The sequence below is a fragment of the Streptomyces sp. NPDC041814 genome, from assembly GCF_055590565.1.
This window is the reverse complement of record NZ_JBVJAM010000004.1, coordinates 347850-404892: the sequence shown is the minus strand read 5'-3', so window position 1 is coordinate 404892 and position 57043 is coordinate 347850. Positions and strand designations below refer to the sequence as shown.

50 protein-coding genes and 1 tRNA gene (2 of these 51 only partly in view) are annotated in these 57043 nt (G+C 72.5%); 29 read left to right on the top strand and 22 right to left on the bottom strand.

What is annotated here, in order from left to right; genetic code table 11:
• On the bottom strand, positions 1–455 hold the 5' portion of the coding sequence (locus ACZ6C6_RS14295) for a TerD family protein (RefSeq protein WP_161210401.1). The gene continues 121 nt to the left of window position 1, outside the view; only the first 455 of its 576 coding nucleotides appear in the window; the start codon lies at positions 453–455; the stop codon falls past the left edge of the window.
• Between the two features lie 380 nt (positions 456–835).
• On the opposite strand from ACZ6C6_RS14295, the gene ACZ6C6_RS14290 reads away from it, so the two are divergent.
• The 5 genes from ACZ6C6_RS14290 (at position 836) to ACZ6C6_RS14270 (ending at position 5522) form a co-directional block, all read left to right on the top strand.
• Positions 836–2299, top strand: coding sequence for an LCP family protein (locus tag ACZ6C6_RS14290; protein WP_469202504.1), 1464 nt, complete (start codon positions 836–838; stop codon positions 2297–2299).
• Between the two features lie 118 nt (positions 2300–2417).
• Positions 2418–2831, top strand: coding sequence for a roadblock/LC7 domain-containing protein (locus ACZ6C6_RS14285; RefSeq protein ID WP_469202502.1), 414 nt, complete (start codon positions 2418–2420; stop codon positions 2829–2831).
• 121 nt (positions 2832–2952) lie between these two features.
• Positions 2953–4185 carry a DUF6397 family protein gene (locus ACZ6C6_RS14280; protein WP_469202500.1) on the top strand — a complete coding sequence of 411 codons (1233 nt, stop codon included), beginning with the start codon at positions 2953–2955 and terminating at the stop codon, positions 4183–4185.
• A 30-nt stretch (positions 4186–4215) separates the two neighbouring features.
• The gene (locus ACZ6C6_RS14275) at positions 4216–4704 is read left to right on the top strand and encodes a GNAT family N-acetyltransferase (protein ID WP_469202498.1); all 489 of its coding nucleotides are present in this window, start codon (positions 4216–4218) and stop codon (positions 4702–4704) included.
• A gap of 188 nt (positions 4705–4892) precedes the next feature.
• The gene (locus ACZ6C6_RS14270) at positions 4893–5522 is read left to right on the top strand and encodes an LAETG motif-containing sortase-dependent surface protein (protein WP_469202496.1); all 630 of its coding nucleotides are present in this window, start codon (positions 4893–4895) and stop codon (positions 5520–5522) included.
• Between the two features lie 86 nt (positions 5523–5608).
• On the opposite strand, the gene ACZ6C6_RS14265 is transcribed toward ACZ6C6_RS14270, so the two are convergent.
• Positions 5609–7780 carry a SpoIIE family protein phosphatase gene (locus tag ACZ6C6_RS14265; RefSeq protein ID WP_469202494.1) on the bottom strand — a complete coding sequence of 724 codons (2172 nt, stop codon included), beginning with the start codon at positions 7778–7780 and terminating at the stop codon, positions 5609–5611.
• Between the two features lie 188 nt (positions 7781–7968).
• Between ACZ6C6_RS14265 and ACZ6C6_RS14260 the strand changes: the two genes are divergently transcribed.
• Positions 7969–9039, top strand: a complete 1071-nt coding sequence (locus ACZ6C6_RS14260) for an enoyl-CoA hydratase/isomerase family protein (protein ID WP_469202492.1) — start codon at positions 7969–7971, stop codon at positions 9037–9039.
• A gap of 33 nt (positions 9040–9072) precedes the next feature.
• Here the strand turns inward: ACZ6C6_RS14260 and ACZ6C6_RS14255 are convergent, their stop codons facing one another.
• The gene (locus ACZ6C6_RS14255) at positions 9073–9300 is read right to left on the bottom strand and encodes a hypothetical protein (RefSeq protein WP_469202490.1); all 228 of its coding nucleotides are present in this window, start codon (positions 9298–9300) and stop codon (positions 9073–9075) included.
• Positions 9301–9389: 89 nt separating this feature from the next.
• On the bottom strand, positions 9390–9875 hold the full coding sequence (locus ACZ6C6_RS14250; protein ID WP_469202488.1) for a hypothetical protein: 486 nt from the start codon (positions 9873–9875) through the stop codon (positions 9390–9392).
• 135 nt (positions 9876–10010) lie between these two features.
• Here ACZ6C6_RS14250 and ACZ6C6_RS14245 point away from each other — a divergent pair, with 135 nt between their 5' ends.
• Positions 10011–10865: a pentapeptide repeat-containing protein gene (locus ACZ6C6_RS14245; RefSeq protein WP_469202486.1), complete on the top strand. Its 855-nt coding sequence runs from the start codon at positions 10011–10013 to the stop codon at positions 10863–10865.
• Between the two features lie 2 nt (positions 10866–10867).
• Here ACZ6C6_RS14245 and ACZ6C6_RS14240 read toward each other — a convergent pair whose 3' ends face one another.
• Complete coding sequence (locus ACZ6C6_RS14240; protein WP_469202484.1) at positions 10868–11374, bottom strand: SRPBCC family protein; 507 nt, start codon at positions 11372–11374, stop codon at positions 10868–10870.
• Positions 11375–11594: 220 nt separating this feature from the next.
• On the opposite strand from ACZ6C6_RS14240, the gene ACZ6C6_RS14235 reads away from it, so the two are divergent.
• Complete coding sequence (locus ACZ6C6_RS14235) at positions 11595–12950, top strand: radical SAM protein (protein WP_469202482.1); 1356 nt, start codon at positions 11595–11597, stop codon at positions 12948–12950.
• A 4-nt stretch (positions 12951–12954) separates the two neighbouring features.
• Here the strand turns inward: ACZ6C6_RS14235 and ACZ6C6_RS14230 are convergent, their stop codons facing one another.
• Positions 12955–13839, bottom strand: coding sequence for a LysR family transcriptional regulator (locus tag ACZ6C6_RS14230; RefSeq protein WP_469202480.1), 885 nt, complete (start codon positions 13837–13839; stop codon positions 12955–12957).
• 115 nt (positions 13840–13954) lie between these two features.
• On the opposite strand from ACZ6C6_RS14230, the gene ACZ6C6_RS14225 reads away from it, so the two are divergent.
• Together ACZ6C6_RS14225 and ACZ6C6_RS14220 are read left to right on the top strand one after the other, a co-directional pair.
• Positions 13955–14827, top strand: a complete 873-nt coding sequence (locus tag ACZ6C6_RS14225) for an oxidoreductase (RefSeq protein WP_469202478.1) — start codon at positions 13955–13957, stop codon at positions 14825–14827.
• A gap of 147 nt (positions 14828–14974) precedes the next feature.
• Entirely contained in the window at positions 14975–15526 is a 552-nt protein-coding gene (locus tag ACZ6C6_RS14220) for a glycoside hydrolase family 25 protein (RefSeq protein WP_469202476.1), read from the top strand.
• 16 nt (positions 15527–15542) lie between these two features.
• On the opposite strand, the gene ACZ6C6_RS14215 is transcribed toward ACZ6C6_RS14220, so the two are convergent.
• The gene (locus ACZ6C6_RS14215) at positions 15543–15950 is read right to left on the bottom strand and encodes a VOC family protein (RefSeq protein WP_469202474.1); all 408 of its coding nucleotides are present in this window, start codon (positions 15948–15950) and stop codon (positions 15543–15545) included.
• 56 nt (positions 15951–16006) lie between these two features.
• Between ACZ6C6_RS14215 and ACZ6C6_RS14210 the strand changes: the two genes are divergently transcribed.
• From ACZ6C6_RS14210 to ACZ6C6_RS14200, 3 genes are all read left to right on the top strand, one after another.
• The gene (locus ACZ6C6_RS14210; RefSeq protein ID WP_469202472.1) at positions 16007–16468 is read left to right on the top strand and encodes a MarR family winged helix-turn-helix transcriptional regulator; all 462 of its coding nucleotides are present in this window, start codon (positions 16007–16009) and stop codon (positions 16466–16468) included.
• Between the two features lie 35 nt (positions 16469–16503).
• Positions 16504–16773, top strand: a complete 270-nt coding sequence (locus tag ACZ6C6_RS14205) for a hypothetical protein (protein WP_469202470.1) — start codon at positions 16504–16506, stop codon at positions 16771–16773.
• 126 nt (positions 16774–16899) lie between these two features.
• A complete protein-coding gene (locus ACZ6C6_RS14200; RefSeq protein ID WP_469202468.1) occupies positions 16900–18366 on the top strand; it encodes a carboxylesterase/lipase family protein in 1467 nt (488 codons plus the stop codon).
• Positions 18367–18375: 9 nt separating this feature from the next.
• On the opposite strand, the gene ACZ6C6_RS14195 is transcribed toward ACZ6C6_RS14200, so the two are convergent.
• Positions 18376–19353, bottom strand: coding sequence for an SCO7460 family lipoprotein (locus ACZ6C6_RS14195; protein ID WP_469202466.1), 978 nt, complete (start codon positions 19351–19353; stop codon positions 18376–18378).
• 310 nt (positions 19354–19663) lie between these two features.
• Between ACZ6C6_RS14195 and ACZ6C6_RS14190 the strand changes: the two genes are divergently transcribed.
• On the top strand, positions 19664–20812 hold the full coding sequence (locus ACZ6C6_RS14190; protein ID WP_469202464.1) for a S1 family peptidase: 1149 nt from the start codon (positions 19664–19666) through the stop codon (positions 20810–20812).
• 66 nt (positions 20813–20878) lie between these two features.
• On the opposite strand, the gene ACZ6C6_RS14185 is transcribed toward ACZ6C6_RS14190, so the two are convergent.
• Both ACZ6C6_RS14185 and ACZ6C6_RS14180 read right to left on the bottom strand, forming a co-directional pair.
• Entirely contained in the window at positions 20879–21319 is a 441-nt protein-coding gene (locus tag ACZ6C6_RS14185; protein ID WP_469202462.1) for a GNAT family N-acetyltransferase, read from the bottom strand.
• Positions 21320–21386: 67 nt separating this feature from the next.
• Positions 21387–21459, bottom strand: a tRNA-Asp gene (locus tag ACZ6C6_RS14180).
• 107 nt (positions 21460–21566) lie between these two features.
• On the opposite strand from ACZ6C6_RS14180, the gene ACZ6C6_RS14175 reads away from it, so the two are divergent.
• Positions 21567–22184, top strand: a complete 618-nt coding sequence (locus ACZ6C6_RS14175; protein ID WP_469202460.1) for an NUDIX domain-containing protein — start codon at positions 21567–21569, stop codon at positions 22182–22184.
• Positions 22185–22193: 9 nt separating this feature from the next.
• Here the strand turns inward: ACZ6C6_RS14175 and ACZ6C6_RS14170 are convergent, their stop codons facing one another.
• Together ACZ6C6_RS14170 and ACZ6C6_RS14165 are read right to left on the bottom strand one after the other, a co-directional pair.
• Complete coding sequence (locus ACZ6C6_RS14170) at positions 22194–23243, bottom strand: PhlD (RefSeq protein ID WP_469202458.1); 1050 nt, start codon at positions 23241–23243, stop codon at positions 22194–22196.
• Between the two features lie 111 nt (positions 23244–23354).
• A complete protein-coding gene (locus ACZ6C6_RS14165) occupies positions 23355–24185 on the bottom strand; it encodes a helix-turn-helix transcriptional regulator (RefSeq protein WP_469202456.1) in 831 nt (276 codons plus the stop codon).
• A gap of 725 nt (positions 24186–24910) precedes the next feature.
• On the opposite strand from ACZ6C6_RS14165, the gene ACZ6C6_RS14160 reads away from it, so the two are divergent.
• A complete protein-coding gene (locus ACZ6C6_RS14160) occupies positions 24911–25114 on the top strand; it encodes a cold-shock protein (RefSeq protein WP_018104984.1) in 204 nt (67 codons plus the stop codon).
• A 76-nt stretch (positions 25115–25190) separates the two neighbouring features.
• Here the strand turns inward: ACZ6C6_RS14160 and ACZ6C6_RS14155 are convergent, their stop codons facing one another.
• Positions 25191–25793 (bottom strand): hypothetical protein, encoded by a 603-nt coding sequence (locus ACZ6C6_RS14155; RefSeq protein WP_469202454.1) that lies wholly within the window; start codon positions 25791–25793, stop codon positions 25191–25193.
• A 400-nt stretch (positions 25794–26193) separates the two neighbouring features.
• Here ACZ6C6_RS14155 and ACZ6C6_RS14150 point away from each other — a divergent pair, with 400 nt between their 5' ends.
• From ACZ6C6_RS14150 to ACZ6C6_RS14120, 7 genes are read left to right on the top strand one after another with little or no spacing between them, the layout of a single operon-like run.
• On the top strand, positions 26194–29376 hold the full coding sequence (locus tag ACZ6C6_RS14150; RefSeq protein WP_469202452.1) for an amino acid adenylation domain-containing protein: 3183 nt from the start codon (positions 26194–26196) through the stop codon (positions 29374–29376).
• On the top strand, positions 29373–34922 hold the full coding sequence (locus ACZ6C6_RS14145; protein ID WP_469202450.1) for an amino acid adenylation domain-containing protein: 5550 nt from the start codon (positions 29373–29375) through the stop codon (positions 34920–34922). Before ACZ6C6_RS14150 ends, ACZ6C6_RS14145 begins: the two co-directional genes overlap by 4 nt.
• Positions 34919–36409: a class I adenylate-forming enzyme family protein gene (locus ACZ6C6_RS14140; protein WP_469202448.1), complete on the top strand. Its 1491-nt coding sequence runs from the start codon at positions 34919–34921 to the stop codon at positions 36407–36409. Before ACZ6C6_RS14145 ends, ACZ6C6_RS14140 begins: the two co-directional genes overlap by 4 nt.
• Entirely contained in the window at positions 36406–39438 is a 3033-nt protein-coding gene (locus ACZ6C6_RS14135; protein ID WP_469202446.1) for a non-ribosomal peptide synthetase, read from the top strand. Before ACZ6C6_RS14140 ends, ACZ6C6_RS14135 begins: the two co-directional genes overlap by 4 nt.
• Positions 39435–39644: an MbtH family protein gene (locus tag ACZ6C6_RS14130; RefSeq protein WP_469202444.1), complete on the top strand. Its 210-nt coding sequence runs from the start codon at positions 39435–39437 to the stop codon at positions 39642–39644. The genes ACZ6C6_RS14135 and ACZ6C6_RS14130 overlap by 4 nt, the downstream gene beginning before the upstream one ends.
• The gene (locus ACZ6C6_RS14125) at positions 39641–39901 is read left to right on the top strand and encodes an acyl carrier protein (RefSeq protein ID WP_469202442.1); all 261 of its coding nucleotides are present in this window, start codon (positions 39641–39643) and stop codon (positions 39899–39901) included. Before ACZ6C6_RS14130 ends, ACZ6C6_RS14125 begins: the two co-directional genes overlap by 4 nt.
• The gene (locus tag ACZ6C6_RS14120; protein WP_469202440.1) at positions 39898–41316 is read left to right on the top strand and encodes a condensation domain-containing protein; all 1419 of its coding nucleotides are present in this window, start codon (positions 39898–39900) and stop codon (positions 41314–41316) included. Before ACZ6C6_RS14125 ends, ACZ6C6_RS14120 begins: the two co-directional genes overlap by 4 nt.
• 7 nt (positions 41317–41323) lie before the next feature.
• Here the strand turns inward: ACZ6C6_RS14120 and ACZ6C6_RS14115 are convergent, their stop codons facing one another.
• Positions 41324–42136, bottom strand: a complete 813-nt coding sequence (locus ACZ6C6_RS14115) for a class I SAM-dependent methyltransferase (protein WP_469202438.1) — start codon at positions 42134–42136, stop codon at positions 41324–41326.
• Between the two features lie 91 nt (positions 42137–42227).
• Between ACZ6C6_RS14115 and ACZ6C6_RS14110 the strand changes: the two genes are divergently transcribed.
• The 3 genes from ACZ6C6_RS14110 (at position 42228) to ACZ6C6_RS14100 (ending at position 45385) form a co-directional block, all read left to right on the top strand.
• Entirely contained in the window at positions 42228–43166 is a 939-nt protein-coding gene (locus ACZ6C6_RS14110; protein ID WP_469202436.1) for an aminoglycoside phosphotransferase family protein, read from the top strand.
• 52 nt (positions 43167–43218) lie between these two features.
• The gene (locus tag ACZ6C6_RS14105) at positions 43219–44538 is read left to right on the top strand and encodes a VWA domain-containing protein (RefSeq protein WP_469202433.1); all 1320 of its coding nucleotides are present in this window, start codon (positions 43219–43221) and stop codon (positions 44536–44538) included.
• Between the two features lie 106 nt (positions 44539–44644).
• Positions 44645–45385 carry an SDR family oxidoreductase gene (locus ACZ6C6_RS14100; protein ID WP_469202431.1) on the top strand — a complete coding sequence of 247 codons (741 nt, stop codon included), beginning with the start codon at positions 44645–44647 and terminating at the stop codon, positions 45383–45385.
• 70 nt (positions 45386–45455) lie between these two features.
• Here the strand turns inward: ACZ6C6_RS14100 and ACZ6C6_RS14095 are convergent, their stop codons facing one another.
• Positions 45456–46304, bottom strand: coding sequence for a GH25 family lysozyme (locus ACZ6C6_RS14095; RefSeq protein WP_469202707.1), 849 nt, complete (start codon positions 46302–46304; stop codon positions 45456–45458).
• A gap of 665 nt (positions 46305–46969) precedes the next feature.
• On the opposite strand from ACZ6C6_RS14095, the gene ACZ6C6_RS14090 reads away from it, so the two are divergent.
• Positions 46970–47287, top strand: coding sequence for a hypothetical protein (locus tag ACZ6C6_RS14090; protein WP_469202429.1), 318 nt, complete (start codon positions 46970–46972; stop codon positions 47285–47287).
• 9 nt (positions 47288–47296) lie between these two features.
• Here the strand turns inward: ACZ6C6_RS14090 and ACZ6C6_RS14085 are convergent, their stop codons facing one another.
• The 3 genes from ACZ6C6_RS14085 to ACZ6C6_RS14075 are packed head-to-tail and all read right to left on the bottom strand — an operon-like array spanning position 47297 to position 50736.
• A complete protein-coding gene (locus ACZ6C6_RS14085) occupies positions 47297–48067 on the bottom strand; it encodes a phosphatase PAP2 family protein (RefSeq protein ID WP_469202428.1) in 771 nt (256 codons plus the stop codon).
• Positions 48068–49021 carry a YihY/virulence factor BrkB family protein gene (locus ACZ6C6_RS14080; RefSeq protein ID WP_469202426.1) on the bottom strand — a complete coding sequence of 318 codons (954 nt, stop codon included), beginning with the start codon at positions 49019–49021 and terminating at the stop codon, positions 48068–48070. It lies immediately after the preceding gene.
• Positions 49021–50736, bottom strand: coding sequence for a bifunctional phosphatase PAP2/diacylglycerol kinase family protein (locus tag ACZ6C6_RS14075; RefSeq protein WP_469202424.1), 1716 nt, complete (start codon positions 50734–50736; stop codon positions 49021–49023). The genes ACZ6C6_RS14080 and ACZ6C6_RS14075 overlap by 1 nt, the downstream gene beginning before the upstream one ends.
• Positions 50737–50918: 182 nt before the next feature.
• Here ACZ6C6_RS14075 and ACZ6C6_RS14070 point away from each other — a divergent pair, with 182 nt between their 5' ends.
• Positions 50919–51350 (top strand): SRPBCC family protein, encoded by a 432-nt coding sequence (locus tag ACZ6C6_RS14070; protein ID WP_469202422.1) that lies wholly within the window; start codon positions 50919–50921, stop codon positions 51348–51350.
• Positions 51351–51361: 11 nt separating this feature from the next.
• On the opposite strand, the gene ACZ6C6_RS14065 is transcribed toward ACZ6C6_RS14070, so the two are convergent.
• The 3 genes from ACZ6C6_RS14065 to ACZ6C6_RS14055 all read right to left on the bottom strand — a co-directional run bounded on the left by ACZ6C6_RS14065 (position 51362) and on the right by ACZ6C6_RS14055 (position 55364).
• Positions 51362–51850, bottom strand: coding sequence for a flavin reductase family protein (locus ACZ6C6_RS14065; RefSeq protein WP_469202420.1), 489 nt, complete (start codon positions 51848–51850; stop codon positions 51362–51364).
• A gap of 115 nt (positions 51851–51965) precedes the next feature.
• Positions 51966–53282 (bottom strand): phosphatase PAP2 family protein, encoded by a 1317-nt coding sequence (locus ACZ6C6_RS14060; RefSeq protein WP_469202705.1) that lies wholly within the window; start codon positions 53280–53282, stop codon positions 51966–51968.
• Positions 53283–53561: 279 nt separating this feature from the next.
• A complete protein-coding gene (locus tag ACZ6C6_RS14055) occupies positions 53562–55364 on the bottom strand; it encodes a cellulase family glycosylhydrolase (protein WP_469202418.1) in 1803 nt (600 codons plus the stop codon).
• Between the two features lie 354 nt (positions 55365–55718).
• Between ACZ6C6_RS14055 and argJ the strand changes: the two genes are divergently transcribed.
• Positions 55719–56912 carry a bifunctional glutamate N-acetyltransferase/amino-acid acetyltransferase ArgJ gene (gene argJ, locus ACZ6C6_RS14050; protein ID WP_469202416.1) on the top strand — a complete coding sequence of 398 codons (1194 nt, stop codon included), beginning with the start codon at positions 55719–55721 and terminating at the stop codon, positions 56910–56912.
• Positions 56913–56961: 49 nt separating this feature from the next.
• Here argJ and ACZ6C6_RS14045 read toward each other — a convergent pair whose 3' ends face one another.
• Positions 56962–57043, bottom strand: the 3' end of a protein-coding gene (locus tag ACZ6C6_RS14045) for a DoxX family protein (protein WP_469202414.1). 287 nt of this gene lie beyond the right edge of the window; the window shows 82 of its 369 coding nt (coding positions 288–369); its start codon lies off the right edge, out of view; the stop codon is at positions 56962–56964.

Here is a 57043-nt window from a genome sequence, read left to right as displayed (position 1 = left end):
TCCGTCGAAGCGTCCTCACTGAGGTCGTACCGGGCGAGCTCGACACCATTGGCCTGGTTCACGACACGGATGAACGCGTTGCGCACCTGGCCGAAACTCTGCCCACGGCTCTGCGCGTCATGGATGGAGACGGGGAAGACTATCTTCGCGATATCGGCGGGTACCGCCGACAGGTTCACGTTGATGGACTCGTCGTCGCCCTCGCCCTCACCCGTCAGGTTGTCCCCGGTGTGCTGGACGGAGCCGTCCGGGCTGTTGAGGTTGTTGTAGAAGACGAAGTGCAGGTCGGAGACCACCTTTCCGTGATCCGCGCACAGCAGCGCACTGGCGTCGAGGTCGTAGTCGGCCCCCGTCGTCGTGCGTACGTCCCAGCCCAGGCCGACCGTCACCGCGGTCAGGCCGGGCGCCTCCTTCGACAAGGAGACGTTGCCGCCCTTGGCCAGGGTCACACCCATGAACTTCCTCCAATGATCCAGTGGTTCACCGACCGCGCCCCGCACGTGCCGGCGGGCCGCTGTCCGGCCGTCGCCCGGAACGGACGGCGGCTGTCCCCTCACTCTTCAGGAAACGCGAGGTTTTGCCCAGGGCGCGGATGGTGTCCGGTCCGATTCATCGCAGCGCGGGCGGGGAAGACGCCCTTCGACCCGCCGGCTTCGGTGTCTTCCGGTCAAAATTTCTCGTGGCCCTGTGGGGAGAGGGCATCGGACTGACGATGGTCAGGTCCGGGGCGCACGAAGTCATCGCACGTCACGACCAGAAAACCGCACAACTGCACGACCGTACGGGCGCCGCCGGGAGGCGTCCCCGCGCGGCAGCCGTACGAACGGGGTGGCCCATGGCAAGCACGAACAGAGCGACAGGGGCAGGAAGGAGGGGGAGCCGACTGCGGCGGACGGCGGTGTCCGCGCTGTCCTTCCTCGTCCTGCTGGTCGCCGGGATCGGCTGGGGGTATCTGAAACTCACCGGCAGCATCGACACGTTCAGTGCCGACGGCGTCTCCGGAGACCGGCCGCCCGGCTCCTCCGGTGGGCAGAACGTCCTCGTCATCGGGTCCGACACCCGCTCGGGCAAGAACAAGGGGCTGGCCGGAGCCACCGGTGAGGTCGGCCGCTCGGACACCGTGCTCCTGCTGCATGTCTACGCCGATCGTAAACATGCCGTGGCCGTATCGGTCCCCCGAGACGCCATGGTCGACATCCCGGCCTGCCGGAAGCCCGACGGAAGTTGGACCGCCCCGCGCCACCACAGTCAGTTCAACGGAGCGTTCTCGGTGGGGGAGACCGTCGAGGGCAACCCGGCCTGCACCCAGAACACCGTAGAGCAGCTGACCGGACTGCGCGTCGACCACACCGTCGTCATCGACTTCGCGGGGTTCTCCGCGCTGACCTCCGCCGTCGGCGGAGTGCCGGTGTGCCTGCCGAACGACGTGTACCAGCGCGACCTGAACCCCAAGCGGACGACCCGTGGCACCCTCGTCTTCGAGAAGGGTCCGCAGACGGTTTCGGGCCAACGCGCCCTCGACTACGTACGGTTGCGCCACGGCATCGGTGACGGTTCCGACATAGGGCGGATCAAACGGCAGCAGGCATTCGTCGCCTCCCTCGTCAAGAAGATCAAGTCGCGCGGCATGAATCCCACGACCCTCCTGCCGCTGGCCGACGCGGCCACCGACGCGATGACCGTCGACCCCGGACTCGGCTCGGCAGACAAGCTGCTCTCCTTCGCCCTCTCGATGAAGAACATCGACCTGCACAACACCAAGTTCGTCACCGTTCCGTGGCGCTACGAGGGCGAGCGCGTCGCCGTCGTGGAACCTGATGCAGACGCGCTGTGGGCCGCGCTGAAGGGCGACCGGCCCCTCGACGCCAAGGCGGTCGCCACCGCGTCCCCCAAGGCTTCACCGCCCCCCGTCTCGGGTACGGGCATCCAGGTCGCCGTCTACAACGGCACCACGGTGCCCGGGCTCGCGGCCAGGGCGGCCGGGCTCCTGCGCGCACACGACTTCACCGTCACGAACACGGCCACCGCGCAGGACCAGACCCGCTCCGCGACCGTCGTCGCGTACGGCCCCGGCCTGCGGGACGAGGCCCGCAGCACGGCCCGACTCTTCCCCGGCGCACGGATCACCGAGTCCGCCGACGCGGGAAGCGGCATCCAGGTCACTGTCGGGCAGGACTACGCGGACAACCCCTCGGCCGCACCCGAGGGCGCGTCGGCCACGCCGGAGGTGCCGGCCGCGGTCGCCGACGAGGCTCGGTCGGCGGACGACGACCCGTGCGAGAACCTCTCCTACGGCTGAGCGGAGGTGGCCGCTTCCCGACCTGTGCCGGGAGTGGGGTGCTTGCCCCTGCGTGACCCGTGCGCAAGGCTTGCCCACGAGCGAGGCACGGGGAACGCGTGAACGGGGAGGAAACAGAATGGCGATGGACAGGGGACTCGACTGGCTCCTGGACGATCTCACCAAGCGGGTGGCGCACATACGGCACGCCCTGGTGTTGTCGAACGACGGTCTGGTGACCGGTGCGAGCACTGGGCTCGCCCGTGAGGACGCCGAGCATCTGGCGGCCGTCTCGTCGGGGCTGCACAGCCTGGCCCGTGGGTCGGGCCGGCACTTCCGAGCCGGAAAGGCCCGGCAGACCATGGTGGAGTTCGACGAGGCACTGCTCTTCGTGACAGCGGCCGGGGAAGGCAGCTGCCTGTGCGTGCTGAGTGAGGCGGAGTCGGACGTCGGTCAGGTGGCGTACGAGATGACGCTGCTCGTCAACAGGGTGGGACAGCACCTCGGTGTGGACTCACGGCAGGACGGGGCCGGCGGACTCGACCGGCTCTGAGGTACCTGGCACTTCCGGCCGCCGCCGGGTCCGTGGAGTTATCCACAGGCTCGGCGGCGGTTGGCTTTCCCGGACTACTCTGATTGCAGAGAGTAATCGCACCGCACGGGGGAGTGGCGTCATGACGAGGACAGAGCGGCAGGAGAACGGGGTGTTCGGGGGCGATTCCGGTTCTGGAGGGACCTCGGTGCCCGGCACCGGGCGTGACGATGCGGGGTCTGCCTTCGGCGCGGCTCGCGCCGCTGCGGAACTCGGCCTCAAGCGGAACGAGTTCGACCTCGCCGTGTATCTGGGTGCGGTCCGGGTGAGGAGCGGACCGGACGGCCGCCCCAGGATCGACCGCGAGGAGATCGACCGCCTGCGAGCACAGGAGGGAACCGCTGGTGCGCTGCGTGACCGGGTGCGCACGGTGGGGACCGCCGAGGGGGCCCAGCTGCTCGGGGTCAGCCCGGTCCGCTTCACCCGGCTCGCCCGGGCCGGATGCCTCACACCCGTCGCCTTCTACCTCAACCGGTACCGCGCGGTGGTGTGGGTCTATCTCGCCCAGGAGCTCGAAGCGTTCGCCTCCCGATCGCCGGAGCTCCTGGTGGGCAACAGCCCGTCCTGGATGCGGAGCCGACTGGATGCCGGGTCCGACTGGCGGCCGCGCAACTGGCGCTCCCGACGGATCGAGCGGTTGCTGGCGCTTACGGACGACCCATGGGTGCGCGCGGCGATCGTCGCCCAGGGGCTGGATCCGGTCCAGTTGGCGGAGATCGTGGACGACCCCTACGAGCGGGCCCACCTCACCCGGGTCAGGCCGGAGGCGGTGTTCGGGCGACGAGGCTCGGTCGCCGGCCGCGACGCGATGGCGCGGCTGATGCCCGCCGACGAACCGGACGAGATCCTGTGGCGCCGGATCAGCCTGATCACCGAGCTGGACGCCGCCCGGGAGGCGCGGCCGGCGCCACGACCGGGGGACGGACCGGCGGATGACGGGGGCGGGGAGCTCGCCGGGTCGGCTGTCTCGGCGCGGCCCCCCGTGCCTGACAGGGCTGCCGCGCCGGGCGGACCCGCCGAGCCGGGACCGGACCCGGCGGAGCCCGCCCCCGAGGCCTCGGGGCCGGGGGGAGGCCCCGGCGGGCGAGCCCGCCCCGGAGGCCCGTCGCGGCTGCTGGCCCGGTTGCGGGGGCGCGCGGCCCGGGGACTGGGCCTCCGGCGGCCCCGGCAGCGCGGGCTGCCGCGTGAGACGCGGCCCGGCGGGCGCCGGAGGACCGGGGGCCGGACCGGTGAGTACGCGGGGCAGGGCGAAGGGCCCGGCTCGGAGGGCCGACCAGGACGGGGCGGGCCGGGCGCTTCGGATAAACGCTGGTGATCGCTGCGCCGGCCAGGCATTCTGTGCGCCATGCTGATCAGGGAAGCCACCCCCGGGGACTGGCCCGCCATCTGGCCGTTCTTCCACGAAATCGTCGCCGCAGGCGAGACCTTCACCTACCCCCTCGACCTTCAGGAGGCGGACGCGGCCGACTGGTGGCTGCTCAAGCCGCCCAACCGGACCGTGGTCGCGGTCGCCGACGACGGGACCGTCCTCGGTACGGCGAAGATGAACAAGAACCACATGGGCAACGGGTCGCACATCGCCAGCGCCAGTTACATGGTCGACCCCCGGCACTCGGGGCGCGGCGTCGGGCGCGCCCTGTGCGAGTACAGCATCGACTGGGCGCGCACGGCCGGGTACCGGGCCATGCAGTTCAACGCGGTGGTGGAGACCAACACCGCTGCGGTGAAGCTGTACCGCTCGCTGGGCTTCGACATCCTGGGCACCCTGCCCGAAGGGTTCGACCACCCCGGCGAGGGCTTCGTGGGGCTCCACATCATGCACCGCCGCCTCTGAACGCGGGACGGTGGGCCGGGGCGGCCCGGGCGGCCCGGGCTCATGTCCGGCATGTCCCAACGGGCATCGGTGTGGGAGCTGTTGTGACGCGGAAATGGCTCTGGGGCGGGTGCACACAGGAGCGAAGGGGGCAGTACTGTGCGCTGCACCGCCCATACGGGCGCGAAACATCTGCGGAGGAAATTTCCATGACCATACCCAGGAGATCGTGGCGCGCAGCGGGAACTCTCGCCGCCGCCACGGTGGTCGGCCTCTCCGGCGCGGTCCTCACCGCCGGTCCGGCCGCAGCTCACACCCCCACCTGGGACGTGACCTGTGACGAAGTGAGCCTGCACCTCACCCAGTACAACGCCGGTGTCACCAACGAGGTGACTGTCACCGTCGACGGCAACACCCTGCTGCCGACGGAGAAGTTCGGTAACAGCTTCGAGAAGAAGCTCGCGCTGCCGGAGCACGACCAGCCGCTGACGGTCTACCTGGTCGTCAAGGCCGGGGACGGCGACCAGTACTCGAAGGAAGACACCAAGCAGGCGCCGGTGTGTGAGGGCACCCCGCCGTCGAAGCCGACTCCGACCCCGTCGGCGACGAAGCCGTCCGAGAAGCCCACCACGGCGTCTCCCAGCCCGAGTGACAAGCCGAGCGAGACCGCCTCGCCGTCCACGCCCGCCGCGGCGGCGCCGAGCCCCAGCTCGCCGGACCTGGCCGAGACCGGCTCGTCGTCCGCCACGCCGATCATCGGTGGCGCGGCGGTGGCCGTGCTGCTGGCCGGCGGCGGCATCATGTGGTCGGTGCGCAAGCGCCGCACCGCACAGCACTGACGTAAACCCCGCCGCCCGGCCGGGAACGGCGAAGGGGCGGCAGGGTCGAGGGGCGTACCGTCACGCGCGACGTGGCGGTGCGCCCCTCACCGCTGTTCGCCCCCGCCTCCCGGGCCGCGCCCGAGCGGTTTCGCGGCGTGCCGGTGCACGGGCGGTGTGGTGGGCGGCGCGCCCGGTCCGATCTCGCACCAGACCGCCTTGCCCTCGCCGCGCGGCTCGATGCCCCAGCGCGTGGAGACGGCGTCCAGCAGCAGCAGCCCCCGGCCCGACGTCGCGGTCTCGCCCGGTGACCGGCGGCGGGGCCAGGCGCTGGAGCGGTCCTGCACCGACAGCCGCACCCGGCGGACCGGCTCGGGCAGCACCTCCAGGGTCAGGACGGCCCCGCCCTCCGTGTGGAGCAGCACGTTCACCAGCAGCTCCCCGGTCACCAGCTCGGCGTCGTCGGCCAGTTCGGCCATGCCCCAGTCGGTCAGGGCCTGGCGCACGATGGTCCGCGCCTCGGACAGCCCTTCCGGGTCGGCCTGGTGGATGTACTGGTGGAGTCGCGGCGCGCGCGGCGACCCCGGGTCGGGGCTGCGGCGCAGCACCAGCAGCGCGACGTCGTCACCGGAGCCCCACCGCTCCCACAGCCGGTCCGACAGATGGTCGGCCAGCGCCTCCGCGCCCGCCGGTCCCGCGCTGACTTCGGTGATCAGGGTGCGCACCCCCGCGTCGATGTCGGCGCCCGGCTCCTCCACCAGCCCGTCGGTGTACAGCACCAGCGTCTCGCCCGGCACCAGGTCGAGCCGGGTCTCCGGATACTCCTCGTCGCCGAAGTCGGTCGAGATGCCCAGCGGCATGCCGCCACGCACCCGGGGGCTGCCGACCCGGCCGTCCATGTGGCGGATCAGCGGCCCGAAATGGCCGGCCCGCACCACTCGGACCGTCCCGGTCTCCAGATCGACCTGGGCATAGGCGCACGTCGCGAACCGGTCCGTGTCCAGCTCGGCGAGGAACCGCGAGGCGCGGGCCAGCACCGTCGAGGGCGGATGCCCTTCGGCGGCGTACGCGCGCAACGCGATCCGGAGCTGTCCCATGATCGCCGCCGCGTGCGTGTCGTGCCCCTGGACGTCGCCCACCACGATCCCGAACCGCCCCTTGGGCAGGGCGATCACGTCGTACCAGTCACCGCCGACCTGCCGGCCGCTCCACGCCGCGTGGTAGCGGACCGCGATCTCACCGCCCTCGATGTCATGGATGCGGCGCGGCAGCATCGCGGACTGCAGTCCGGTCGCGAACTCGCGCTCTTCGTCGAACAGCTTGGCCCGCTGAAGCGACTGGGCGACGATCGCGGCCAGGCCGAGGCACAGATTGCGCTCGTCGGCCGTGAAGGCGGTGCGCTGCCGGTAGAAGAGGGCCAGGCCACCGAGGGTCCTCGCCTGGGCGACGAGCGGCAGATAGGCCGCCGCCTGGAACCTCAGCCGGCCCATGTGCGGCTCCAGGACCGGATAGCGCCGCGTCAGCGCCGCCAGCGAACCGACGAAGCGGGGGCGTCCGCTGAGCACGGTGTCGGCCAGCGGATAGGTCGGGTCGAGCCGCCCCGAACTCAGGTCGTCCAGGACCTCAAGGGACTCACCGCTCAGCGCGATGACGTTCAGCGCCGCGTTGTCCAGCAGCCCGAGGGCCAGCCCGTCCGCGCCCAGCCGCGCCAGACCGCCGGGACCGGTCAGGGCGGCGGTCACATCGTCCACCGTCACCGCGCGCGACAAGGCACTCGTTGTGCGTTCAACGATGTCGGTCTGGCGGCGCCGGCGCTTTTCCAGCTCCAGCACGAAGTCCGAATGGGTTACCTCGGCCGTCGCATCCCGCACCAGACCGATCACCCGACGCGCCCTCCCGTCCTCGCCCCGCAGGATGCGCCCCTGGACGTGCGTCCACTGATCCCGGCCGTCGGCGAGCGGAATCCGGAAATGGACGCTGTACGAGCTGCCGGCACCCTGCAGTGCCTCGTCGGTCGCCACACCCAGCCGCGCACGCTCCTCAGGGTCCAGCAACTCCGCCAGCGACTCCGGGCGCGCGTCGAACGCGGCCGGGTCCAGACCGAACACCAGCAGCCCCGCCTCGTCCACGTCCAGGGTCCAGGCGTCGAGGTCCCAGTCGAAGCTGCCCGTCCGGTTCATGGCGAGCCGCTCCGCCGTACCGGTCTCGCCGACCGGCGTCCTGCCCTCCGGCCGGCCGTGCCGTCCCGGGACGACCGGCGGCCGGTTCTGATCGGTCATGCCAGCTCCGAGGATCGTCCGGCGGGTCCGCCGTACGGCGTGCCTCAATTGTCCGGCCGGTCCGGCACGGCTGCCACAGCGGAGACCACCCCGCACGGCCCGCGCCCGGAGGGCGCGAGCACAATGGCGGCGAGCACCGTCCCCGGACCGGCGGACGGCACGGCACCCGGGCTGAGCGGAGCACACGCATGAACCACGAGGACCCCGTCCTGCTGCACACCGAGGGATGCGTCCGCCATCTCACGCTCAACCGGCCCCGCGCCCTGAACGCGCTCAACCACGCCATGGTGCGGCTCATGGCCGACGCGCTCGACGCGGCCGAAGCCGACGAGTCCGTCGTCGCCGTCCTGCTCACCGGCGCGGGGGAGCGCGGCCTGTGCGCGGGCGGCGACATCCGTGCCGTCCGCGACGACGCCCTGTCCGGGGGCACCAGCTCGCTGGACTTCTGGCGGGACGAGTACCGGCTCAACGCACGGATCGCCCGCTTCCCCAAGCCGTACGTCGCTCTTATGGACGGCATCGTGATGGGCGGCGGCGTCGGAGTCTCGGCCCACGGCTCCGTCCGGATCGTCACGGAGCGCTCCCGCGTCGCCATGCCGGAGACCGGCATCGGGTTCGTCCCGGACGTCGGCGGAACGTACCTGCTGGGCGCCGCACCCGGCGAACTCGGCACACATCTCGCGCTCACCGGCGATTCGGTCGGCGCGGCCGACGCACTGCTCTGCGGACTCGCCGACCACTTCGTGCCCGCCGAAGGGCTCGCCCCGCTCGTCGCCGCCCTGGCCGACTGCGGAACCCCCGAGGCCGTCACCGCGACCGTCGCGGACCACGCCCGCCCCGCCCCCGGCGGCGAGCTCGCAGGGCACCGCGCCTGGATCGACTCCTGCTACGCGGCGGACACCGTCGAGGAGATCGTGGACCGCCTCGCCGGCCACGGGGACCCGGCCGCCAAGCAGGCCGCGGCGACCATCCTGGCCAAGGCGCCCACCTCGCTCAAGGTGACGCTCGAAGCGGTGCGCCGGGCGCGCCGTCTCGGCGGGCTCGAAGCGGTCCTCGACCAGGAATTCCGGGTCTCGACCGCCGCCTTCGCGGGACCTGACCTGGTGGAGGGCGTCCGCGCCCAGATCGTGGACAAGGATCGCAACCCCCGCTGGCACCCGGCCGAGCTCGCCCAGGTCACCGACGAGGAAGTGGCCCGCCACTTCGCGCCCCTCGGCGACCGCGAACTCGGCCTCGCGCCACTCCCCGAATCCGGCTGAGGCGCTACCGGCGGGGCCGCCCCGGCGGCCTTCTCAGTGGTCGCTGCTCGTCAGGCTCGGCCTGAGCGACCCGACCAGTTCGAAGAACCGCGTCTCGTTGCCCGCGAACCCCGCTCGCCGGAGCGCCCCGTCCGCCTCCTCCATCGGTGACGTCAGCAGCGGCAGGTACAACGGGGCGTCGTCCGGGTCGGTCAGGGCCGCCCGGGTGGCCTCCAGTAAACGGACGTACGCCTGCGCCGCCGCGAGTTCGTCCTTGCGCATCTCAGCAACTCCAGGTCAGAGGTGTCGGACCCCACCAGCATCCCCCATGGGTCTGACAACGACGGCCGGCGAGTGGCACGGCACGACGACTATCGGCCGTCCGGCCGACCCGCCGACGGCTCGACCTCCAGGAACCGGCGACCACGCGGCCCCCGGTACAACAGCGCGGTCCAGCCCAACTCCCGCAGCGCCCCCGCGCACCGGGGCAGCTCGCTCTCCTCCTCGTACGCCGCCCCGCTCCCGGCCGGACCGAGCCACTCCACCCGCACCGTCCCCGGCGACGCTCCCGCCGTCACGCGGTAACCCTTCCCCGTACGCTTCCCTGACGGGCCGACGGCCGAGGCGGGCAGCCCCGCGGCCTCCAGGGCCAGGGCCACGGCGCGTACCGGGAGGTGCAGTTCCCACGGGGCGGGCACCGACTCCGGATCGGCCCGGCCGCTGTTCGCCAGCCGCCTGATCTGCACCAGCCCGGCCAGCGCCGACCGCACCGAAGTGGCACGCCCCGCCGCGTCCCCGGAGACAGGCGGGCCGTCCCCGGTCGCCGGTTCGAACCCGCTTTCCTCCTCGCCGCGCATCCTCGACCCCCTCCGTCCCGTCCCCGTACGCACTGCTGCCAGTGTGCGCCGCCCCACCGACAACGGCCGACCGGACACGGAGCCGATAGGCTTCGGTGCTGCTCCCGGACACCGCGCCCAAAGGATTCACCCACCGTGCCCGACACCGACCGACCCTCCGGCACCGACCGCCAGGACGGAGACGGCCGTGCCGCTCTGCGCGCCGACTGCGGCAGTTGCTTCGCCCTGTGCTGCGTCGCGCTGACGCTCACGCGCTCCGCCGACTTCGCCGTCAACAAGGCGGCGGGCACACCCTGCCGGAACCTCCGGGACGACTTCCGCTGCGGTATCCACGCGCGGCTGCGCACCGAGGGGTTTCCCGGCTGCACCGTCTACGACTGCTTCGGGGCCGGTCAGAAGGTGTCGGTGGAGATCTTCGGCGGCCGGGACTGGCGCGGGGCACCGGAGACCGCGCAGCAGATGTTCGAGGTCTTCCCGGTGGTCCGGCAACTCCACGAACTGCTCTGGTACCTGACCGAGGCGGCCGACCTCGCCCCCGCCCGGCCCCTGCGCGGCGAGATCCGGCGCACCCTCGAAGCGACCGAAGCCCTGACCCGCCTCGACGCCGCCGCCCTGGCCGAGCTCGACGTGGCCGCCCACCGGGGCGAGGTCGCCGTGCTCCTCGGACGCGTGAGCGAACTCGTACGCGCCACGGCCCCCGGCCGCAGAAAGCGCAGCCACCGGGGCGGCGACCTCATGCGCGCCCGGCTCAGGAAGGCGGATCTAAGGGGCGCCGATCTGCGCGGCGCCTACCTCATCGCGGCGGACCTCGGCGGCGCCGACCTGCGCCTCGCGGACCTCATCGGCGCGGACTTCCGGGACGCGGATCTGTCGGGCGCCGATCTGACCGGGGCGTTGTTCCTGACGCAGGCGCAGGTGAACGCCGCCCGGGGGACCGCCGCCACCCGCCTCCCGCCGTCGCTGAGCCGGCCCGCTCACTGGGCGGCGTGAGCTCAGGCGCCCGGGGACTCCAGAGCCGCCTTGAGGCGATCGAGCGTGGTGCGGATGTTCCGGCGCTGGAACACGGCGAAGGTGTGCCCCCGGGTCGCCACCCGGTCGAAGGCGTTGGCCACGAAGTCCGGCCAGGCGCGGCGGTCGTCCGTCCAGGTCTCCGTGACCCGGGTACCGCCCTCCACCGCCTCGAAGCGGTACTCCCACGTCGCGATCGGCCCCCGCAGCAACGGCCGCCGCGCACCGATCGCGTGGACCCGGAACGCGAAACGCAGCCCCGGATCGGCCGCCGTCACCGTGCACCGGGTCGTCCAGCTCACCGGCCCGCGCTTGTTCCGCCCGTCGAAGACCATGCCGACGTAGGCCTCGCGGCGTTCCCCCAGCACCCGCGCCCCCAGGTTCTCCGGGCTCCAGCGGCCCATCGCGGTGGGGTCGCTCAGCCGGGCGTAGACCTCCAGCGGACCGGTGTGCACGACGACGCTGTCCGACACGGACATGGTGCGGGGCATGGAGCACTCCGTTCCGCGGCCGGCTGCGGTGACCAGCGGGCGTCGGACCGGCCGCACGGCCGACGGGCTCCCGCCCCTCACACCTTACTGACCGGTCACATAGGATCCGGAAGGGGGGAGTGACGCATCCGGCAGCGGGGAGGAGAACGCCCCGCGGCCGTGGTTCGTTGCACAGACGTCGCATCCGGAACACGCCGACGACCGACCGAGGAGTGCGCACATGCAAGGCCGAACCGATACCAGCCGCACCGAGCCCGGCACCGCAGACCGCACCCGGCTCGTCGAACGGCTGATGGAGCAGTTTCCGCACGTGCCGCGCGAGGCCGTCATCAAGGAGGACCTGCTGCGCGGCGGCGTCGCCTTCGACGAGTCCGCGCTGAGCGACAACGAGGGCGGTGACGTCAAACCGAAGTCGTACTTCATCTTCTCCTTCGACCACGGCACCCTGCCCGAACTGGGTGCGGCCGCCCTGCGCCGCCCGCCCGAGGAGATCGTGCTCACCGGCGGCCCGTACGAGCTGCGGCGCACCGTCGTCTCCGTGCGCGTCAACCCCGCGTCCCCGTACCGCGTCGCAGCGGACGCCGACGGGATGCTCGGGCTCTACCTCGACGGCAGGCGCATCTCCGACGTCGGCCTGCCCCCGATGCCCGACTACTACCGGCACACCCTCGCCAACGGGAAGTCCGTGATGGAGGTCGCCCCGACCATCCAGTGGGGCTACCTCGTCTACCTCACCGTCTTCCGCGTCTGCCAGTACTTCGGCGCGAAGGAGGAGTGCCAGTACTGCGACATCAACCACAACTGGCGCCAGCACAAGGCGGCGGGGCGCCCGTACACCGGCGTGAAGCCCGTGGAGGAGGTGCTGGAGGCCCTGGAGATCATCGACCGGTACGACACGGCGAAGACCTCCACCGCGTACACCCTCACCGGCGGCGCCATCACCTCGCACATCGGCGGCCGGGACGAGGCGGACTTCTACGGCCAGTACGCCAAGGCCATCGAGGAGCGTTTCCCGGGCCGCTGGATCGGGAAGGTCGTCGCCCAGGCCCTGCCCAAGGCGGACGTCCAGCGGTTCCACGACTACGGGGTGCAGATCTACCACCCCAACTACGAGGTGTGGGACCGCCGCCTCTTCGAGCTGTACTGCCCCGGCAAGGAGCGCTACGTCGGCCGTGACGAGTGGCACCGCCGCATCCTCGACTCCGCCGACGTCTTCGGCGCCCGCAACGTCATCCCGAACTTCGTGGCCGGTGTGGAGATGGCCGAGCCGTTCGGTTTCACCACGGTGAAGGAAGCCATCGATTCGACCACCGAGGGCCTGCGCTTCTTCATGTCGCACGGCATCACCCCGCGCTTCACCACCTGGTGCCCGGAGCCGACGACCCCGCTCGGCAAGACCAACCCGGACGGGGCGCCGCTGGAGTACCACATCCGGCTCCTGGAGTCCTACCGCGCCACGATGGAGGAGTTCGGGCTCAGCTCGCCTCCCGGTTACGGCCCGCCCGGAGCGGGGAACGCGGTGTTCTCCGTCAGCTCCTTCATGGACAGCCTGCCGGCCGCCCCCGACGCGGACTGAGCGGTTACGCCTCCGAGGCGAGCTCCCGCACCACACGGGCGAAGCCCCGTACCAGCGGCGTGTCCGCGCCGTCCGCCCAGGCCAGGACCACGCGCAGCGGCTCGACATCGGTGAGCGGCACCCAGGACAGGTCGGGGCGCGCGTAGTAGCGGGCCATGCTCTCGGGTGCGAAGCAGATCGCGGACCCCTGCGCCACCTGCTCCAGCATCTCCTCGACGTTGTCGTTGGTCGGCCCCCAGACCGGGGCCGACCCGTCGGGGCGCGGGTTCACGGCCCACCAGTCCACCCATTGCCGGGGCGCCCGCCGCGTCCACAGCAAGGGCTCGTCCTTGACCTCCAGGACGGAGATGCCGGAACGGGCCGCCAGCGGGTGTCCGGTGGGCAGACCGACCACGCGGGACTCGGTGTGCACCGGCTCGTACGCCAGCCCCGTCAGGTCGTTGGGCAGCCAGACGAACGCGATGTCCGCGAGGCCGTCCCGCAGCGCGTCGGCCTCCTGCCCCCAGTCGTAGCGCTTGGGCGCCACCCGTACCCCGGGATGGAGGCGGGCGAACTCCGCCCGCGCCCTGGTGGTCAGTTCGCCCGCCCCGCTCGCCTCGAACCCCACCCGCAGCACCCCGGTCTCGCCCCGGGCGTGCCGCTCGGCCGCCGCCGTCACACGCCCGGCCTGGCGTACGGTGAGCAGCGCCTCGGCGATCACATCGCGCCCTGCAGGGGTGGCCGATATCCCGCCCGCGTGGCGGTCGAAGAGCTTCACGCCGAGCTCCGCCTCCAGACTCTTGAGCGCGTAGGAGAGGGCCGGCTGGCTGACGAAGAGCCTGCGGGCGGCCCGGCCCAGGTTCTCCTCCTCGGCCATCACCGTGAGGTAGTGGAGCTGGCGCAGTTCCATGGCGCGATCATAAGTCGTCTTTATCGCTCCGGAGAATCCATGTCTTGGACCGTTGCTCGGTGCGGATGACATAACTGGATCACCGCAACGCGCCGACGAGTAAACGGAGTTGGAAATGAACACCGCATCCGCGACCCCCGCCCGCGACAACGCCCCCGGCCGTGTCTGGCTGATCACCGGCGCCTCCTCCGGCTTCGGCCGGTCCATCGCCGAGGCCGCCCTCGCCGCCGGGGACACGGTCGTCACCACGGCACGCAGGCCCGAGGCGCTCGACGCCCTCGTTGCCGCGCACCCCGACCGCGCGGTCGCCGTCCAGCTCGACGTCACCGACACCGCCCGCATCGCCGACGTCGTCGCGGACACCGTGCTCTGGTACGGGCGGATCGACGTCCTCGTGAACAACGCGGGCATGGGGCTCGTCGGGGCGGTCGAGGAGACCAGTGACCGCGAGCTGCGCGACCTCATGGACCTCCACTTCTTCGGCCCCGCGGCCCTGGTCCGGGCCGTCCTGCCGCATATGCGCCGCAATGGTTCGGGTGCCGTGGTCCAGATGAGCAGCATGGGCGGCCGGTTCACCTTCCCCGGCGTCGGCGGCTACTCCGCGACGAAGTTCGCCCTGGAGGGCCTGTCCGAGGCGCTGGCCGCCGAGGTGGCCCCGCACGGCATCAAGGTCCTGATCGTGGAACCCGGCTCCTTCCGCACCGGGTTCGCCGGCGGCGGCGCCCTGCGCCAGTCGGCGCCCCTGGACGCCTACGCGGACTCCGTCGGCCCGGTCCGCAGCGGCCTGCCCGATTCGGACGGCAAGCAGGAGGGCGACCCCGCCAAGGCCGCAGCGGCCATCCTGACCGCACTGGCCGCCGAGGAAACCCCGCTGCGGCTGCCGCTCGGCGACGACGCGACCGACGCCGTGCTCGGAGCGCTCGACGCATCCCGCGCCGAAACGCTGGCCTGGGAGAAGGTCAGCCGCTCCACCGGCTTCGACGCCTGACGGACAGCGGGCGCGTGCCCGCCCGCGCGTGTGTGCCGGAGCGTGCGCCCCGGCACACACGCGCATTAGTGCTTCAAGTGAGGGTGGGAAGCGGGGGATCAGGGAAAGTAAGCGGAACAGAGCACCCCGATTGTAAAGGTGGCGACCATGCTGCACGGTGTCGATGTCAGCGCCCATCAGTCCTCGTTCGACACGGAGGGACTGGACTTCGTCTTCATCAAGGCCACCGAGGGCCGTTCGTACGTCAATCCACGCCTGACCGACCAGACGAAACGGGCCCGCGACGCCGAATGCGTCGTCGGCTTCTACCACTTCCTGTGGCCGGGAAACATCACGGCGCAGGCCGAGTACTTCCTGAGCAAGGCGCCCGAGAAGGCCGGTGACCTGCTCGCCGTCGACTGGGAACAGAACGGCGAGGGCACCCGGCCGAGCAACGCAGAGAAGGACCGCTTCATCCGCGAGGTCAAGCGCCTGCGGCCGCACCACCGGGTCCTGCTCTACTGCAACCGTTACTTCTGGCTGAACCACGACACCACGTCGTACGCCGGGGACGGGCTCTGGATCGCCGACTACGTGAAGGCGGGCCATCCGCGCATCAAGGCGTCCTGGCGCATCCACCAGTACACCGACCGGCCGCTCGACAAGGACGTGGCCCACTTCTCCTCTCGCTCCGCCATGCGGGCCTGGGCCCGGAAGTGACGTCCGCGGTCACCGGTCAGTAGGACTGAAGCTCCACGAGATGCCCCTCGGGGTCACGGACATGAGCGGTGCGCAGCCCCGGCCCCCACTCCGGGCGGTCGCACGCGGGCGCGGTCATCTCGGCGCCGTGGCCGAGGCAGAGGGCCAGCCCCGCGTCGACGTCCGCCACGCGCAGGACGAACATCGAGCGGTCCTGGGCCGGGGCCGGGTCCGCCGGCAGGTGCTTCGTACCGGCGACCTCCGCCATCGCGCTCCGGTCGAACAGCACCAGCACGCCCTGGCCCTCGACGTCCCAATGGGCGTACGCGCCCGAGGCCTTGCCACTGGCGCGTACGGCTCCGATCAACTCCGGCAGCACGGCGTCGTAGAAGCGGAAGCAGTCGGCGAAGCGGTCGACCAGCAGGCGGGGATGCAGTGCGTCCACGGAGACTCCTTCAGTAGGTGCACACCCATCATTGGGTTGGCCCTACGATATACCTGATGAACGAAACACCTCCCAGTCTTCTGGGCCTCACGACCTACCTCATGTCCAAGACCGGCAAAGCGGCTCGCGGACGGCTCGCGGACCGGCTGGCCGAGCGCGGTCTGAGGCTCTGGCACATGGCGGTCCTCGCCGCGCTGGCCGACTTCGGCCCCCATGTGCAGCGCGAACTCGCCGCACGCCTCTCGATCGACCGCAGCGACGTCGTGAAGATCGTGGACTGGCTCGGCGCGTCCGGACTGGTGGACCGGGCCCGGGACACCGCCGACCGGCGGCGCGTCACGGTGACCGTCACACCGGCCGGCCGTGCCCTGCTGGAAACCCTCAAGGCCGAGGCGCTGGCCGTCCAGGACGATGTGCTCGCGCCCCTGACGTCCCGCGAACGGGCCCAGCTGACCGCCCTGTTGCTCCGGGTCCACGACGGGGCGCGCGAGAACACACCGGCACGGCCAGGTCGCTGACCCATTCGGGGCACCGGGTGCGGCAGAATTCCCCGGTGACCACACCCGCGGCCCAGCCGCCTCGTGACCGTGCGCTCGGGCGCGGCATCACCACCCTCATCCCGCAGGCCACGCCCGCCACACCGGCCGAGCAGGCGGCGGCCGTACTGACCGCCATGCGGTCCGTTCCGGTGCGCGTCGGCGTACTCCAGGCGGCGGTGGTGCTGCTGGAGGAACGCGTGCGCGCCACGCAGGATGAGGCGGAGCGGGCCGCCGCGGCGACCACCGTGGCCATGCTCCGCAGTGCCATCGGACAGGCCGGCTGACCGGCGCCCTGATCACCTTCGCCGAATCTCCGTCGCGCCGCCGCCGGAAGTGAGCCATCCTGATCACCGCTCCCGGCCGGGGAGCGGTGACCGAAGGGCGGCTGGGGCGGGTTGACGAACAGTGGTGTGTACGGGACGGCAAGCGGTCGGGTACGCGGACGCGCACCGCGCGGGGACGTCGTTGCCGTCCTCGGAATCCCTTACGCGGAGCCGCCGTTCGGCGAGAACCGCCTCCGGGCCCCGCGGCCGCGCACCCCGTGGCCCGGGGTCCGCGACTGCGCGGAGTTCGGCCCCGTCCCGCCCCAGTCCGCCGAACTGCCGGGCGCCCCCACCTGGTCGCCCGGCGACGAGGATGTCCTGAGCCTCAACGTCTGGACCCCCGCGACCGCGGCGGGCCCGCTGCCGGTGCTGGTCTGGATCCACGGCGGCGCCTACACCTTCGGATCGAGCGCCCAGCCGGACTTCGACGGTACGGCGCTGGCCCGCACCGGTCTCGTCGTCGTCACCCTGAACTACCGCGTCGGCTTCGAGGGCTTCGGCCATGTCGCGGACGACGCCTGCCCGCCCAACCGGGGTCTGCTCGACCAGATCGCCGCCCTCGAATGGGTCCGCGACAACATCGCCGCGTTCGGGGGAGACCCGGACAACGTGACCCTGGCCGGACAGTCGGCCGGAGCGACGTCCGCGGTCTGCCTGATGGTGGCGGACCGCGCGCGCGGGCTCTTCCGGCGGGTGATCGCGCACAGCGCGGTCGGCCCCGTCTTCGCCCCGGAGCTGGCCGAGCAGATCACGGAGCGCGTCGCCGCCGTCGCGGGGAGACCGCTGACCGCGGTCGCGCCGCAGGACCTGCTGAAGGCTTCGGACCGGGTCGTCGGGGACTACCGCGAGGACCCCGGCTCCGGGGCGCTGCACTGGGACCCGGTCATCTACGGGCCGGTCGCCGACGGGAAGATCCTGCGCGACGACCCGCTCGCCCTCGTCGCCGCCGGGGCCGGCCGGGACGTCGACCTGCTCGTCTGCCACACGACCGAGGAGTACTGGCTGATGGACGCCGTCGGCAGCGCCTGCGAGGTCCCCACGGACGAACGGCTTCGGCGCTTCGCCGCCGACTTCGGCCTGCCGTCCGGGCTCATCGACGGGTACCGCGCACTCATGCCCGGAGCCGAACCGCACGACCTTCACCTCGCCGTGTACGGGGACCTGATGTTCGGCGAGTACAGCAGCCGGCTCGCCGACGCCCACACGGCGGCGGGCGGCCGCGCCTTCCTCTCCCGCTTCGACCGCGGGGACGGGGGAGTGCGCGCCTGGCACTGCGCCGACGTGCCCTTCGCCTTCGGCAACGTGGACGACGAGCGCACCCGGTTCCTCATCGGCGGCGCCGCGCCCACGGCCGAGGACCGGGCCCTCGCGGACCGGATGACCTCGGCCTGGGCCGGGTTCGCGGCCACCGGCGACCCCGGCTGGGAGCCGGGCGCCGGCCACGTCAGAGTGTGGGGCACACCGGGGCGTGGGGCGGTCTCCGGGCACTGGAGGGACAGCGAAGCGGTCCGGGCGCTGTGGGACACGTACACCTACCGTCCCGCCCGCTCCTGACACGCTGTTTCACATCGGGGGCAGCTCCAGCGGCCCCCGGCCCTCGCGGACCTTGCCGATCTCCCGCACCTCGCCCAGCAGGCGGCCGTGGAGGTCGGCGGTGGCCAGCACGGCCCGGTCGCCCAGACACGACTTCTCCCCGTCGGGCTCCTCGCAGTAGAGGACGTATCCCGTCAGCCGGTCGACGGAGCCGGGCTCCAGGCGCCAGATCCACTCGTAGTCGCTGACCTGTACGCGGGGGTGGGCCGCCCGGAGCCGGTCTCGGACCGCACTGTGGACCTCGGCGGCGAACTTCTGCCGTTCGGCGAACGGGCGGACGATGCGGGCGCTGCCCGACGCCGGGTCGACCCGCCCGTCCTTCGCCCCGTAGCCGACGCTGTAGTACGCGTGCGAGCCGAGGGCCGCGAGCAGCGGGGTGGCGCTCAGACGCATGGCCGTCGGTTGCGACTTCTTGCCGATGGGCCGGTTCTCGGCGACGGCCGGGGAGACCAGATTGACCGACGCGCCCTTCACCTCGGTCCCGTCCTTCCACTGCCGCGCGCATGCGCCGATGTCCTTGAGCAGGCCGGTGACCGTCGCGTTGGTGGGGGACGCGGCGATCCACGGCGCCCCGGTCTGCGGGTCGACGGCGATCACCGTGTGGCCGCAGTGCCGGAACGCGCCGAGGAGCACCCGCAGCGCCGCCGCGTCGCGCCGTCCGCGCTCCACCGCCTCGTCCATCACGCCCCGGCAGCCGTGCGTGTTGCAGGTGCCCGCGCCGGCGTCCACCCGCATCCGGACCACGGCGTCGGGGTCGTCGGTCATCGCGAAGGTGATCTCCGAACCGCTGGAGTGCGGGATCAGGGTGTGCGCCCCGATGAGGCGGAGGACGCCCGGGTGGTACTTGGCGGCCAGCTTCTCGGCGTACGCACGGTCCTCCTTGGTGGTGGTCACCATCCCGCACCCCGTGAGAGCGGCGGTGAGCCCGAGCACCAGTGCCCCGGCCACCCCGGCCGCCGTCCTGCGCCGTCTCGGCGATCCGCCCATCCTTGCCCGCCCCCTGCTCGCGTTCCGGCCTGCCCAACGACCGGACCTGCTCCTTCATCTGATGTGACGGTAGGACGGGGGCGTGCGTGGGGGATGAGTACGGCTACTCAGCGGGCGATCCGCACGGCCACCTCTGTCATTGGCATGGACCTGCTAACGACTTCTCCGCTACAGTCCGGAACGGCACACTCTGAGAGCGCTCTCACGGAGGACGCCTCGGACGCCTGCTGTTCCTCCCCCACCCAGCCGGAACAACAGAAGGGCCAAGACCTTGAGACGCTCCACAGCCTTGAGGACCGCACTCTCCGCCGTACTCCTCCTCGGAGCCTGGGCGGGCGCGGGCTTCCCCTCGGCCACCGCCGCGGACACGTCCACCGCCGCCCCCGCGCCCGCCTCCGACGGCCTGCTCACCGCCATGCAGCGGGACCTCGGCCTGACGGCGAGCCAGGCCAGGGTGCGGCTCTCCCAGGAGAAGACCGCCACCGCACTCCAGCCGAAGGCCCGCCACGCCGCCGGAGCGGCGTACGGCGGCTCCTGGTTCGACCCGGCGACCGGCGGCCTGACCGTCGCCGTCACCGACGCCGGGCAGGCCGACGCCGTACGGGCCACGGGTGCCGCGGTCCGCATGGTGACCCACACCGAGAAGCGCCTCGACTCGGTCAAGGCGAAGCTGGACAAGCTGAACGCACCGCAGGGCGTCAGCAGTTGGCACGTGGACCCGCGCACCAACTCGGTCGTCGTGGACGTCGTCGCCTCGCAGCGTTCTGACAACGATGTCCAGGCGTTCGTACGGAAGGCCCGGGCGGCCGGTCCCGTCACCGTCGAGCAGACCGCCGAAGCGCCCCGGATCCTCTCGGCCGGGACCGTGGGCGGTGACCCGTACTACACGGGGAACGTACGCTGCTCCATCGGCTTCTCCGTCTACGGCGGCTTCGTCACGGCCGGCCACTGCGGCCGGGCCGGTGCCGGGGTGAGCGGCTGGGACGGCTCCTTCATCGGCAACTTCCAGGGCTCGTCGTTCCCGGGCGACGACTACGCGTGGGTCAGCGTGGGCAACGGTTGGTGGACGGTCCCCGTCGTCCTCGGCTGGGGCACCGTCTCGGACCAGCTGGTCCGGGGCTCCAACGTCGCCCCCATCGGCGCCTCGATCTGCCGCTCCGGCTCCACCTCGCACTGGCACTGCGGCAATGTCCTGGCGACCAACGACACGGTCAACTACGCCCAGGGCGCGGTCTACCAGATGACCAAGACGAGCGTCTGCGCGGAGGGCGGTGACTCCGGCGGCTCCTTCATCAGCGGTGACCAGGCGCAGGGTGTCACCTCCGGTGGCTGGGGCAACTGCAGTTCCGGCGGGGAGACCTGGCACCAGCCCATCAACGAGATCCTGAACCGGTACGGGCTGACGCTCCACACCGCCTGACCGCGTTCCGCGCGACCCGGGGCCTGCCGAGCGGCAGGGCGGACCCCGGGTCGTGCGTGACGGCCGTCAGGCGAGCCGGAGGTCGATGAACGGCACGGTGTCGCCCGGCAGGACGTACCGCTCGGTCTCCACGAAACCGTTTCGCAACGCGAACCGAAGGCCCTCGGGGTTCGACTCCAGGACACACGTCTCGATGACCTCGGCGCCGAGCCCCCGGGCCAGCTCCAGACCGTGCGCGTACAGCTGCCCGCCGAATCCTCGGCCACGGTGCTCGGGCAGGATGCGGGCGATCACCGTCCCCACCGGGTTGTCCGCGCCGGGCGGGCGCACCGTGGAGCATCCCACCAGGACGTCCGCCGCGTACGCGACGCACAACCGGTTGCGTCCCGCGCGCTCGGTCACTTCCGCGAACGAGAGCGGAGCCGTCGGAATGATGGCGTTGTGGACGGACTGCCAGTCCAGGAGCGAGGCTTCGGCGTCCACCCGCTCGATACGAAGTTCGGTCACCGCGCCAGGAAACCGGTCCCGATGGCGCACGTCAAACAGCGGCCGGTGCATGACCGGGCAGGACGGGGCGGACCGACCGGATTCGAACCGGCGTGCTCCTACATGACGTGAAGGCGCGACGACCTCTGCGCTACAGCCCACCCCGCGGGGCAGTGTACCGGCCGGGGCGGCCCCGGAGACTTCGCGGCGTCACACCCCGGACGCTCCAGGCACCTTCATGGGGCCCGAGATGTTCGAGGAGGCCCCAGTGACCACAGTGACCGGACCCGGATCCGCGCAGACCGGTGCCGCGGCGGCGCCCATCCGGCGGGTGCGCGAAGTGCCCGTCTTCCGCAGCCGCTTCGGCACCCTGTACAACGACGACGTCGTCGCCCCGTCCGGGGCCACCGGGCAGTACCTGCGATGGCAGGCGCGCAAGGAGGGCGCCGTCGTCGTGCCGGTCGGCCCGGCCGGATACGCCTTCGTGTCGAACTACCGCTACCCGATCCAGGCCGCCTCCCTGGAGTTCCCCCGGGGTGCGAGCGAGGACGAGGAAGGACTCGCGGCGGCCGCCGCCCGCGAACTGCGCGAGGAGACGGGGCTCGTCTGCGCGTCGTTGCGGCCCCTCGGCGTCATCCACGCCGACACCGGCATCCTCGCCGCTCCGATCCAGGTGTATGTCGGCGAGGTGGACGTGGCGTCCGCCGGACAGGCGGCACCCGAGCCGATGGAATCCGTCACCGAACCCGTCTGGGTCACGCCCGGGGAACTGCCGGGGTGGCTGGCCGAGGGGCGGATCACCTGCGGCATCACCCTGGCGGCGCTCGCGCTCCTCAACGCCCACTGCCCCGCCCCGACGGACCCCCGCGCGGCCGGCCGGTCCTGAGCCTGCCTCTCAGGCCGCCCAGGTCCCGCGGAGCGCGGCCGTGGCGAACCCCGGCCCGTACGCGACGGTGATCCCCTCGGCACCGGCCGGCGGCGGTTCCGCGTGGGTGCGTTCGAGGATGCGGAGCACGGAGACACCACCGAGGTTGCCCTCGTCGGCCAGGGTCGCGGTGGAGTGCCGGGTGTCGTGGGCGTCGAGACCGAGGGCCGCCGCGGTGTCGCTGATGATGCGCGCGCTGCCGGGGTGGATGACCCCGAAGCCCACGGCAGGCCGGTCGAGCCAGTCCAGCAGGCTGGGCAGCACATCGTCGGCCGCGCTCAGCGCCTCCTTCGTGCTGTCGAAGTGGAACCCGGCCGGATCGACGCGGCCGGCGTACCGGGTGAGACTGTCCGGCAGGGCGTGCTCGTAGGTGTCGGCCGGGGAGCCCACGCGGAAACCCGGGCCCAGCGGGGCATCGGTGACGAGCGTCGCCGCCGCGCTGTCCCCGAACAGCACCTTGTAGATCATGTGCTCCACGGCGTCGTCCTGATGGTTGTACACGGAGGAGATGACCTCGGCGGCGACCACCAGGACGGTCGCCCCGGGTCTCGCGGCCAGCAGGTCGACGGCCCGGATCAGCGCCTGGGTGCCGCCCGCGCACGCCAGCGTCGTCAGGGCGATCCGGCGGACGTCCGGTCGCAGGCCGAGCCGGTCGATGAGGTGGATGTCCATGTTGGGGACGGACCAGCCGGTCGAGTGCGTCGTGATGATCGCGTCCACATCGCCCGGCCCCAGCCCGTACGCCCCCAGCACGCCCCGTGCCGCCTGCTCCGCCATGTCCAGCGCGTCGGCGAACGCCGCCCCGCTCCGGGCGGTCACACCGGCGTCCCCCGACACGGTCGGCGCCACCAGCGGCCGGGTGAAGTACCTGCTGCGCACCCCGGTGTTGGCCACGATGCGGAGGATCGCTGCGAGCCGCGGGTGGTCCGGGTGATGGGCGCGAATGTCGTCGGCGATCTCGGCGGTGGTCACCTTATGGGCGGGGAACACGGTGGTGGGGCGGGCTATGTAGGCAGGCACGACATCCTCCGGCGGGCACGGTGCGGCGGCGATGTGGGGGTGGGCACAACCTAAGCCACAAACGGCCGTGCCGCCCTGATCACAACACCGCGGAACCACGGAGGGAAGCCCCTACGGGGCGCGCAGCACCGGAACGCGGGTGTGCGCGCGCCGCGCGCCCGCGTGGAAGACGAGAACGATCATGCGCGCGCCCGGAGCGGCCATGGGCTGCGCGGCGCACATCGTCACCCACCCCGGACCGTCGATGGCGTGGCGGATGGGCCGCTCGTCGCCGTCGGGATGGATGTGCGCGCCGCCCGATTCCCAGATCGGCGCACACTGCGCATCCGCCAGCACGTCCTTCTCAAGGCGGCGGAGCACCTCGTCGTCGGGCCGGCTCGCGAGCGCGGCCCGCAACTGTGGCACGACCAGCGGCGCCCAGGCGGTGTCCCAGTCGATGAGCATGTCGCGGCCCTGCCCGTCGAGGAGCATCCACCGCATCGTGTTCCTGGGCACGTCCCCGCCGGGGAACAGCCGCGCGAACTCGTCGTTGTGCGCGATGAGCTCCCAGGAGGCGTCGGTGACGTACGCGGGATGGGTCATCCCGTCGATGGCCTCCTGCCACACGCCCGGCACCTCCTTGCCCGAGCGGGCGGTGAGCGGGCCCGGGGGATCGCCTATCCCGGCGTACCGGCACAGTGACACCCACTCCTGCTCGTTGAGGGCGAAGAGCATCGCCACGTCCCGGAGGAAGCCGGTGTCCGGCCTGGGCCAGGCGCCGGACTCCAGCCGCCGGTAGGTGCCGGGGGTGCGGTGTAGCAACTGGTCGACCTGATGCTGGGACAGGCCGGGTGCGCGGCGCCCCTGGCGGGACGAACGGTGAAAACCGTGCCCGGTCGGGTCGATCAGTGCACGACGGACTCTGAGCAGTGTCCGCAGTGCCGTCTTGTCGGTGTTGGTCATGCGATCAAATCCCCCGCGTATGGGCCCGGTTGCGCGGGCGTGAGCCTAATTGGCGCGACGTGGCTTAGCGCTAAAAACTGGACGTAGAAAACAGTCTGTTTACCTTCCATGCTGGAGCCCGTGAGGCAGCGGACCGCGGCTCTTCGGGGCGGTGGGCCCGCGCCTGACGTGCGGTCTTCCTGCTGTCCTCTCCTGGCAATGTTCGCAGCCGGAATTCCGCGCCCGTTCAGAACGGTGGCGGGAAGGGCTTGACGAGCAGACCGTATTTCGTCCCCCAGTGGGACGGACCGGGCACCACGGTCCGCTGATCTGGCTCTTTCCGTCACCCACCTCGGTCTCCCGGGCCGAGGCGGGGCGGTACTCGGTGCGGTCGGCAGCCCCCCTGCCGACCGCACCATTCTCATCCCGGCGGGCACTGTCCGTCCGGAGTCCCGCTGCCCCTCCGGTGCTCCGGTCCGGTGACGTCGTCACGGACGTCCGGGTCGCCGCAGACCGTCCGTTGCCCGTGAGTGCGGCCCCATCAGCGGCTTTCCCCGGCATCCGGCGCGACGCGAAGTCGTTGCTCTCTGGTGGAGAGGGGTTTCGCCATGTAGCGTCACTGCCGGAAGTCGTGGTTCGCCGAAACCGCCCGTGCTCCGGCGCGGGCGCCTTGCTGTGCAGGGGCGGACCGGGACGCCACTGGGACCGCGTGGTGCGGCTCCCGATATCGACTGAGAGGCACCGGCATGGCCAGCGGAACCGTCAAGTGGTTCAACGCCGAAAAGGGTTTCGGCTTCATCCAGCAGGACGGCGGCGGGCCGGACGTCTTCGCTCACTACTCGAACATCAACGCCTCCGGCTTCCGTGAGCTCCAGGAGGGCCAGGCGGTGACCTTCGACATCACGCAGGGCCAGAAGGGCCCGCAGGCGGAGAACATCACGGCCGCCTGACGCCGTGGTACCACCGTCCGGCCCCCGGGGAGCTCGCTTCCCCGGGGGCCGGACGCGTGAGACGGCCCCGGGTCGTTCAGCCGGCCGCCGGGGCCTGCTCGCCCTCGGACGGCACCGGTTCGGTCGCGGTGTACATGGCCGTGCCCTTCTGGATGCCCTTGCCGACGACGCCCCGCTTCACCAGGGTCTCCAGGGTGTTGCGAACCACCTGGACCGAGGTGCCGCGCTCCGGGTGAGCCTCGGTCAGGTCCGCGTGGATCTCGCGCACCAGACGCGGTTCGCCCAGGGGCATCAGGGTGCGGATGAGCTGGTGCAGCGGAACGGCCGCCGTGCCCGCAGCCTTCCTGCCGCTCGTCCTCGCCCGGGACGGCCTCGCCTTCGCGCGCCCGGCGGGCCGGGGGCCCGGGACGGGTGTGCCGGCGGGCGCGTCACCCCGCACAGGCTTCTCCTTGGTGCGCGGCGCGCGGCGCGGCCTCGGGGGCGCCGTCTCTCCAGGAAGTGCGGCCTGCATTCCGGTCAGCCAGGTCTCGTCCGTCCTGAGCTGTTGCAGGCGGGCCCGCAGCCGCTCGATCTGCGCGGTGAGCTCCTTCTGCTCCGCACGATTCTCGGTGAGATCGGTGGCGAACCGCTCTGCATACATCGTCCGCACGCTCTGCGACGCACTGTCCGCGTTGTTCATGATGGTCCACGCTCCTAGGGCCGGGGGTTTTGCTGTCGCACGCCCCTATTCACCACCCGGAAGGACGCGAAAGGCGCAATTTGTGCCCAAGATCCAGCCGAAGGGATGAATGCCCGGCTGCGGACAAGAGGTTCCCTCCGGCCGAGCGCTCACGACGCTCGGATTTCTCAACTCCGTTTGTGTGTACAGGTCTTGCATTGACGGACGCGTGTGCTGTTCATAACATCGCAACACCTGAAGCCGTGAATTGACCGGATCTCGCCGGTGGCGAGACCCTTCGGCCCGCCGCGGTATCCCCGTACCGCCGCGTCGCTCCGCCCCCCCCACATGCTCCACATGTCCCCATTGACCTGAAGCAACCGCACACCACGCCGCTCGGCGTGCGCGCCGAGGGAGTCGGATGAGTACCCAGGCCGTCCAGTCGTACCTGACGCATGGCCAGAAACGTCTGTGGTTCCTGCACCAGATGGACCCCGACGACGCCTCATACAACATTCCGCTGGTTCTTCGCCTCTCCGGCGAACTGTCCGAGCCCGCCCTGCGGGCGGCCTTCGACGCGGTGGCGGCCCGGCACGAGGCGCTGCGGAGCCGTTTCCCCGCCGAGGACGGCGAACCGGCCGCACTGGTGGACGAGCCGGGCCCGGTCGACGTGGAGGGTTACGACCTGCGCGGCGCGAGCGACCGGCTCGAACCGCTGATCGCCGAGCGCACGAACCGCGCCTTCGACCTCGCCCGCGGCCCGTTGCTGCGCGTCGCCCTCTTCCGTACGGGAGACACCGAGCACGTCCTGTGCGTGGTCCTGCACCACATCGTCGCCGACGGCTGGTCCCTCAACGTCCTGCGCGAGGAACTGGCGGCGCACTACACCGCGCACCTCCGCGGCGAGGCCGCCGACCTGCCCGCCCCGCCCGCTTACCCGGCCGGGCAGGAGCGGGACGCGGACGAGGAGCAGGCGCGCGAAACCCTCGCCTACTGGCGGGACCGCCTGGACGGCGCACCCGCCCTGGAACTGCCCCTCGACCGCCCCCGCCCCGAACACCCGTCGCCCGAGGGCGCCTTCCACACCCAGCTCCTCACCGGCGCCGGGCCCGTGATCGACGCCCTGGCCCGGACCCGGCGCTGCACCCCGTTCATGGTGCTGCTCGCCGCCTACCAGGCGACCCTGCACCGCTGCACCGGACAACGCGACTTCTGCGTCGGCGTACCCTCGGCCGGCCGGTCGGGACCCGATGCCGAAAGGGCCATCGGCTACTTCTCGCGGACCCTGGTCCTGCGCTCCGACCTGGCCGGGACTCCCACCTTCGCCGACCTGCTCCGCCGCGCGCGCACCACCGTGCTCGGCGCCTTCGCCCACGAGCGCGTCCCCTTCGAGGAACTGGCCGAAACGCTGCGCCTGGACCGGGACCCCGGACGCACCCCGCTGTTCCAGACGATGCTGACCGTCCACACCCAGGACGCCGGCCTGCTGCGCGACGCGTCCTTCGCCGGGCTCGGCTGCACCGAACTGGACCCCGCCATGCGGGCCTGCAAGTTCGACCTCACCCTCGATGTGCGCCGGGACGGCGAGGACGTGGTCGCCGTCTTCGGCTACCGCACGGACCTGCTGGACGAGCAGTGGGTCGCCCGCCTCGCGCGCTGGTTCGAGACCCTGCTGCGCGGAGCGGCGGACGCCCCGGACACCCCGGTCCACCTCCTGCCGCTGCTGGACGAAACCGAACGCGCCGCCCTGGACGCGGCCGGCCGCGGGCCCGCCCTGCCCGACGGCCCGCCCACGGTGCACGACGCCATCGCCCGGACCGTACGCGAACGCCCCGGCGGCCAGGCCCTGCGCGGGCGGGACACCTCGCTCTCGTACGCCGAGCTGTGGCAGGGCGCGGGCAGCCTCGCCGCACGGCTGGCCGCCGAGGGAGTGCGGCGCGGGGACACCGTCGGCGTGCTCCTGCCGCGCGGACCCCACGCGGTCGTGGCGATGCTCGCCGCCTGGCGCGCCGGTGCCGCCTACCTCCCCCTGGACCCCGACTACCCGCCCGCCCGGATCGCGTACATGGCCGCCGACAGTGGCGCCCGCACCGTCCTGACCTCCCGCGACACCCCACAGCCCGGGCTGCCCGGAAGCGTCCGCATCCTGTACGTGGAGGACGAGACGGGCCCGGCGGGGGAGTGCCGCACCGCGCCCCACCCCGACGACCCCGCGTACCTCGTCTACACCTCCGGCTCCACCGGCAAGCCCAAGGGCGTCCTCGTCCCGCACCGGGCGCTGGCCGAACGGGTCCGCTGGATGCGCGAGGGGTACGGGATCACCGCCGATGACCGCGTCCTGCACTGCGCCTCGCTCAGCTTCGACACCTGCGCCGAGGAACTGTTCCCCGCGCTGGCGGCCGGTGCCACCCTCGTCGTGGCCGACCCCGGCGCCACGCTGCCCGACCAGCTGAGCGAGGACTTCACCGCCGACGTCACGGTCATGGACCTGCCCACGCCGTACTGGCAGCACCTCGTCGGCGACCCGGACGTCGTCGCCTGGCCCGACGGGCTGCGGTTGCTGATCCTGGGCGCCGACCAGGTCCAGTCCGCCGCCGTCGGCGCCTGGCGCGAGCGGTTCGGCGACCGGGTGCGTGTCGTCAACTCGTACGGCCCCACCGAGACCACCGTCATCGCCACGACCGCCGACCTCGGCGACGCGGACACCCGCACCCGCCCGCCCATCGGCACCCCGATCGGCGGCGTCACCGCCACCGTCTGCGACGAATACGGCGGGCCGGTCCCGCCCGGCACACCCGGCGAACTCCTCCTCGGCGGTACGGGGGTGACCTACGGCTACACCGGCCGGCCCGGCGCCACCGCGCGCGCCTTCGTCCCCGACCCGTACGGCCCGCCGGGCTCCCGCCGCTACCGGACCGGGGACCTTGTGCGCCGCCGGGCCGACGGCGCCCTGGAATTCCTGGGAAGGCTGGACGGCCAGCTCAAGGTGCGCGGCTACCGCGTCGAGCCAGGTGAGACCGAGAGCGCGCTCCTCGCCCGGCCCGGGGTCGCCGAGGCGGTGGTCGTCGCCCATCGCGAGACCCTGGTCGCCTACGTGGTCCCCGCCGCCGGGGGCCTCGATCCCGCCGCCCTGCGGAGCGCCGTGGGAGCGCTCCTACCGGCTCACCTCGTGCCCGCCGCCGTTCTCGTCCTGGACCGGCTGCCGCTCACCCCGAACGGCAAGCTGGACCGCGCGGCCCTGCCCGCCCCCGAGCAGCGCCCGGAGCTCCGGGCGAGCTACCTGGCCCCGCGCACCGAGGCGGAGGAGCTGGTCGCCGACATCTGGCGTGAGGTGCTGGACGTCGAACGGGTGGGCGCCCTGGACGACTTCTTCGACCTGGGCGGGCACTCCCTGCTCGCCACCCGGGTCATCGCCCGCGTCCGGGCCACCGCCGAGCTCACCGTCCCCCTGCGCACCCTCTTCACCCACCGCACGGTCGCCGCCTTCGCCGAGGCCGTGGAGGCCGCCCTGATGGCCGAGATCGACGCCCTGTCGGAGGAGGAGGCAGCCGCCCTTCTCGCCACGGACAGCGGCACCCTGGAAGGAACCGGTACGCCGTCATGAGCGACACCACCACATCCCCCGCGGGCCTCTCGGACGCCAAGCGCGCCCTGCTCAGCCGCCGGCTCCGGGCCGGCCGCGCCGCCGCCTCCCGCCCCGCCGTTCCCCGGAGACCCGAGGGCGCCGTACCGCCGCTCTCCTTCGCGCAGGAACGCCTGTGGTTCATGGAGCAGTTCGCCCCCGGCACCGCCGCGTACAACATCCCCGTCGCGCGCAGGCTGCGCGGCGAGCTGGACCGGGAGGCACTGGCCCACGCCCTGGACGACGTCACCGCCCGGCACGAGACGCTGCGCTCCCGCTACCCGGTGACCGACGACGGCCGCCCCGTACTGGAGATCGCGCAGCCCGTGCCCGCGCCGCTGCCCCTTGTGGAGGCCCGGGACGAGGAACACGCGGCCCGGCTCGTGGACGAGGCGGGGGCCGAGCCCTTCGACCTGGCCGCCGGTCCGCTGCTGCGTGCCCTGCTCGTACACCTGGCCGACCGTGACCACATCCTGCTGCTGGTCGTCCACCACAGCGTCAGCGACGGCTGGTCCAGCGAGATCCTGGTCTCCGAGATCCTGCGCTGCTACGCGGCCCGCGTCGCAGGGGAAGGCGACCCCCTGCCCGAACTCCCGGTCCAGTACGGGGACTTCGCGCAGTGGCAGCGCGACCGGCTGAGCGGGGACGCGCTCACCGCCGAAGTCGCCTACTGGGCGGAGGAGCTCGCCGGGGTGGAACCGCTCGTCCTGCCCACCGCCCGGCCCCGGCCCGCGCGCCAGACCTTCGACGGGGCGGGCTACGGATTCCAGGTGGAGCGCGGACTCCTCGACCGGCTCGCCACCCTCGGCAAGGCGCACGGCGCCACGATCCACATGGTGCTGCTCGCCGCCTTCCAGGAACTCCTGGCCCGGTTCAGCGGCCAGCGCGACTTCGCCGTCGGATCACCCGTCGCGGGCCGCCCCGAGCCGGAACTGGAGGGTCTGGTGGGCATGTTCGTCAACGTCCTGGCCCTGCGCGCCCGGCTCGACGGCGACCCCACCTTCACCGAGCTGCTGGAACGCACCCGTGAGACCTGCCTGGAGGCCTACGCCCACCAGGAGTTGCCGTTCGCGCAGCTGGTCACCGAGCTGAACGTGGAACGCGATGTCTCCCGCTCCCCGGTCTTCCAGGCGGTGCTCGCCGTCCAGAACTACGCCACCGGGCGGCAGGCCACCGCCGGTCCGGGCCTGGACGTGGAGACCTACGGACTGCGCGCCTCTGGCACCCGCTTCGACGTCGAGCTCTTCCTGATGGAGTGGCCGGACGGACTGCGCGGCGCCTTCAACTACAACACCGACCTTTTCGCAGAGGCGGACATCGCCCGGCTCGCCACCCATCTCGACCGCCTGCTGCGCGCCGTCGCCGACCGCCCGGACGCGCCGCTGTCCGGCATCGACCTGCTCTCGGGTGCCGAACGTGCCCTGGAGACCGTCGAGTTCAACCGTACGGAGGTGCCGGTACCGGCCGACGCCACCCTGGTCTCCCTCATCGCCGAGCAGATCGCCCGTACCCCCGACGCCCTCGCCGTCACCGCCGACGACCACAGCCTCACCTACGCCGCACTGGACGCCGCCGCCGACCGCGTCGCCGCCCGCCTCGTCGCGGCGGGCACCGGCCCCGGGGACGTCGTCGCCGTGGGCGCGGCACGTTCCCTCGAACTGGTCGCCGCGCTCCTCGGCGTACTGCGCACGGGCGCCTGCTACACCCCGCTCGACACCGAGTACCCGCCCGAACGGCTCGCGTTCATGCTGGAGGACAGCGGTGCGCGGGTGCTCCTCACGCAGCGGGACATCCCCGTCCCCGAGGGCTGCCGGGCCACCGTCCTCCTTCTCGAAGACGAGGACGATCCGTTTCGCGGGAGCGCTCCCACGGCATCGCGGAGCACTCCGGCGCCCGACGACCCCGCCTATCTCATCTACACCTCCGGCTCCACCGGCCGCCCCAAGGGCGTGCCGAACACCCATCGCGCCATCGTCAACCGGCTGTTGTGGATGCAACGGAGCTACCCCATCGGTCCCGAGGACTCCGTGCTCCAGAAGACGCCGGCCGGGTTCGACGTCTCCGTCTGGGAGTTCTTCTGGCCGCTGATGACCGGCGCGCGCCTCGTGCTGGCCCGTCCCGGGGGCCAGAAGGACGCCGCCTACCTGGGCGAACTCATCCGCTCCGCACCCGTGACCGTCGCCCACTTCGTCCCCTCGATGCTGCCGCTCTTCCTCGCCGAGGAGGACGCGGGGCGGTGCACGGCCCTGCGCCGCGTCGTGTGCAGCGGCGAGGCGCTGCCGCCCGATACGGCGCGCGCCTTCCGCGAGGCGCTGCCCGGCTGCGGCCTGGCCAACCTGTACGGGCCCACCGAAGCGGCGGTCGACGTCTCGGCCTGGGAGTGCGAGGGGCCGTCCGACGTGGTCCCCATCGGCTTCCCGGTCGACAACATCCGGCTCTACGTCCTGGACCGGGCGCTGCGGCCGGTGCCCCCGGGCGCACCCGGTGAGATCCACATCGCCGGGACCGGGGTCGCCCTCGGCTACCACCGGCGACCGGGGCTCACCGCCTCCCGGTTCGTCCCCGACCCGTACGGCCCGCCCGGCTCGCGGCTCTACCGCACCGGGGACCTGGGCAGACGCCGCCCCGACGGGGCCCTGGAACACCTCGGCCGCATCGACCAGCAGGTCAAGCTGCGCGGCCTGCGCATCGAACCCGGCGAGATCGAGTCGGCCCTGCGCGCCCTGCCCCCGGTGAGCGAGGCGGCCGTGGTCGTACGCGAGGACACCCCGGGCGACCAGCGGCTCGCCGCCTACCTCGTCACCGCCGGGGAGGAGACCGCGCCCGACCCGCAGGAACTGCGCACCGCGCTCAAGCGGGTGCTGCCCGACTACATGGTGCCTGCCTCCTTCACCACGCTGCCCGCCCTCCCGCTCACACCCAACGGGAAGCTGGACCGCCGGGGGCTGCCCGCCCCGCAGATCCACCGGACGAACGGCGCGGCCAGTGCGCCCGGGACCCCCGCGGAGCGGGTGCTCGCCGGGATCTGGGCCGATGTGCTCGGGCTGGACGAGGTCGGAGCGGACGAGGACTTCTTCGACCTCGGCGGCCACTCGCTCCTCGCCACCCAGGTGGTGGCCCGTGCCCGCGGACTGCTCCCGGAGGCGGGCGCCCGGCCGGTCAGCGTCATGGACCTGTTCACCTGCCGGACCGTGAGGGACCTCGCCGCGCTGGCGGACACCCCCGAGGACGCCCGGGGCCCCCGCCGACTGCTGCACCGACTCACCCCGCAGGCCCCGGCCGGGCACCTGCGCGCCACCCTGGTCTGTGTCCCGTACGGCGGTGGCAGCGCGGTCGTGTACCAGCCGGTCGCCGATCTCCTGCCCGAGGGCTACGAGCTGTGGTCCGTCGCCATTCCGGGCCATGACGTCGGTGTGACGGAGGAGCACCTGCCGTTCGGGGAACTCGCGGAGAGCCTGGCCGCCGAGATCCGCGAACGGGTCCGGGGCCCGCTGATCGTGTACGGGCACTGCGGTGTCGGCACCGCACTGGCCGTGGCGACCGCCCGGCTCCTCGAAGCGTCGGGCCGCGAGCTCGAAGCGGTGTACGCGGGAGCGCAGTTCCCCTTCGCCAAACCGCGCGGACGGGTGCTCGGCGCCCTTTCCAAGGTGGCGTCCCTGGAGTCGCTGCTCGGAAACCGGGTGTACGTCAACTGGCTCACGGGCATGGGCGTCGATACCTCCCAGCTCGACCGGGAGCAGACCGAGTTCATCGTCGGCAACATGCGCCGCGACAGCCAGGCGGCCGAGGAGTACTTCACGGGGGCCATCGCGGACGTCGAGGCAGGGGCCCCGAGGCTGCGCGCCCCGCTGGTGTCGCTCGTCGGCGACCGCGACCCGGCCGCCGACTTCTACCAGGAGCGCTACCGGGAGTGGCTGCTCCTCGCCGAGCGCTCGGCGGTCGCGGTCATCGACCAGGGCGGCCACTTCTTCGTGAAGTACCGGGCCGCCGAGGTCGCCGAGGCGGTGACGAGCGTCCACGAGGCGATCCGCGCGGAGACCACCGCGACGCTGCCCGAGCGCACCCCGGACGCGGCCTGGTGGTTCCACGCCGAGACCGGGCCGCCGGGCGGCACCGAGGCGGACCCGGCGGACGATGCCGGCACGAAGGACGCGGGCGCCCCCGCACCCGGCGCCGCACGCTTCCTCGCCGTGGTACTCGGGCAGTTGGGGTCGATCGTGGGTTCCGCGCTGACGGAGTTCGCCCTGCCCATCTGGATCCTGCTGGAGACCGGCTCCCTGGCCCGGTTCGCGCTGTACTCCGTCGTGGCGATGCTGCCCGGCATCCTCGCCGGCCCACTGGCCGGTGCCGTCGTGGACCGGTTCGACCGGCGCAAGGTCATGCTCGCGGGTGACCTCACGGCAGGGCTCAGCCAGGTGGCCATGCTGGTCCTGCTGCTCGGCGGCGCACTGGACACCTGGTATCTGTACGTGCTGCTCGGCAGCCTCTCGGTCGCGCTCACCTTCCAGCGCCTCGCCTACAGCTCCGCCATTCCGCAACTGGTCCCCAAACGCTATCTGGGCCATGCCAACGGCGTCGTCCAACTCGCTTTCGGAGCAGCCCAGTTCGTCGTGCCGCTCGTCGCGGTCGCGCTGATGGCCGGCATCGGTCTGCGCGGCATCCTGATCCTCGACATCGCCACTTACGTGGTCGCGGTCGCCGTACTCGTCTGCGTCAGGTTCCCCCGCACCCTGCCCTGGACCCGCCGGGAGCCGGTCGTCGAGGAGATCAAACAGGGTTTCGCCTACACCTGGCGGCACCGGGGTTTCCGTTCGATGCTCCTGTGGTTCGCCGCGCTCAACCTCTTCCTGTCGCCGCTGTTCCTGCTGGTGACGCCCCTGGTGCTGTCCTTCGACAACCTCGACGGGGCGGCGGCGGTCGCCACGGCGGGCGGGGCCGGGGCCGTCGCGGGCGGGCTGGTCATGGGGGTGTGGGGCGGGCCCCGCAGACACCGGGTGCGTGGCATGCTCGCGCTGGCCGGGGTGTTCGCCCTGGCCGGGGCGGTGACCGGGCTGCGCGCCGACCTCTGGGTGATTGGTGCCGGTGCCTTCGGGATGTCCTGCGCCATCGCCCTGGTCAACGGCGTGTACTCGACCATCGTCCAGGTGAAGGTCCCCCAGCGCTTCCACGGCCGCGTCTTCGCGCTGAACACCATGGTCGCCTGGTCCACCCTCCCCATCGGCCACGGACTCGTCGCCCCCCTGGGCGCCCGGCTGTTCGACCCGCTGCTGGCCGACGACGGAGCGCTGGCGGGCAGCGTGGGGCGGGTGCTGGGCACGGGCCCGGGGCGCGGCATCGGGCTGATGTACCTGCTGTGCTGCCTGGTGATGCTGGCCCTGGTGACCCTGGCCCTGCGGCTGCCGGTCCTCGCCCGCTTCGACCGCGACGTGCCGGACGCCGAACCCGACGACCTCATCGGTCTCCGGGAACGCGCGGCCGCAGCCGCCGTTGCCGCCTCCGCGCCCGTCCCCGCGGGGGCCGACCGGTGAGCCCCGCCGCGCCCCCGTGCTCCCTCATCGAACTGCTGGCCCACCGCGCCGCCCTCCACCCCGACCGCGTCGCCCTCCGCAACGGGGCCCGCGCCCTGGACTTCGGCACCTGGCGCGACCGGGCCGCCGCCCTCGCCCACGGCCTGCTCGCCCGCGGCCTGCGCCCCGGTGATCCCGTCGGGCTGCGCTACGGGGCCGCGGAGTGGACCGATTACGCGGTCGCCTACTGCGGGGTGCAGTGGGCGGGCGGCATCGCCGTACCCCTGTCCGACCGGCTGGCCCCGGCCGCCGCCGCGCACATCGTCGAGGACAGCCGGTGCGCGGGCGTCCTGCACGGTGACGGCGGGCCACCGCCCCGGATGCCCGAAGGCCTGTGGCGGGCGACCTGCGAGGACTTCGAAACCGGGGCCGGGGACGCACTGCCGTTCCCCGACCCGTCCGCACCCGCCCAGTACCTCTACACCTCCGGCACCACCGGGCTCCCCAAGGGCGTCCGGGCCACCCACGCCAACCTCGCCCACGGCTGCACCCTGGACGAACGCCGCAGACCCCTGCGCCACTCGCGCACCTTCCTGCACAGCTTCCCGATCGGCACCAACGCCGGACAGACGATGCTCGTGAACTGCCTGGACACGGCCGCCACCGGCGTCGCCGCCACGCAGTTCACCCCGCGCCGGTTCGCCCGGCTCATCGAGGAGCACGCGGTCGGCAGCGTCTTCCTGGTGCCCGCAACCGCCATCGAACTGCTCGCGTCCACCGCGCTCACCGGCCGCGACCTCAGCACGGTCAGGCTGGTCGGTTCGACGGCGGCGGCGCTCCCGCAACCCGTCGCGCTACGACTCGCGCAGGCGTTCCCCACGGCGCAGATCGTCAACTACTACACCTCGACCGAGGCCGCGCCCGCCCAGGTCACCCTGCTCTTCGACCCCGACCACCCCGACTCACCCGGCCGGCCCGCCTCCCTCGGCCACCTGCGCATCACCGACGCCGAAGGGCACCCGGTGGCCACCGGTGAACCCGGCGAGATCTGGCTGCGCTCGCCCACCGCGCCCCGCGCCTACCTGGGCGCCCCCGACACGGACACCGAGGTCTTCCGGGGCCGCTGGGTGCGCATGGGGGACATCGGGCGGCTCGACGCCGACGGCTACCTCCACCTCCTCGACCGGGAGCGCGACGTCATCAAGTCCGGCGCCCACAAGGTGTCCACGATCCAGATCGAGAACGCCCTGCACGCCCACCCCGACATCGCCGACGCCGCCGCCTTCGGTATCCCGCACCCCGTGCTGGGCAGCGTCGTCGCCGCCGTCGTCGTGCCCCGGCACCGCGAACCGGACACCGCCCGGCTGCGCTCCTTCCTGCTCGACCGGCTGGCCGCGCACGAACTGCCGGCCCGGATCCTCTTCCGCGCCACCCTGCCCCGCAACGAGGGCGGCAAGGTCCTCAAACGTGAACTCCACCGGCTCCTGGACGACGAGGCGACCCCATGACCCCCTCCTTCGAAACACCGGCCCCGCTCGACCCGGCCCAGCACGGGCTCTGGGTCACCGAGCAGACCCTCGACACCGGCTCGGCGTACCACCTCAGCCTCGCCCTGCACCTCCGAGGGCCGCTGGACCCGGCCGCCCTGGCGACGGCGTGGGGCGACTACGTACGGGCCACCCCCGTGCTCGCCTCCCGGACCGGTCCCGCCGGGCCGGGCCTGCACCCGGGCGACGCACCGCCCCTGCGGCTGGTCACCGCCGAGCCCGGCGACCTCGGCAAGCTCCGCGACGAGGAGACCGCCGCCCGCTTCGCCCCGGGCGAGGCCCTGGCGCGGGCCACGCTGTTCACCACCGCCCCGGACGCGCATCTGCTGCTCGTGGTCGCCCACCACCTCGTCTTCGACGGCGAGTCCAAGGACCTCCTGGTCACCGGAGTGGCCCGGGCCTACCGGGCGGTGACCGGGGAGAGCCGGCCGGTCTACGCGGCCGAGGCGCCGGCACCCCCGCCGCCCGTCTCCGACACGGCCGTCCACGAGGCGGCCCGCTTCTGGGACGGCCGCTGGCGCGACACCCCGGCGCCCGCCCTCCCCGGCCTCACCGCCCACCACGCGGACCCCGTCGCCCCGGGCCCCGGCAGCGCCTGCGGCTTCCGGCGCGACGGGGAGTGGCACGCCCGCCTGGTCGCCGCCGCCGCGACGCTCGGCGTCACCCGGTTCGAACTCCTCACCGCGGCCTGGCACGCCCTGCTGCTGCGCTACGGCAACACCGCCCCCGCCACCGCGATCGAACTCTCCACCCGCGTGCCCGGCGCGCCCCGGCGGACCGGCCTGCACGTCAACGAGCTGCCCCTCTTCACCGACCCGCGCCCGGCGCTCACCTTCGCGGACTTCACCCACGAGGTCCGGGCCGAGCTGCGCGCCCTCTACGCCCACCGCACCGTCCCCCTCAGCCGTGCGGTGCGCGGACTCACCCCACGCACCGCGCTGTGCCCGGTCTCCCTCAGCTACCGGCGGCGCGACACCTCCCAGGCCCCCGACTTCGGCCCCGGCCTCGACGTACGCACCGAGTGGACCGGCTTCGCCCACACCGCCCGCAACATCGCCCACCTCCAACTCGTCGACGCCCCCGACAGCCTGGAAGGCAGCCTCCAGTACCGCACCGCCGCCTTCGAGGGCGAGGCACCCGCCCGCGTCCTGGACCACTTCCTCACCCTGCTCGACGGGGCCCTGGCCGCCCCGGACACCGCCATCGGCCGTCTGCCGGTCCTGCCGCCCCGGGAACGCGCGACGCTGCTCACCGACACCACCCGGGCCCCGGGCAACGCCCCCGCGACCCTGCCCGCGCTGTTCGCCGCCCAGGCCGCCGCGACCCCGGACGCCGTCGCCGTCATCGAGGGCGGCACCACCCTCACGTACGCCGAACTCGACGCGGCCGTCCGCCGCCGCGCCCACCGGCTGCGCGACCAGGGGGCCGGCCCCGGCGCGCTCGTCGGCATCGCCCTGCCCCGCTCCGCCGCCCAGCTCGTCGCCGCCCTCGGCACGCTCACCGCCGGTGCCGCCTACCTGCCGCTGGACCCCGACCACCCGGCGGAGCGCCTGGCGTTCCTCCGCGCCGACTCCGGGACGACCCTGGAGACCGCCACCGACCCGGGGCCCGAGGACCTGGACCGGCTGCCCGACGCCCCGCCGGCGGCCGCGCCGCCCGCCCTCACGGACCCCGCCTACGTGCTGTACACCTCCGGTTCCACCGGAGTGCCCAAGGGCGTCGAGGTGTCGCACGCGGCCCTCGCCAACCTCCTCGCGGCCCTGCGCGACACCACCGGCACGGGCCCCGGCAGCCGCTGGCTCGGGCTCACCTCGCTCTCCTTCGACATCTCCACCGTCGAACTCTTCCTGCCGCTGGTCACGGGCGGCACCGTCGTCCTCGTCCCCGAAGGCCGCCACCGCGACGGCACGGCCCTCGCCGAGCTGGTCGAACGCCACCGCCTCACCCACGTACAGGCCACCCCCAGCGGCTGGCGCACCATGCTCGCCGCCGGGCTCCACGCACCGGACCTGGTGGCCCTGACAGGGGGAGAGGCCCTGCCCGACGCACTCGCCCGCGAACTGCGCACCGCCGTGGGACGCCTGGTCAACGTGTACGGGCCGACCGAGACGACGGTCTGGTCCACGGCCGCCGACCTCGGACCCGACGACCCCGTGACCATCGGCCGCCCCCTGGCCAACACCCGCACCTACGTCCTGGACGCCCGCCTCCAGCCGGTGCCGCACGGGCTGACCGGCGAGCTCTGCATCGGCGGTGACGGTGTCGCCCACGGCTACCGGGGCCGCCCCGGACTCACCGCCGCCCGCTTCGTCCCGGACCCGTTCGGCCCGCCCGGCGCCCGCCTCTACCGCACGGGCGACCTCGTCCGGCTCACCGACGACGGCCGCATCGCCTTCGCGGGCCGGGCCGACACCCAGGTGAAGGTGCGCGGCCACCGCATCGAACTCGGCGAGATCGACGCCGTCCTCGGCAGCCACCCGCAGGTCGCGCAGGCGGTGACGGTGCTGCGGGAGGCCCCGGACGGCGAGCCCGGACGGCTGGTCGCCTACGTCGTGCCCGCGCCCGACGGCGCGCCCGTCCCGCCCCGGGCACTGCGCGACCACCTCGCCCGCTCCCTGCCCGCGGCGGCCCTGCCCGACGCGTACGTCGCCCTCGACGCGATGCCGCTCACCCCCAACGGCAAACTCGACCGGGCCGCCCTGCCCGAACCACCACGTGAACGGGCCACCGGTGAAACCCCCGCGGCCGTGGGCGACGAAGGCATCACGGCCGCCGTTCTCGCCATCTGGCGCGAGGTGCTGGACCTCGACGACCTCGGGCCCGACGAGGACCTGTTCGACCTCGGCGGCCATTCCCTCACCATCACCGCCATCGCGGGCCGCATCCGCAAGGAGTACGGCGTAGCCGTGCCCTTCGACGTCTTCTTCGACAGCCCCACCGCCCACGGCGTCGCCGCGTGCGTCGCCGCACTCATCGAGGAGAACCAGTGAACACACCCGCCCTCCGCTACCTGGTGGCGGTCAACGACGAGGAACAGCACGCCCTCTGGCCCGCCGAGACCCCCTTGCCCGCCGGATGGCGGCCGGAGGGGTTCAGCGGTACGGAGGAGGAGTGCGTGGCCCACGTCGACCAGGTGTGGCCCGACATCAGGCCGCTGAGCCTGCGCCGCCGGCTGGCCGAGGGGGAGGACAGTTGAGCACCGCCCAGGACCCCGCCACCGAGGCACGAGCGCGGATCGCCGGGCTGATCAGCGACGCCATGGACGGGCAGCTCGCCGCGGCCGACGTCCTCACCGCCCGGGGCACCCTCACCGAACTGGGGGTCGGATCCCTGGCGTTGCTCCGCCTCGCCGACACCCTGGAGGACGAGTACGGCGTGGAACTCGACCTGGCCGACCCGGCGTTCTACCAGGAGGACATCGACAGCCTGGCGGCCCGGCTGGTGACGCGATGAACGACCTCGCCACCGCCCGCACCCTGCACATCCCGTTCGCCGGGAACAGGGCAGGCACGGCCCCCCTCACCTGGGGGCAGCGGGCGATCTGGAACGCGATCCTGCGCACCGCGCCCAACGACGTCTACTTCAACATCGGGCGCCTGCTCCCGCTGGGCGAGCGCGGCCGGGTCACGGACGTGCGCCGGCTCGCCACCGCGCTCACCGCCCTGATGGAGCGTCACGAGGCGCTGCGCACACGGCTGTACGACAGCGAGGACGGCGAGCCCCGCCAGTCGCTCACCGACTGCGGCGCCCTGCCGGTCACCGTGGTGGACGAACCGGACCCGGAACGGACCGACCCGACCGCCCGCGCCCTGCTGGACGAACTCACCGCCACCCGCTTCGACTACGCGCGGGAGTGGCCGCTGCGCGTCGGTGCCGTCTGCCACCGGGGCCGGGTCACGCACGCGGCGCTGGTCCTCTGCCACCTCGCGGCCGACGGCCACGCCGCCGAACAGGTGGTACGCGACCTGCGGCTCCTGGTGCGCCGGGGCTCGGCCGGGCGGGCGCCCCGCACCACCCCCCTCGACCTCGCCCGGGACCAGCACGCACCGGCCGGGGTGCGTCGCAGCGAACGGGCCCTCGCCCGGTGGGAGAGCTTCTACCGGACCATGCCGCCGACCATGTTCCCCCGGCAGGCCGCCGCGCCCCGCACCCCGCGCTTCTGGAGCGGACGTCTGGTGTCCGAGGCGCTGATGAGGGCGACGGACACGCTCGCGGCCGCCCACCGGATCAGCGGCTCGACGGTCCTGATGACCGCCCTGGCCGCCCTGGCCGCCGCCGAGGGCGGGCACCCGGCGGCGGCCATGATGCCCATCGTCGCCAACCGGGCCGCCGATGACCGGCGGGACCTGGTGGCGATGCTCTCCCAGGACGCCCCGTTCCTGCTCGACACGGCCGGTGCCGAACGGTTCACGGACCTCCTGCCGGTGGCGTGGCGCGCGGCCCTGGCGGGTTACCGGGCGGCGTCCTACGACCCGGTCGCCTGGGAGGCCCTGCGCGAGCGCGTCGGCCGGGAGCGCGGCACCCCCGTACACCCGTACTGCTGCTACAACGACCAGCGGTTCTTCGTACGCCCGCCGGACGACGGGCCGCCGCCGGACGCCGCGGAGCTGCGCGCGGCACGGGCCCGTACGGAGTTCGGCTTCCCGGCCACCGAGGACAAGCTCGGCTGCCGGTACTGCGTCCACGTCACCGAGGAGGAGGGCGTCCTCGCCGTCATGCTCACCGCCGACACGGCCTACCTCCCGCCGCCCAGGATCAGGGCGCACCTGTGGGCACTGGAGGAGATCGTCGTGGCGTCGGCCTGCGGCGAGGCCCCGCTCATCGCCGGCCTCCCGGCTCTCCTGGCGCGCGCGGAGGCAGCCGCCTGACGCCTGCTCACGGCCGCTGCGGGCGGCGCCCCCACGCGGAGATCATCGGCGCGGTCGCGAGGTCGAGGCGGCCGGTCCCGACGTTCGCGAGATGGCGGTCGATCTCCTCGTCGGTGGCCAGCCCCGCCGCCACCAGACGGCCACGGATCTGCCGCACCGTCGCCGCCTCCAGGACCGTGCACGCCGGTGAGGTGACCGGGAAGTACGCGTCCGCCCGTACGTCGTCGAGACCCGACTCGCGCAGCAGCCGGGGCAGCGTCCTGCCGTACTCCAGGTCCGCACCGCGCCCGGCCATCAGCGACCGGAAGCCCGAGCGCAGCCGGTTGGCGAGCCGCTGCTCCGGCCCCGACTCGTCCGGGCACAGCAGCGGCTGCAAGCCCGGGTCCGCGTCCTCCAACAGCAGTACGCCACCCGGCCGCAGCGCCCCGACCATCCGGCGCAGCGCCTCCGCGCGGTCGGTGACGTGCACCAGGACAAGCCGCGCGTGCACCAGGTCGAAACCGCCCTCCGGCGCCGGGTCGGCGGCCACGTCGTGCTCCAGCACCTCGATCACCCCGCCGGCGATCCCCTCGGTCCACGACACATCGATGTCGGTGGCGACCACCGCCCCGTCCGGACCCACCCGCTCGGCCAGGCCGAGCGGCACGGACGGCCCGCCCGAACCGACCTCCCAGCACCGCATGCCGGGCCCGATGCCCAGCTGGTCGACATGGCGGAACGTCACCGGGTCGAAGAGCTCGGAGAGCGCGCCGAAGCGGATGCCGGCCTCCGACTGCTGGTTGTCCAGGAGGTAGCCGTGGTCGGATGCGTGCTGAGTCATGGCGCAATTCTCACAGCCCGGCCGATAATGGCCGACCGGCTCGGCCCAGGCCCCGAAAACGGCTCGACAGGCGGGCGCGCGACGCCATGTGATGGTCCGGACCGCCCGCCGCGCGCAGTGGGCCGAGGACAGGGAACCGCCGTTGGCAGCCACGAGCGACCGGCCCGCGATCGACACCCCGCTGGTCAGACGGCTGGTCGACAGCCAGTTCCCGCAGTGGGCCGGACTGCCGCTGGAACGGCTCACCCAGGCCGGTGCGGACCATGTCATCCACCGGCTGGGCCGCGAGCTCTCCGTACGGCTGCCGCGCTACGCCGGTGCGGCCGGGCAGGCCCGGAAGGAGTACACCTGGCTGCCCCGGCTCGCCCCGCACCTCCCGCTTGCCGTTCCCGAGCCGGTCGCGGTGGGAGAGCCGGGGTCCGGATACCCGTGGCCCTGGGCGGTGACCCGCTGGCTCGCGGGCGAGCCCGCCACCGTCGAGGCCCTGGGGGACTCGGAGGAGACCGCCGTGGCGCTCGCCGGATTCCTGACCGCCCTGCGACGCTTCGAGCCCGGCGGCCACCCGCTCACCCCCGACATCGACCGCACCGCGGACTCCCTGCACGGCCGGGACCGGGCCACGCGTGCGGCGATCAACGCGCTGGACGGGGTGTTCGACGCGGGGGCCATGACGAAGGTGTGGGACGCGGCACTGGACGCCTCCGCCTGGGACCGGCCCCCGGTCTGGGTGCACGGCGACTTCCACACCGGCAACCTGCTCACCCGCAACGGCCGCCTCAGCGCCGTCATCGACTTCGGCGGGCTCGGCCTCGGCGACCCGGCCCGCGACATGATGATCGCCTACACCCTGCTGTCGGCGGACAGCCGGGCCGCCTTCCGCGCGGCGCTCGGCCCGGACGACGCGACCTGGACGCGGGGGCGCGGCTGGGCTCTGGCCACGGGACTGAACGCCTACACCTTCCACGCCGCCACCGACCCGCGCGTCGCCGCACAGACGACCCGGCAGATCAACGCGGCCCTCACCGGCTGAATACCCCGGACCCGGTCGACCGGGCGGAACACCGGCAGGCAGACTGGGTGCCGTGACGACACTGAGCAAGGGCGCCAACATGCCGGTGGCGCCGTCCGCCGTCCGGGCCGTGCTGAGCTGGACGGCCGGGCCGGCCGTGCCCGACGTCGACGCCTCCGCGCTGGTGCTGGGCGCGGACGGGCGGGTCCGCTCGGACGGCGACCTGGTCTTCTACAACCAGCCCCGGCACGCCTCGGGGGCCGTACGCCACCTCGGCAAGCAGCCCGGCTCCGACACCCTGGAGGCCGACCTCGCCGCGCTGGGACCCGACGTGGACCGGGTCGCCCTGTGCGCGTCGGCGGACGGCGGCACGTTCGGCCAGGTGCCCGGCCTCCGCCTCCGGCTGCTGGACGCCGCGTCCGGCGCGGAGCTGGCCCGCTTCGACATGGCGGCAGGACCGGAGACCGCCTTCGTGTGCGGGGAGCTCTACCGGCGGGCCGGCGGATGGAAGTTCCGCGCCGTGGGCCAGGGTTACGCGAGTGGGCTCGCCGGGCTGGCGACGGACTTCGGGATCAGTGTGGACGAACCCCGTACGGCACCGACGCCCGCCGCCCCCGCCGCGCCACGCCTCAGCAAGGGCGAGGAGCACCTGCCGGTCGACATGCGCAAGCGCCTTTCGCTGCGCAAGCAGCAGGTGGCCGTCAGCCTGCGCAAGCACGGCCTGGACCGGCTGACCGCCCGTGTGATCCTCGTTCTCGACGCCTCCGGCTCGATGAGCGCCCTGTACTCACGCGGCACCGTCGCGGGCGTCACCGAACGCATGGCGGCCGTTGCCGCCCAGCTGGACGACGACGGGGAGATGCAGGCGTGGACCTTCGCCTCGAATCCGGCCAGGCTCCCCGACCTGGCCATCGGTGAACTGCCCGAGTGGCTGCGGCTGCACGTGCGGGTCGGCCAGATCAGCATGTTCGGGCGGAAGAAGCCCCAGAAGGGACTGGTCCCCGGGCAGGCCGACATGCGCGCGGTCGGCATCCAGAACGAGGAGCAGAAGGTCATCGCCGAGGTCCGGGACTTCGTGCGCGCCGAGCCGGTGCCCGCGCCGACACTCGTGCTGTTCTTCTCCGACGGCGGGGTGTACCGCAACGACGAGATCGAGCGCGAGCTGCGCGAGGCGGTCGAGGAACCCGTCTTCTGGCAGTTCATCGGCCTCGGCCGGCGGCAGTACGGAGTGCTGGAGAGGTTCGACACGATGCCCGGGCGCCGGGTGGACAACGTCGGCTTCTTCGCCGTGGACGACATCGAGCGGCTTTCCGACCAGGAGCTGTACGACCGGCTCCTGTCGGAGTTCCCGTCCTGGCTGCGGGCGGCCCGGCAGGCCGGCATCCTGCGCTGAGCCGTATGGGTCATGAGCCGCCCGACGGCCGGTTACGGCACGTACGGCCGGGAGCCCCGGGCTTACGGTGGCGGCCGGCCACCCCCGGCTCACGGAAGGCTCGTCCATGAAGATCACGGTCATCGGCGGTACCGGACTGATCGGCTCCCGGCTCGTGTCGAAGCTGCGCGAGGCCGGGCACACGGCGCAACCCGCCTCCCTGTCGACCGGTGTCGACCTGCTCACCGGCCAGGGCCTCGACGAGGCGCTCAGCGGCGCGGAGACGGTCGTCAACGTCACCAACTCGCCCACCTTCGACGCCGCGTCCCCCGACTTCTTCCGTACGACCATGGGGAACCTGCTGACGGCCGGTGAGCAGGCCGGTGTACGCCACCAGGTCGTGCTGTCCATCGTCGGGGTCGACCGGGTGCCCCAACTGGACTACTACCGGGCCAAGACGCTCCAGGAGGAGCTGCTGCGCAACGGGCCCACCGCGTACTCCATCGTGCGCGCCACGCAGTTCTTCGAGTTCATGGACGCCGTCATGTCGTGGACCTCCGACGAGGACACCGTCCGGCTCCCCGCCACCCGCCTCCAGCCCATCGCCGCGGCCGACGTGGTCGCCGCCCTCGCGGACACCGCCACCGGCGCGCCGCTCAACGGGACGGTCGACGTGGCCGGGCCCGACGTCTACCCCCTCGACAAGCTCGGGCGCCTCACCCTGGCCGCTCGGGGCGACCACCGCACCGTCGTCACGGACGACCGGGCGGGCATGTTCGCGGCCGTGGAGGGCGACCCGCTGATCGCGGGTCCCGGGGCGCGCATCGCCACGACCTCGTACGACGAATGGCTCGCCGGGACCCGCTGAGACGGGAGGGCGGCCATACGGTGCGAGCCGGAGCCCGCACCGTATGGCCGCCCATTGTCCGGCCGGTGTCTCAGGTGTTGTTGGCCAGAGCCAGCAGCCGGGTGGCGTCACCGTTGAACCGGTCGCGGTCCACGGCTCCCGAAATGCCGCCCACCGAACCGGAGTCGGTGTACTGCCAGAACGTCCAGTACGGGAAGCCCTTCGGGATGGTCGGGCTCGACGCGGTCGTCCAGTGCGCGGTGAACAGCGGGCTGCGCGCCGACATGCCGCTCCAGCCGCCCGTGCACGAGTTCCACCAGCTCGCGCTGGTGTAGATGACGACGTCGCGGCCCGTCTTGGCCTTGTACGTGTTGTAGAAGTCGAGGATCCACGACTGCATCGCGGAGGCCGACTTGCCGTAGCAGCCGCCCTCCAGGTCGAGCATCCCCGGAAGGGTCAGGTTGTCCCGCGACCACGCGCCGCCGTGGCCCGCGAAGTAAGTGGCCTGGGCCGCTCCGCTGGACAGGTTGGGACGCGCGAAGTGGTACGCGCCCCGGATCACCTTCGCGTTATAGGCGTTGAGGTAGTTGGCGTTGAAATTGGGGTCCTTGTACGAGGTGGACTCGGTGGCCTTGATGTAGGCGAACTTGATGCCCGCCGACTTCACCGACGACCAGTTGATCGAGCCCTGGTAGTGCGAGACGTCGATGCCGGGAAGCGTCGTCGCCGTGATGGAGGAGCTGCTCTCCGGAGTGAGGTCCACGTGCCGGTTGTCCGGGGCGAACGTGTCGCCGTCGGCGAGGTAGCCGGCTCCCATGTACCCGTCACCGAGCGGGATGGCCCCACTGGACGACGCGGGCGGCTGCGGAGACGCCGATGCCGGCGCGGCGGTGACGGTGGGCACCACCACCATGCCGAGGCCGACGGCTCCGAGGGCCATCAGCTTGCGGAGTGCGGGTCTGCGGCTGCGAATCGATAACACGGGAGCCTCCTGGGGTGAGCGGCGCGAAGGTGGGGTCTACTCGCGTAGCATGTGGAGCGGTTCCGAGCGTAGCGGCGGGTGCGGGGGATGGCCTGTCACGGAGCGCGGGGGAGCGACTCTCTTGACGAGGGCACGCCACGAGTGACGCATGAACACCACTGTGTCGTAAAGGGTTTTGGATCGGTCTCTGTGGTCCAGTCCAGTGAAGAATCCGCCGAGCTGGGGCGACACCGCCAACCGGGTGAGAAGTTTCACTCTGCTGAAACCCCGGCGCACGCCCGGCGGTCCGGGAGGCGGACACCACGGCCCTCCGCAGCGAGCAGCGCGGCCGCGATATAGACCGCCTGTTCGGGGATCCGGAACCACAGCGGCGTCCGGAGTGACCGACAGCCCCCGCCTCGGCCACGCCGAATGGCTCGTCCGGCTGCGCGTACCGCCCGTCCGGAGCACTGCCCTGGCCCGCGCGCTCGCCCACCGCCCCGACACCGCCTGGGTGGCCGTGCTGTCGAGCGGCACCGAGATCGGTCTTCCGCGTCGCCGGGGAAGGGCCGGCGCCGCCGGCCGCGCTGGGCCGCCTGCCGCACGTCAGTCACGTCGAGGCACACCGGGTGCTGCGCCCGGCCATGGAACGGCGGTGGGCCGGCCGCAACCTGGCACTGACCGGTGATCAGATCGCGGCGCTCGCCACCGAGCCGGCCGCGGACCCCGGGCCGGTGGAGCTCAACGACCTCGACCGCCGGCTGCTGCCCGCCCTGGCCGCCGAAGCAGCCTTCGTCGGCACCATGACGGACTCCCACAACCTGGTCACCGTCACCGTCTGCCGGAACGCCACGTCCCTCGACACATACCTCACCGAGCGCGTCGGCACCCTCGGCGGCGTCGAACGCGTGGAATCCGCTCTGGTCACCGCCTACTTCAAGCGGGCCGCCCCGGAGGGCTGAGACCCGCCCTCAGCGTTCCGGGGCCGGGCCCGTCAGCTCGGGCTCCAGGCCCTCCGTCATCTCGCTGCGCCCCCTGCCGGATTCGGCCCGCCACGCTTCGAAGGCCCAGGCGGTCCACGCCACCACGGCGAGCCCCAGCAGCCAGCCGCCGACCACATCACTGAACCAGTGGACGCCCAGCGCGACCCTGGTGAAGCCGACACCGAGTACCGAAAGCACCGCCACCGCCCAGCACACCCCCCGGCCGCGCCGGGGCACCAGCGGCAGCAGCACGAGCAGCAGCACCGCGAACGTCGTCGTGGCGGTCATCGCGTGCCCCGACGGGAACGAGAAGCCGGGCGCCCGTGCCACCGGATCCTCCAGCGACGGCCTGGCACGCTCGACGACCACCTTCACCAGGAGGCCCGTCAGCCCTCCGGCCACCGCCGTGACGGCGGACCAGGCCGCCAGCCGCCAGGCCCGCCGGTACAGCAGCCAGCCGGTCAGCAGGGCGACCACGCAGCGCAGCGTCAGCGGGTCCCAGACCCAGTCCGACAGGAAACGCAGCGCACTCGTCCAGGCCGGGTGGTCGAGCGCCGTGCGGTGCAGCCGGCCCGCCGCACCCGCGTCCAGCGCCCGCAACGGCCGCCAGCGGCCCACCACGAGGACCAGCACCAGTGCGAACGGCACCGCGGACACCGCCGCGACGGCGGCCGCCCCGAGCAGGCGCACCCCGAACGCGCGGTCCGCCGCCCGGCGCCGGTGCTCCCGCAGCAGGCGGGTGGTGGCTCGTACAACCATTCATGCTCCCGGATCGGCTTGTATCGGACCGGGCCGGCGGGCGCGGGCAGCTTCCAGCTGCGCCGCGAAGGACAGCCCGAGGAAGAGGGCTATGGAGGTCAGATAGGCCCACAGCAGCAGCGACATGAAGGCGCTCAGCGGACCGTAGACGGTGTCGAAGGAGCCGCTGAGGGAGAGGTACTGGCTCAGCAGATACGTGAGCGCCGTCCACAGCACCAGGTACAGGGCCGCGCCGAACGCCAGCCACGTGTAGCCGGGCTGGTTGCGGCGCGGGGAGCGGCGGAAGATCGCGCTCGCCGACAGCAGCGCGAGGAGCAGCCCGCACGGCCAGCGCAACAGGTCCCAGGCGGTCCGTGCGGTGTCGCTGAGGTGATACACCGTCGCGGCGGCCGTGACGAGGTCGCCGCCGACGACCATCAGGATGAACCCGAGCCCCAGCGGGATGCCGGCCGTCAGCGACATCACCAGTCCCCGGAAGTACTTCTGGTGGAACGGGCGGTCGCGCTCGACACCGTAGATGCGATTGGCCCCGCGCTCTATCTGGCACATCGCCGTCGTCACGTTGACCAGCGAGAACAACAGGCCGAACCAGAGCGTGAGCTGGGAGCCCTCCCCGGCCCGCCGGCGGCTGCGGTCGAGCGCGTCGTCCACCACATCGGCGCTCGGCCCCGCCGCGATCCGGTGGATCGTCAGCTCCGCGAGCCGGCCCACGTCCTCGGTGTGCAGTGAGGCCGAGAGCCCGACGAAGGCGATCACCAGCGGAATGACCGCGAGCACCGTCTGCAGCGCCAGCGCCCGCGAGTGGCTGAACCCGTCCGCGTAACGGAAACGTACGAACGAGTCACGCACCAGCGGCCAGCGCCCGTAGCGGCGCAGCGAGGCCAGGGCCTCGTCCGCGGTCAGCTCGTCGCCCGCCATGTCGCGGGTCTGCGGGACCCGGGTCGCCGTTCCCATCACTCACCCCCCGACGGCAGGAGGACGGTGAGCGCCCCCGGACGCACCTCGGCCACGAGCCGGCGGCCCCGGTCGACCGGGTCGCCGTCCAGCTCCCGCGACTGCGGTGAGGCGAAACGGAGTTCGGCGCGGCGGAAGGAGAAGTACTCCACGGGCGTGCCCGCGGAACCGCCCGGTTCGGGACGCCCCCGCAGCACCGCAGCGACGGCGCGCAGCCAGCCGCCCGGGCCGTGCGGGTCGAACACCGCCAGATCCAGCAGCCCGTCGTCGGGTTCGGCGGCCGGGACGAGCGTCGCCCCGCCCTGTACGTCCCCGATGTTGGCGAGCAGCACCATCCGCGCCGTACGACGCAGCACCGGCCCGTCGTCCAGCCGGATGGACACCGCCATGCGCGGCGCCCGCAGACTCCGCAGCCCGGCGACCACGTACGCGGGCCAGCCGATCGCGGCCTTCGCCGCACTGCCGGTGTTCTCCAGCATGGCGGCGTCCAGGCCCGCCCCGGACATCGCGGTGAAGTGGGTGGCGGGCAGGCCGTCGCCCTCGATCCGGCCCAGGTCGATCCGGCGCTCGGTGCCCGACAGCGCGGCGGCCAGCGCATCGGCGGGCGCCACCGGCAGACCCAGGTTGCGGGCGAGCAGGTTGCCCGTGCCGCACGGGACCACGGCCAGCGGGACCCCCGTCCCGGCCAGCCGGTCGGCCGCTGCCCGGATGGTCCCGTCGCCGCCGCACACCACGACCAGCGACGCGCCCGCGCGCACCGCTGCCGCCGCCTGCCCGCCGCCCGGGTCGTCGGCGGTCGTCTCCACGAACTCCGCCCCGTGCCGCCCGTGCTGTTCCAGGACGAGCCGCAACGTCTCGCGCCGCACCTCGTCGGTGACCGTCGGGTTGACCACGACCACCGTGCGGCCCGCGATCCGCTCCGCACGCTCGGCCGCAGCCTCCTGGGCGATCTCCATGGCGTTCTTCGGGACCGGCGCCGGGCTGGTGCCCTCGGCCAGCAGGGCCCGGCCCGCCACCAGCAGGGACAGGGCGCCGTTCAGCATGCCGCCGAGCACATCGGTGGGGTGGTGCATCCCCCGGTAGAGCCTGGCGAGCCCCACGAGCAGCGGGATGAGCAGCAGCAGCCCGGCGAGCACCTTGCGGGACCGGCCGCGCCCGCCGGGAAGGAGGGCCAGCACGGCCAGACCCGCGTAGAGGGCCGTCGCCGCCCCGGTGTGACCCGAGGTGTAGCTCGCCGTCGGCGGTGAGGCGTCGAGCCGGTCCACGTCGGGCCGGTCGCGGTCCACGCAGATGGTGATGACCAGGAACACCAGGGACTGGAGGGAGACGCCGACGGCGAGGAAGGCGGCCTGCCGCCACCTCGGGAGCCGGGGGAGCACCACCAGGCCAAGGCAGACCAGGACGGTGATCGCGATGATCGTGAGGGTGTTGCCGGCCTCCGACGCGACGAACGACATGTCGGTCAGGGGGCCGGTCCGCAGCTGCTCGAAGCCCTCATTGACCTTGTCCTCGGCATTCAGCGGCCAGATCGCCCCGGCGGGCCCGGTGACCAGCAGCCCGAGCCCGACCATCAGCGCCGCCTGGCCGACGGTGAGCGCGGCGAGGCGCAGCCCCGCCGTGCGGAGGCCGGTCGTCAGGGCGGGGGAGCGGCCCGCTCCGGTGGGGGCGCGGCGCCCCGTCGGCCGGACGGGTCTTTCGGGCTGGGTGGCGGACATGGGCTCCCCCTGTTCGGCGGCGAGGAAGGCTTCGCGCCTTCCGGTGCACCGCCGTCTGCCCCGTAATCCGCTCGGCAGGCATGGAGCGGCCGCCGGTCGCGGAACCGCCGGTGACCGGGTGTGACCGAAGGAGGCGGGGGTACGTGGAGCGGCGTCCGGAACCCAACGACTAGGAGTCCCCCATGTCTTCCTCGATCGTCGAGACCGTCGATATCAAGGCCCCTGTCGCCGTGAGCTGGGCCCTGTGGAGCGACGTCGCGCGCTGGCCCTCCTTCCTGAGCCACGTCCGTCGCGTCGACCCGCTGGACGCGCGCCGGTTCGCCTGGCAGCTCTCCCTCCCCGGTGCCGACAAGGAGTTCGTCGCCGAACTCACCGAGGTGATTCCGGAGAACCGGATTGCCTGGAAGACCATCGAAGGCGTGCACCACGCGGGGGTCGTCACCTTCCACCGGCTGGACGACGAGACGAGCCGGGTGGCCCTCCAGATCGAGTACGAGCCGCAGGGCTTCGTGGAGTATCTGGGCGCTCTCACCAACCTGGACTCGGTGCTGGCCAATTACGATCTCGGCGAGTTCCAGAAGCTGGCCGAGCGGACCGCGAGGGGCGACTTCTGACCGCCGGGCCCTCAGTCCACGGGGTGGCCCGGCGGAATCCCGATGGCACGGGTGACCGACAGGAACGGGAAACCCTGCTCCGCCGGGTGGTGCGCCTCCTCCGGGACGAGCAGATGCCCGATGTGGTCGCCGCCGTCGAGGCGCTGCTCGACGCGGCCGACGAACCAGGCGGGCGCCTCGTCCAGCACCGGCACCCCGCCCGGCCCGGGGTGCCAGGCGACCCGCGCGAACTTGTCCGCACGGTCGCCGGTCTCACCACCGAAGAGCCCGGCCAGAGCGGTCTGGTCGCGGCGGAGCAGGTGGACGGCCAGCCGGTCGGTGCGGGCGGCGATCCGGCAGGTCCGGTTCAGTTCCGAGAGCCACACCACGAACCGCGGCGGCCGCATCGAGCACTGCGACCCGAAGCCGACCAGACAGCCGGCCCGCTCACCGTCCGCCTCGGCGGTCACGACATACATCGGATAGTCCAGTGCGTCGGTGAACCGGTCGAACTCGTTCACGGCAGGTCCCTCCTTGCCGGGGTCTCGGGGCTCTGACGGCACCACCCCGCCGGTTCGCGAACCGGCGGGGTGGTTTGCGGGGCGTCACACGTCACCCAGGGACGTGGACGGCCGCTCAGGCCATCTCGGGCTGCGGCTCCAGCTTCGGAACGGCCGCCGCCCTCGGCTCCCAGCGCCGGTCGATCCGTACGTACGCGTAGATCACCGAACACATGGCCAGGATGACCAGCGGTCCGAACGCCCACGGGTGGTGGGCCATCTGCAGCGACAGATAGCGGTACGACACCAGGAGCGCGGCGAAGACCACGGTGCCGTAGGCGACCAGACCGACGGCCGGGCGGTCCCAGCCGCGGTCCAGGGCGCGCATGCCCGTCTCGATCGTCAGCGTGAACACCACACCGGCGACGAGGTCCGCGCCGTAGTGGTAGCCGAAGCCCAGGGTCGCGGCGAGCGTGGCGATGAGCCAGAAGGTCCCGGCATACCGGAGGAACTTCGGTCCCTTGCGGGAGTGGATGAAGATCGCGGTGGCCCACGCGGTGTGCAGGCTGGGCATGCAGTTGCGCGGGGTGATCTCGTCGAACGGCATGTGGTGCGGGATGCCGACCGGCACGGCGGTGTCGGGCCACATGTCGGCCACGGCCCAGTGGCCGCCGTCGGCGCCGAACGCGAAGATCGGGCCGACCACCGGGAAGATCATGTAGATGGCCGGGCCGAGCAGGCCGATCACCAGGAAGGTGCGCACCAGGTGGTGGGCGGGGAAGCGGCGGTCCGTGGCCACGTTGCGCAGCTGATACACCGCGACGCAGACCGCGGCGACCGCCAGCTGCGCGTAGACGGCGTTGAGGAAGTGGGTGCCGACCGAGCCGGTCGCCTCGATGAGCCGTCCCACCACCCAGGACGGGTTGCCGAGCGCGTGGTCGGCGTTGGCCATGTACTGGTCGAGCACCTCGGGGCGGGTCTTCGAGGTGATGACCAGCCAGGTGTCACCGGTCTTGCGCCCGGCCACCAGCAGCAGACCCAGCCCGACCCCCTTGAGGAGCAGCATGCGCTCCTGGCCCGTGCGGCGGGTGAGGGCGATGACCGTGACGCCGATGATCACCCACAACGCGCCGTTTCCGAAGGGGTGCCCCTCCTTGACGGGGGCATCGGCCACCAGTCTGATCAAGGCGATGACGACGTCGATCCCCGCGGCCGCACCGAGCGCGATGAAGCGCTGACGCCAGGTGAGGACCACCATCATCAGTCCCATGCTGGCGTACAGCAGGAAGCCCGATTTGGGGGCGATCACGACCTCTTGGACCTGCGTGGTGACCGGCCCCGGCAGGTCGTAGTGGCGTGCGGCGATCTCCAGTGCGACGAGGAACGCGAGGGTCACCACCGCCGCCGCAGTCCATAGGATCGCTCGTGGCTGGCGCCAGGCAGCGAAGGGTATTCGGCGGTTTATTCGCGAAAACACCCGCGATGCTATAGATATCAATTCTCTGGCCGATGTCCTGGGTTTTGGTCAAATAGGTCGCTTTTCATGCCACATGGCATGGTGTGCGGGCGATGAGGGTGGTCGCCGGGGTGGGATCATGCTAGCCGAGTGGTTTCGACGGGTATTTCGGTGGTCGCGTCCGCGTTCGAAATCGGTGTCCCGAATGCGGTGTAGCCCGCCACGACGGGCGGGCTACGGTGCTTCCTTCCGGAACGGGTGGTGCGGACGGGGCGGTCAGGACAGCGTGCAGCTCACGGTCGGGACGGCGCCGGCGGCCGGTGTGCCCTGGAAGCCGAAGGAGGTGTGCGCCCCGGCCGCGAGCGCGCCGTTGTAGCCGGTGCTGGTGACGGTGACGGCGGCGCCGGTCTGGGTGTAGGAGGCGTTCCACATGTTGGTGATCTTCTGGTCGCCACCGTAGGTCCAGGTCAGCTTCCAGGAGGTGGCCGGTGCGGTACCCGTGTTGGTGACGGTGATGTCCACCCCGAAGCCGCCGCCCCAGTCCCCGTTCACCGTGTAGACGGCCTTGCAGCCGGTGCCGCCGCCGGAGCCCGTGGTGGTGGCGGTGACGGACGCGGAGGGTGCGGAGGTGTTGCCCGCCGCGTCGCGGGCCCGGACGGTGTAGGTGTACGAGGTGCCGGACGTCACACCGGTGTCGGTGAACGTGGTGCCGGTGGCGGTGCCGGCCTTGGTGGAGCCCCGGTAGACGTCGTAGCCGGTGACCCCGGTGTCGTCGGACGCGGCCTTCCACGACAGGGAGACGGAGGTGCCGGTGGTCCCGGTGACGGCGAGGCCCGTCGGGGCGGTGGGCGCCTGGGTGTCGTCATCGCCGCCGCTGCCGCCGCCGTTGCCGAAGTCGGGCGCCTTGATGCTCGCGAGGTAGCCGTCCTTCACGGTGTCGACCGAGGTCCAGTCGTCCTTGAGGATGCCGCCGGTGTCGCCGGAGTTCGGGTTCCAGGACCAGAAGGTCCAGGAGAAGCTGTCGGCCCCGTACTGGCTGGTGGGCCTCAGGTAGTCGGCCAGGGCCTTCAGCCACTTCTGGTCGATGGTGGACTGGAGCGTCGTACCGAACTCGCCGACCCACACCGGGGCGATGTTCTGCTTGAAGATGTAGCCCCAGTACTTGTCCCAGACGCCGGGCATGTTGTCCGGGAACGAGGAGTCGGTGAACCAGGGCTGCTGGGCGACGCTGGTGGCGTAGTCGTGCGCCGAGTACACCACCTTGTGCGGCACGCTCAGCTCCACCGGGTACTGCCCGACGCCCATGAGGTTGCCGCCCCACCAGCCGGACACCCCGTCGAAGGTCTGCACGCCCTCCACGAAGATCAACAGGTCCGGGTTGGCGGACAGTACGGCGTCGCCGCCGCGCTCCGCCGCGAGCCGCCAGTCCTTCGTGGTGTCACCGCAGCCCCAGCAGGCGGGGTCGTGGGGCTCGTTGTGCAGGTCGATGCCGACCACCGCGTCGTTGCCCGCGTACCGGGCCGCCAGCGACTTGAGGTTGGCGAGCCAGGTGGACTCGGGGACGGCCGACGTGTACCAGAGCGCCGACTGGCCCGCCGAGTCCGGGCGGTGCCGGTCCAGGATGACCTTCATGCCGATGCTGCCCGCGTGGTCCACGATGCGGTCCATCACCTGGAGCGAGTCCAGGCCCGCCAGGTCGGTGTTCATCCCGGCGGAGAAGTTGATGCTCGCCGGTTCGGTGCCGGCGAAGATGTCGTCGCTGTAGGGGAGCCGGATGGTGTTGTAACCCAGCGACTTCATCTGGTCGATCATGCTCTTGTAGTCGCGGGACCAGAGTCCGTGGGGCACGTAGTTGGCGGTCTCGAAGCCGAACCAGTTGATGCCGGCGATGCGGACCGGCTGGTTTCCGGCGTCCAGGATCTGCCGCCCGCTGGTGTGCCAGTAGCCGGAGCCCGCGGCGGCCGCGCCGGTCGCGTCGGCCGAAGCGGTGTGGGCGCCGGCGAGGGGCAGGAGGAGCGCCGCCGCGGCGACGGCGACGGTTCTGGCGGCTCTTCGGAAGGTGCGGAGAGGGTGAAGCACGGTGCTGGTTCCTCTCTCGGAGGAGCGGTGTGCGGCGCGAGCCTGGAGTGGGAGCGCTCCCATTTCGCGCCGTGCACCGCCCCGCCTGTGACATGGGGACAGGGGTGCGGAGGTCGCCGCTCCCGCTCGCTCGCCCGAAGCCGGGCGGGTCGCGACCCGGCGCAATAAAAGCGATAGAGCAATGAGCATGTCAATGGACGGGCTGCGTTCATGTGTTGAACGCGGGCGGGCCGTCTGTCGGTGCCTCGTGCGAGCCGGCCGGCTCGCGGGGGAGGGCTCGCGAGGTGGCGCGAGGGTTGCCCGGTCGTGAAACGGGGTGGACGCGCGACTCTTCTTACTGCAAGGCTATGCCCCATGACGCATGATCATGCATTCTGGGCGAACGACCATCCGACCTGGCCCACCGGGTTTCGCGGCTACACCGGCCACGGCGGTATCCGCGAGGACGGGGACGACATCTCGATCGTCGCCTCGGACCGGCCGGCGACCAGTGCCGCCGTATTCACGCAGAGCCTGTTCGCCGGTCCGGCCGTGCTGCTCAGCCGCAGGCACGCCGCGGGGCGCAACCTCCGAGCCGTGACCACCCTGGCGCAGAACGCCAACGTCGCGACCGGCCGCCGGGGGGAGGAGAACGCCGCCGAGGTCGTCCGGCGCGTGGCCGGAATCCTCGGTGTCCCCGAGGGCGAAGTGCTCATCGGCTCCACGGGTGTCATCGGCCGCCCCCTGCCGATGTCCACCATCCTCCCGCACTTCGACAGGACCGCGGAGCAGGGCCTCGCCGCCTTCACGGCCTCCCCCCAGGACGTGGCCCGGGCCATGATGACCACCGACACCCGTCCCAAGACGGCCACCCGCACCGTCGGACAGGCGCGCATCGTGGCCGTGGCCAAGGGCGTCGGCATGCTGGAGCCCAACATGGCCACGATGCTGGCCTACGTGTTCACCGACGCCGCGCTGTCACCGGCCGAACTGGACGCCGCACTGCGCGGAGCCGTGGACCGTACGTTCAACTGTCTGAGCGTCGACACCGACACCTCCACCTCCGACACCGTGGCCGTCATCGCCAACGGGGCCGCCGGGCCGGTCGACCCCGAACTGTTCGCCGAGGCACTGGCCGGCCTCTGCCTGGATCTCACGCTGCAACTGGCGAGCGACGGCGAAGGCGCCACCAAGCTCCTGCGCGTCACCGTGGGTGGCGCCCGCGACCACGCACAGGCGAAGCGCATCGCCAAGAGCGTGGTGAACTCCCCCCTGGTCAAGACCGCCGTCCACGGCGCCGACCCCAACTGGGGGCGCGTGCTCATGGCCATTGGCAAGAACACCGAGGACACCGACATCGTCCCCGACCGCGTCACCGTGAAGTTCGGCGACACCGAGGTGTATCCCGAGGAGCCCGAGGCAGACACCCTGGACAAACTCGTGGAGCTCATGCGGGGGGAGGAGGTGGACATCGCTGTCACGCTCGGCATCGGAGGCGGCGAAGCGACCGTGTACGGCTGCGACCTGTCGGCCGACTACATCCGCGTCAACGCCGACTACACCACCTGACCGACCCGTCCGTCGCCGCGGTGCACGCGCGCCGCGGCGGCGGACGGGATCACACCCGTACGAAGCACCCGACCAGCACGGCCAGTGAAACGACCAGCATGCCCAGGCAGTTCACCCAGAACGTCATGTTC

Coding starts and splice junctions, on each gene's coding strand:
- ACZ6C6_RS14290 (WP_469202504.1), top strand. CDS start 836: ATGGCAAGCACGAACAGAGCGACAGGGGCAGGAAGGAGGGGGAGCCGA.
- ACZ6C6_RS14285 (WP_469202502.1), top strand. CDS start 2,418: ATGGCGATGGACAGGGGACTCGACTGGCTCCTGGACGATCTCACCAAG.
- ACZ6C6_RS14280 (WP_469202500.1), top strand. CDS start 2,953: ATGACGAGGACAGAGCGGCAGGAGAACGGGGTGTTCGGGGGCGATTCC.
- ACZ6C6_RS14275 (WP_469202498.1), top strand. CDS start 4,216: ATGCTGATCAGGGAAGCCACCCCCGGGGACTGGCCCGCCATCTGGCCG.
- ACZ6C6_RS14270 (WP_469202496.1), top strand. CDS start 4,893: ATGACCATACCCAGGAGATCGTGGCGCGCAGCGGGAACTCTCGCCGCC.
- ACZ6C6_RS14265 (WP_469202494.1), bottom strand. CDS start 7,780: ATGACCGATCAGAACCGGCCGCCGGTCGTCCCGGGACGGCACGGCCGG.
- ACZ6C6_RS14260 (WP_469202492.1), top strand. CDS start 7,969: ATGAACCACGAGGACCCCGTCCTGCTGCACACCGAGGGATGCGTCCGC.
- ACZ6C6_RS14255 (WP_469202490.1), bottom strand. CDS start 9,300: ATGCGCAAGGACGAACTCGCGGCGGCGCAGGCGTACGTCCGTTTACTG.
- ACZ6C6_RS14250 (WP_469202488.1), bottom strand. CDS start 9,875: ATGCGCGGCGAGGAGGAAAGCGGGTTCGAACCGGCGACCGGGGACGGC.
- ACZ6C6_RS14240 (WP_469202484.1), bottom strand. CDS start 11,374: ATGCCCCGCACCATGTCCGTGTCGGACAGCGTCGTCGTGCACACCGGT.
- ACZ6C6_RS14235 (WP_469202482.1), top strand. CDS start 11,595: ATGCAAGGCCGAACCGATACCAGCCGCACCGAGCCCGGCACCGCAGAC.
- ACZ6C6_RS14230 (WP_469202480.1), bottom strand. CDS start 13,839: ATGGAACTGCGCCAGCTCCACTACCTCACGGTGATGGCCGAGGAGGAG.
- ACZ6C6_RS14225 (WP_469202478.1), top strand. CDS start 13,955: ATGAACACCGCATCCGCGACCCCCGCCCGCGACAACGCCCCCGGCCGT.
- ACZ6C6_RS14220 (WP_469202476.1), top strand. CDS start 14,975: ATGCTGCACGGTGTCGATGTCAGCGCCCATCAGTCCTCGTTCGACACG.
- ACZ6C6_RS14210 (WP_469202472.1), top strand. CDS start 16,007: ATGAACGAAACACCTCCCAGTCTTCTGGGCCTCACGACCTACCTCATG.
- ACZ6C6_RS14165 (WP_469202456.1), bottom strand. CDS start 24,185: ATGACCAACACCGACAAGACGGCACTGCGGACACTGCTCAGAGTCCGT.
- ACZ6C6_RS14160 (WP_018104984.1), top strand. CDS start 24,911: ATGGCCAGCGGAACCGTCAAGTGGTTCAACGCCGAAAAGGGTTTCGGC.
- ACZ6C6_RS14155 (WP_469202454.1), bottom strand. CDS start 25,793: ATGAACAACGCGGACAGTGCGTCGCAGAGCGTGCGGACGATGTATGCA.
- ACZ6C6_RS14150 (WP_469202452.1), top strand. CDS start 26,194: ATGAGTACCCAGGCCGTCCAGTCGTACCTGACGCATGGCCAGAAACGT.
- ACZ6C6_RS14145 (WP_469202450.1), top strand. CDS start 29,373: ATGAGCGACACCACCACATCCCCCGCGGGCCTCTCGGACGCCAAGCGC.
- ACZ6C6_RS14135 (WP_469202446.1), top strand. CDS start 36,406: ATGACCCCCTCCTTCGAAACACCGGCCCCGCTCGACCCGGCCCAGCAC.
- ACZ6C6_RS14120 (WP_469202440.1), top strand. CDS start 39,898: ATGAACGACCTCGCCACCGCCCGCACCCTGCACATCCCGTTCGCCGGG.
- ACZ6C6_RS14115 (WP_469202438.1), bottom strand. CDS start 42,136: ATGACTCAGCACGCATCCGACCACGGCTACCTCCTGGACAACCAGCAG.
- ACZ6C6_RS14110 (WP_469202436.1), top strand. CDS start 42,228: ATGGTCCGGACCGCCCGCCGCGCGCAGTGGGCCGAGGACAGGGAACCG.
- ACZ6C6_RS14100 (WP_469202431.1), top strand. CDS start 44,645: ATGAAGATCACGGTCATCGGCGGTACCGGACTGATCGGCTCCCGGCTC.
- ACZ6C6_RS14095 (WP_469202707.1), bottom strand. CDS start 46,304: ATGGCCCTCGGAGCCGTCGGCCTCGGCATGGTGGTGGTGCCCACCGTC.
- ACZ6C6_RS14090 (WP_469202429.1), top strand. CDS start 46,970: ATGGAACGGCGGTGGGCCGGCCGCAACCTGGCACTGACCGGTGATCAG.
- ACZ6C6_RS14085 (WP_469202428.1), bottom strand. CDS start 48,067: ATGGTTGTACGAGCCACCACCCGCCTGCTGCGGGAGCACCGGCGCCGG.
- ACZ6C6_RS14080 (WP_469202426.1), bottom strand. CDS start 49,021: ATGGGAACGGCGACCCGGGTCCCGCAGACCCGCGACATGGCGGGCGAC.
- ACZ6C6_RS14075 (WP_469202424.1), bottom strand. CDS start 50,736: ATGTCCGCCACCCAGCCCGAAAGACCCGTCCGGCCGACGGGGCGCCGC.
- ACZ6C6_RS14070 (WP_469202422.1), top strand. CDS start 50,919: ATGTCTTCCTCGATCGTCGAGACCGTCGATATCAAGGCCCCTGTCGCC.
- argJ (WP_469202416.1), top strand. CDS start 55,719: ATGACGCATGATCATGCATTCTGGGCGAACGACCATCCGACCTGGCCC.